This window comes from Streptomyces sp. NPDC002092, from assembly GCF_053593775.1.
Map to the genome: position 1 here is coordinate 1 of NZ_JBSFDG010000022.1, position 56077 is coordinate 56077.

Genomic DNA, 56077 nt, shown 5'->3' on the forward strand with positions numbered 1-56077 from the left:
GCCCGGCGCAGCGGGGCGTCCTCGGCCTGCTGGAGGAGGGCGGCGCAGCGGTTGATACGCCCGATGATCTCCATGGGGCCGGGGTCCAGCCACAGGCTCTTGCCGTCGCCGCGAGCGTACGGTGTCCGGCCTGCTCGGCGCGCACGACCCGCTCCTGGGGCAGGGCGCGCTGCCACCACTCGCCGGACGCGGCGTCGACGGTGGCACGCAGGTCGGCCAGCGAGGCGGCGAGGGAGCGGCGGGCGGCCTCCAGGGCGGCGGGCGCGGGGGCGGGCTCGGCCAGCAGGCGGGCGGTGTACTCGCGGGCGCCCTCGGCGGCGGCCAGCGCGTGCTCGACGCGGCTGCCCGCGCGGCGGTTGGTGACGGCGACGGCGGCGAGAAAGCCGACCAGGGCGCCCACGAGGGTGTCCACGACCCGCTCGGCGATCAGCTGCCCCGGCTCCTGGAACCGGGTGAACTCGGTGATGAGCAGGGCCATCGGGGTCACACAGACGCTGCCCAGCCAGTAGTTGCGGCCCATCAGGGCCTCGGCGCCGAAGTTGAAGGCGAGGCAGCACAGCACGAGGGCCGCCGGGCCGAGGTGGGCGAGCGGGACGACGGCGGCGAAGAGCAGCACGCCGACGAGGTTGCCGGCGACGCGCTGGACGCCCCGGGTCCAGGTGAGGGCGAGATTGGCCTGGTAGAGGGAGGCGGCGGTGACCAGGGCCCAGTAGGGGCGGCCGATCCCGAGGGCGAGGGCGGCGTAGCCGGCCAGGGCGCAGCCCAGAGCGGTGCGTACGGCGATCGGGGCGAGCGGGTCGAGCCGCCGCCGCAACGGATGGGGCGCGGTCGCGAGTTCGGCGTCCACGCCGAGGAGTTCGGCGGTGTCCGCCGGGTCGTGGGCCACTGGGACGGGTCCGGGCCCGGTCAGCTCGCGGGCCCAGGTGCGCAGCTGCTCGGGGTCGGCGTCGGCGGGGGCGGCGAGGGCGACTTCGGCGCGGACGACGAGGCGTTCGAGGGCGCGCCGGATGCGGGTGTCACGGGTGGCCAGGAGCGGCTGCCAGGCGGCCTGGACGGCGGCAGCCGCCGTGGCACGGGTCCGGGTGTGGCCGTCGCCGGTGCCGCGAGTGACGGCGTATACGGCGGCGGCCCTCAGGGCGGCCGCGGTGGCCCTGCGCTCCGGTCCGTGCGGGCGCAGCAGCCCGGGCGCCATGCCGACCACCCAGGCCCAGCAGCCCGCGGCGAGCGCCGACGCGAGATGGGCGGGGACCTGGCCGAGGGTCTGCGGGGCGAAGAGGGACGCGGAGGTGATGAAGGCCGGGACGACATTGCCGGGCGGGCCGACGCGGGTCGCGTCGCACACCGCCTTCTGCAGGGCGGCCAGCAGCGCACCGATCGTGACCAGCACGACGGCGCTGCGGGTGAGCGAGGCCGCGACCAGGCAGACGGCGAGACCGCCGACCATACCGAGGACCACCCAGGCCAGGGTGCGGGCCCGGGCGGCGTAGGGGCGGTTGTGGGCGTACAGCGCGCACAGCGACCCGGCCATCGTGTACATCGCCAGGTCGAGCCGGCCCAGGACCAGCAGCGCCAGGTTGGGCGGGGCGACCGAGGCGACCACGCTCAGTGCGGGCTTGAACCAGATGTCCGCGGGGCGGCCCACCCGCAGCACACCCGCCAGCGGGAGAAGGCGGACACGTGGGGTGGCGGGGGTGGGGATCGCACGGCTCATGACCCATGAGTTTAGCAGGTGTTTTACTCGTAAATTGATTACAGTGACACTCGCTCACCTGGTGTGCTCCCGCGAATGCTCCCCGTGTACATCCTTGCGCTTGTGTGCGCGCCGCGTGCTGCGGGCAACCACCGACCGTCGACACCGTCGAGCGGGGAGGTGCGCGTGCACGGACCGGCTTCGCCCGGCTGGCTGCTGGTCGCGCTGTGTGCGGCGACCGGGGCCTACTGTCTGCTGCGGATGCGCAGCACGGTCGAGGAGCAGCGCCGGGCCGCGGGCGGCGAGGCGCTGATGGGCTTCGGCATGGCCGCCATGGCCGTACCGGCGGCGGCGTTCAGCCCGCCGACCTGGGCCTGGCCCGGCTACGCGGCCGTCTTCGGCGCCGCCGCGCTGCGCGCCCTGTGGGCGGCGCGGACGAACGCGCACCATCTGCACCACCTGGTGGGCAGCTCGGCCATGGTGTACATGGCGGTCGTGATGGCGGCCACCCCGGGACACCATGCCGGGCACGGGGGTTCGGGCGGAGTGCCGCTGGTGACAGGAGTACTGCTGCTCTACTTCACGGGATTCGTACTGCTGGCCGGTGTCCGGCTGATGCCCGGTGTTGCCACGGCGGGTGGCGGGCAGGCGGGCTGGGGCGACCGTCCGGAACTGGCGCGGGCGTGCCGACTGTCGATGGGGATCGCGATGGTGGCGATGCTGATCACGCTCTGACGCGGGGCTGCGCGACCACGGGCATTGGCCTCGCACCCCGTCGGTCGGCGAGGATCGCTGCATGCCTTCCGCGCCCGTCGACTCCCCGCCCCGCCTGCCGGACCACCGCACCACCACCCGCGCCGCGGCCGCCCTGACGCTGTGCTCCGCGCTGTTGCTCACCCTGGTCGCCGTCAAGTGGCGCCCGTTGCTCAGCGTCGACGTCGACATCGCCCGCACCACCCACCGCTGGGCCGTCGACGAATCCGGCCTCACCCACGCCTTCCGCATCCTGACGGACTGGGTCTGGGATCCCTGGACGATGCGTCTGGTGTGCGCGGTCGCCGTGGTGTGGCTGGCGTGGCGGCGCTCGGCATGGTGGACGGCCCTGTGGCTGGCGGCCACCTGCGCGCTGGGCAGCCTGCTGCAACAGACCCTCAAGGCCGCGGTGGACCGCCCGCGCCCGGTCTGGTCCGACCCCGTCGACTCGGCGAGTTACGCGGCCTTCCCCTCGGGGCACGCGATGACCGCCACGGTCGTCTGCGGCCTCCTGCTGTGGCTCCTGCACCGCTACGGCCCCGGCCGCGCCGTATGGCGTACGGCGCTGGCCGTGGGGGTGGTCTCGGTGCTCGGGGTGGGGCTCACGCGCATATGGCTGGGCGTGCACTGGCCCTCCGACGTGGTGGGCGGCTGGCTGCTGGGGGCGATGCTGGTGGCGCTGGCCGTGCTGGTCCATCAACGTAAGATCCGCTCATGACGGCTGTCCTGTTCGACTTCTCCGGCACTCTCTTCCGCATCGAGTCCACCGCGTCCTGGTTGCGTGCGGTGCTGGACGACGCCGACATCACGCTCCCGGAGCCCGAGTTGGTGCAGGCGGCGAAGGCACTGGAGGTGGCGGGCGCCCTGCCCGGCGGGGCGAATCCGGCGCAACTGCCCGAGGAACTGGCCGAGGTGTGGCGGATCCGGGACCAGAGCGCCGAACTGCACCGGGCCGCCTACACCGGGCTCTCCCGCCAAGTGGCGCTCCCCGACGCGGGATTGCACGACGCGCTGTACGACCGGCACAAGACGCCGGCCGCGTGGACGCCGTACCCCGACGCCGCCGAGGTGCTGCACGCGCTGCGCGAGCGCGGGATCGGCATCGGCGTGGTCAGCAACATCGGCTGGGATCTGCGCCCGGTCTTCCGCGAGCACGGCCTCGACCGGTATGTCGACGCGTACGTGCTGTCGTACGAGCACGGCATCCAGAAGCCCGACCCACGGCTGTTCGCGGTGGCCTGCGAGGCGCTCGAAGTCGATCCGCGGGAGACCCTGATGGTCGGCGACGACCGGCGGGCGGACGGCGGCGCGGCGGCCCTGGGGTGCCGGGTGCACCTGGTGGACCACCTGCCGGCGGCCGAGCGGCCGGACGGGCTGCGGCCGGTGCTGGAGCTGGCGGGCTGACGGCCGCGTTCCGCTCCTGGCCAGGATCCGCCGGCGCGGAAAGTGGCCTGAGGACACCTTCAGGGCGATGTGGCCGCCCGCCTCGGACGATCCCCCGCGTCGCCCGAAGCAGACGGCAGCCCTGACCAGCCCCTATGGGGCTCCGATCAGGACGTTCTGAGTATAGTTGGCTGGCAGCCAGTCAACGCAGGAGTTACAGCATGTCCCCGCGCAGCGCCTCGGTCAATGAAGAGTTGCGGAGACGTTCCCGGGAGCGGCTCCTGCAGGCGGCCGTCGAACTCGTCGGCGAGCACGGCTACGAGGCGACGACCCTCGGCGACATCGCCGACAGAGCGGGCTCGGCGCGCGGCCTGGTGTCGTACTACTTCCCGGGAAAACGCCAGCTCGTTCAGTCCGCGGTGCACCGGCTGATGCACCGCACGCTGGAGGAGGCGGTGGAGCGCGAGCCGCGCACCGAGGACGGCCGGGAGCGGATGGCGCGGGCCATCGACGCGATTCTGCGGCTGGCCCGGGACCGGCCCGTGCTGATGCGCCAGCACATGGCGGGACTGCTGCAGGCGGAGGGCTTCGTGCAGTGCCCGGAACAGCAGCGCCTCGCCGAGGTGCTGCGGGACGTCGTCGCCCGGAACGGGGCGCAGGACGTCGACGTGGACTACCCCTTGCTGCGGTCCCTGCTGATGGGCGCCGTCTATGCGATGGTGCTGCCGAACGTGCCGATGCCGATCGCGACCCTGCGGGCCGAGCTGTTCGAGCGCTACCGGCTCGACTGGGAGATGGGCGTGCCGCCGGACGCCGAGGCGGCCTTGGGCGCGACGTGCGAGACGGATCTTTCGAGGTTTTTCGCGACCGGTGCGGAGCCCGGGCCCGAGAGCGGTCAGCGCCGCGCGTGACGGGGCGACAGAAAGCCCGAGTCGCGCGCCTGCGAGATCAGCCTGAGTGACTTGCGGCGGCTGTGGCCGGTCGCGCACATCACCGCGAGGACGGGATCGAAGCCCCCTTCCTGTGCCGCGCGGTACTCCTGAGCGACGAGCCAGCGGCCCTGGACGCCCGAGGGCCACGCGGGGCGGGCCCGCCGGGGCACCGCGGATCCGTCGCCCCCGGCGGCCGGATCCACCCCGGGGCCGCACGCCCGGAAGAGCGGCTCCTCGATCCACTCGGCGAGTTCCGCGAGGTCGTGCAGGGACAGGGCCGGCTGGGAGCGGACCTCCTCCAGCGAGGCACAGCCCTCGCAGACCACGGCGAGCGCGTCGATCCGGGCACCGTCGGTGAACGCAAGCCGGACGGTGAACCACGAGGTGGCGCGCTCGTCCTCCCGCACTTCCCACGCGGGCCATACGGACACCGTGCCGTCCGTCGGACAACGATCAGAAAGATTAAGAAAGGATGCGTCTAGCACACGCGGAACGTAACCACTTGATCACATTCAGCAAGGGTGGACACGCACGCCGACACCGCGCCTGCACCCTGTCAGCGGAGCACCGGCGGTGCGATGCTGGATGCGTCAGCGATCTCCTCTCGTAAGGAGTTCCGCCGTGTTGCGTGTCGCCGTCGTCGGTTCCGGGCCGAGCGGGGTCTACACCGCCCAGAACCTCGTCCAGCTGGACCCCGGGGTACAGGTCGACGTCCTGGACCGGCTGCCGTGCCCCTACGGCCTGGTGCGCTACGGCGTCGCACCGGACCACGAGAAGATCAAGTCGCTGCAGAACAACCTGCGTACGGTGCTGGAGCACGAGCGGGTGCGGTTCCTCGGCGGCGTCCGGATCGGCCCCGGCGGACTGCCGGCCGCCCGGCTGCGCGAGCTGTACCACGCGGTCGTGTACTGCGTGGGTGCCGCCACCGACCGCCACCTGGGGATCCCGGGCGAGGATCTGCCGGGCAGCTGGTCGGCGACGCAGTTCGTGTCCTGGTACAGCGCCCATCCGGACGCCGCCGACGACGGTTTCGTACGGAGTGCCAGATCGGCCGTGGTCATCGGCGTGGGGAACGTCGCGGTGGACGTCACCCGGATGCTGGCCCGGGGCCCGGCGGAGCTGAGCCCGACCGACATGCCGCAGGCGGCGCTGAGCTCGCTGGCCGCGAGCCTGGTGAGCGACATCCACATGGTGGGCCGCCGCGGCCCCTCCCAGGCCCGCTTCACCACCAAGGAACTGCGCGAGCTGGGCGGCCTCCCGAACACCGAACTCCTCGTGGATCCGGCGGAGTTGGAGCTCGATCCGGGTTACGTTGATCCCTCCGCGCTGCCGGCGGTCCAGCGCCGCAACGTGGACGTGCTGCGCGGCTGGGCCGAAGCGCCGCCCCAGGACGCCCCGCGCCGCATCCGGCTGCGCTTCTTCCTGCGCCCCGTCGAACTGCTCGCCGACGGGGGGCGTGTGGGCGCGGTGCGCTTCGAGCGGACGGAGCCCGACGGGCAGGGCGGCGTGACGGGCACGGGACGCTTCGAGGACATCGAGGCGCAGCTGGTGCTGCGTTCGGTGGGCTATCGCGGGGTGCCACTGGAAGGGCTGCCCTTCGATGCGGCGAGCGGCACCGTGCCGCATCTGGCCGGACGCATGCTGCGCGCGGGCGTGGTCGCGCCGGGCGAGTACGTGGCCGGCTGGATCAAGCGCGGCCCGACGGGCGTCATCGGCACCAACCGTCCGTGCGCCAAGGAGACGGTGCTGTCGCTGCTCGAGGACGCCCCCGTGCTCGTACGCAAGGAGCTTTCCGAGGATCCGGTCGCGGCGCTGCGCGCGGAGGGGATCGAACCGGTGTCGTGGGCGGGCTGGCAGGCCATCGAGCGGGCCGAGGCGGCGCTCGGGGCCTCGCTCGGGCGCGGTGTCGTCAAGCTGGCGGACTGGGAACAACTGCTGGCGGCGGCGCGGGCGGCGGGCTCGCAGCAGGTGTCGTAGCAGAGTCGAACGGCGCCCGGTGGGCAGGACACACATCGGCAACAACGCGGAAATCAACAAACTGTTCAAGGCCCTTACGGTCTCGTGCTGTTCGGATGTTCCCCTCCCCCGCCGCCGCTCTGGAGCGCCCATGGCCACGACCACCCCCCTCCATCCCGTCGACGAGGTCCCACCCGTACGGCAGTTGGCCGCCTTCGGTCTGCAGCACGTGCTCGCGATGTATGCGGGTGCGGTGGCGGTGCCGCTGATCGTGGGCGGTGCGATGAAACTGTCGCCCGCGGACCTGGCGTATCTGATCACCGCGGATCTGCTGGTGTGCGGTATCGCGACGCTCATCCAGTGCGTGGGCTTCTGGCGCTTCGGGGTGCGGCTGCCGATCATGCAGGGCTGTACGTTCGCGGCCGTGTCGCCGATGGTGCTCATCGGGACGACGGGCGGCGGGCTGCCCGCGATCTACGGCTCGGTGATCGTCGCCGGGCTCGCGATCGTGCTGCTCGCTCCGGTCTTCGGCAGGCTGCTGCGCTTCTTCCCGCCTCTGGTCACCGGCACCGTCATCCTGATCATCGGGGTGTCGCTGCTGCCTGTCGCGGGCAACTGGGCCGCGGGCGGGGTCGGCGCGAAGGACTTCGGAGAGCCGAAGAACCTGGCCCTGGCCGCCTTCGTGCTGGCGGTGGTGCTGGGCGTGCAGCGGTTCGCGCCGGCGTTCCTGAGCCGCATCGCGGTGCTGATCGGCATCGCGGTGGGCCTGGCGGTGGCGATCCCCTGCGGGTTCACGGACTTCAGCGGGGTCGGCGACGCCCACTGGCTGGGCATCAGCACGCCGTTCCACTTCGGGGCGCCCAGTTTCCACGCCTCGGCGATCGTCTCCATGCTGGTGGTGGCGCTGGTGACGATGACCGAGACGACCGGTGGCCTGATCGCGGTCGGCGAGATGACCGGGCGGAAGGTGGAGCCGCGCTCGCTGGCGGACGGTCTGCGCGCCGATGGTCTGTCGACCGTGCTGGGCGGCGTGTTCAACACCTTCCCGTACACGGCGTACGCGCAGAACGTGGGCCTCGTCGGCATGACCCGGGTGCGCAGCCGCTGGGTGGTGGCCACCGCGGGCGGCATCCTCGTGCTGCTCGGTCTGCTGCCCAAGCTGGGCGCGGTGGTCGCGGCGATACCCGCGCCGGTGCTGGGCGGCGCGGGTCTGGTGATGTTCGGGACGGTGGCCGCGAGCGGCCTCAGGACCCTCGCCCAGGTGGACTTCAAGGACAACCACAACCTCACGGTCGTGGCGGTGTCGGTGGCCGTGGGCATGCTGCCGGTCGGAGTGCCGACGGTCTACGCGAAGTTCCCGGACTGGTTCCAGACGGTGATGAACAGCGGCATCAGCGCGGGCTGTCTGACGGCGATCCTGCTGAACCTGCTCTTCAACCACCTTCCCTCGAAGGCGACTTCAGCCGCCGAGGCGGACGGCCTGCCGAGCGGCGGCGGCGAGCAGGCTGTCGAGCAGCCCCGGGAAGAGATCGTCTAGGTCCTCCCGGCGCAGGCCGTTCATCTTGGCCGTGCCCCGGTAGCACTGCCGGACCACCCCCGCCTCGCGCAGCACCCGGAAGTGGTGCGTGGACGTGGACTTGGTGACCGGCAGGTCGAAGTGCGAACACGTGAGCTCGTCGCGCTCGGCGGCGAGCTCCCGCACGATCTGCAGTCGCATCGGGTCGGACAGCGCGTGCAGCACGGCCTCCAGACGGATCTCGGCCCGCTCGGGGTGCGGCAGATCACGGCCGGTGGCGGCAGATGCGGTGGTACTCACACCACCCATTGTACGAGAGGCGTCGTAGTTTGACACCTGCCGTACTACGATGTCTATCGTACGAACCGTCCTTCGGTCCCGCGAGAACGGAGCAGCTCCCCATGAGCGCCCTCTTCCAGCCCTTCACCCTGCGCGATGTGACCATCCCGAACCGGGTCTGGATGCCCCCGATGTGCCAGTACTCGGCCGCCCCCGAGGGCCCGGAGACCGGTGCGCCGAACGACTGGCACTTCGCGCACTACGCGGCGCGCGCGGCCGGCGGCACCGGGCTGATCATCGTCGAGGCCACCGGCGTCTCACCCGAGGGCCGCATCTCGCCGTACGACCTCGGCATCTGGAACGACACCCAGGTCGAGGCCTTCCGCCGGATCACGCGCTTCCTCGTCTCGCAGGGCACGGTACCGGGAATCCAGCTCGCGCACGCGGGCCGCAAGGCCTCGACCGACCGGCCCTGGAAGGGCGGCGCGCCGGTCGGCGCGGACGCACACGGGTGGCAGGCGCTCGCGCCGAGCGCGATCGCGTTCGACGACAGGCACCCGGTGCCGAGCGAGCTGACCACTGATCAGATCCAGGAGATCGTGGGCCAGTTCGCCCAGGCCGCCCGCCGGGCGCTGGCCGCCGGCTTCGAGGTCGCCGAGATCCACGGCGCGCACGGCTACCTGATCAACGAGTTCCTCTCCCCGCACTCCAACCACCGCACCGACGCCTACGGCGGCTCGTACGAGAACCGCACCCGCTTCGCCCTCGACGTCGTGGACGCCGTACGGGAGGTGTGGCCGGACGACAAGCCGCTGTTCTTCCGCATCTCGGCCACCGAGTGGCTGGAGGAGGGGGGCTGGACGGCCGACGACACCGTCCGCTTCGCCGCCGACCTGCACGCCCACGGCATCGACCTCGTCGACGTGTCCACCGGCGGCAACGCGTCGGGCGTCCGCATTCCCGTCGGCCCCGGCTACCAGGTTCCCTTCGCCGCCCGGGTGAAGGCCGAGACGACGATGCCGGTCGCCGCGGTCGGGCTCATCACCGATGCCGAGCAGGCCGAGAAGATCCTTGCCAACGGGGAGGCGGACGCGGTGCTGCTCGGGCGGGAACTCCTGCGCAACCCGTCGTGGGCGCGACAGGCTGCGCGGGAGCTCGGCGGGGATGTGCACGTGCCCGACCAGTACCACCGGTCCGTCTGAGCGCCCCCTCACCGCCTCCAGGCCGGCACATGGCGGAGCACCGCGCGCTCCACGTGCGGCACCGCCCGTTGACCGGCCACCGCGACCGCGATCGCCGCGGCGACGCCGGTCCAGGCGAGCGGGCCGAGCGGGGTGCAGCCGAAGAGCTGGCTGACGCCCGGGGTCTCCACCACCAGGAACAGGGCGGCCGCCGAGCCGAGGGCGGTGGCGGCCACCAGCGGGCTGTTGCGGCGGTCGGCCAGGGTCTGGGCGAGCTGGGTGCCGACGAGGGCGCACAGCGCCATCGTGGCGGAGCGGCGGGCCGTGCCCGGTGTGAAGCGGCCGAACAGCCAGGCCGTGGTCGCACCCAGGGTGGTGGTGAGGGCACGGTGGCGGATCTTGCGCACCAGGGGGGCGCCGAGGAGTGAGGTACCCAGCGGCTCGGACCCTTCGGCGCTGTCGGCGCCGTCCGGCGAGTCGGGATGACGGCCGCCTCCCGCCTGCGGTGTCACCGAGACCGCCATCGCCGGGAACAGGTCCGTGAGCAGGTTCACCAGCAGCATCTGACGGGTGGACAGAGGCGCCGCGCCCGACAGCAGCGTGCCCAGGATGCCGAAGCCCACCTCGCCCGCGTTGCCGCCGATCAGGATGGTGGTGGCGTCGGCGACGCTGTGCCACAGGGCCCGCCCTTCGGCGACCGCCTCGATCAGGACCGTGAGGTCGTCGACGGTCAGGACGAGGTCGGCCGCGTTGCGGGCGGCCGCCGAGCCGCGGGCGCTGATGCCCACGCCGATGTCGGCGGCGCGGATGGCCGCGGCGTCGTTGGCGCCGTCACCGACCATCCCGACCACCCGGCCCGCGTCCCGCAGCGCCTCGACGACCTGGAGCTTCTGCTCGGGCGCGACCCGGGCCACGACACCCATGTCGCGCAGCATCCGGGCGCGCGCCTCCCGGTCCGCGGACGCCAGTTCGTCGCCGGTGACCACGCCGGTGTCCTCCGGCCAGCCCAGGTCGGCGGCGATGGCCCGCGCGGTCTGCGGGTGGTCGCCGGTCAGCACGATGGGTCGTACGCCGGCCGCCCGCAAGCCCTGGACCAGGGCGGTGGAGGTCTCACGCGGTACGTCGGCGAACGCGAGCAGCCCGGTGAACTCCAGGTCCCGCAGGGGCTGTTCGATGATCTCCGAGTCCGTGTCCGCGCTGTCCAGTCGGCGCCGGGCCACGGCCAGTACGCGCAGTCCGTCGCGGGCGAGGGCCTGCGCCGCGTCCGAGGCTTCCGGGGACAGGCCGGGGCAGGCGAGGAGCACGGTCTCGGGGGCGCCCTTGACGACGAGTTGGGGCGCGCCGTCCTCCTCCTGGCCGACGGCGGCGGCGTATCCGCGGCCGGCCTCGAAGGGCAGCGCCGCGGTCTGGGTCCACTGGGGGTCCGGGGCGGCCGCGTCCAGGACGGCCTCGTCGGTGGCGTGCACGGGTCGTTCCGTGCCGCCGTTCAGCCGGGGACATGCGCGGGCCGCGGTCCGCAGCGTGGTGTCGGCCGCCTCGTCGTGCGGCGCATGAGCCGTGCCGCCCGCGTCGCTCACCCGCACCAGGCGCAGCCGGTTCTCGGTGAGGGTGCCCGTCTTGTCGAAACAGATGGTGTCCATCCGGCCCAGCGCCTCCAGGGTGCGCGGGGTGCGGACGAGGACGCCGCGGCTGCTCAGCCGGCGTGCGGCCGCCATCTGCGCCACGGTCGCGACCAGCGGCAGCCCTTCGGGGACGGCGGCCACCGCCACCGCCACGCCGCCGCTCACCGCACGGCGGACGGGTGCGCCGCGCAACAGCGAGAGCGCGGTCACCGCGGCCCCGCCCGCCAGCGTCAACGGCAGTTCCTTGTTGGTGAGTTCCCGCAGCCTGGCCTGCATCCCGGCGGCCGGCGGCGTGCGGGCGGCGAGGTGGACGGCCCGGGCGGCCTCGGTCCGCTCGCCGGTGTCCACCACGACGGCCCGGGCCCGTCCGGCCACCAGGGTGGTGCCCTCGAACACCATGCAGTGCCGGTCCGGCACGGCGGCATGCGGGGTCGGGTCGGTGCCCTTGTCGGTCGGCAGTGACTCTCCCGTGAGCGCGGACTCGTCCACCTCCAGGCCGTCCGCCCACAGGATCCGGGCGTCGGCGGGTACGACGTCGTCGGCCCGGAGCTCGATCACATCACCGGGCGTGAGCTTGGCGGCGTCCACGAGGTGCGGTTCGGCCGAGGTCTCCTCCTCCGTGACCCGTGCCTTCGGTTTCTGTTCGGCCAGCAGCTTGGACAGCGCCCGCTCGGCCCGCAGCCGCTGGACGCCGCCGACGAGGGCGTTCAGATCGAGGGCGCCGACCACCAGCAGGGCGTCCACGACGGAGCCGAGGATCGCCTCGGCGGCCGAGCCGACCGCCAGCACCGGGGTCAGCGGGTCGTCGAGTTCGCGGCGCACGGCCCGGGCGAGCTCCAGGGAGCCGCGGACCGGCGCCAGCACGGGCTGCCGGCCCAGTGTGCGGATCGCCGTGCGTGCCCGGTCCGTGAGCTGCTCGGCGAAGGCCGGCTCCGGTTCCGTCTCGTGCTCCAGCCGGTCGCGCACCTCGGCCGGCCGCAGCTCGTGCCAGGCCACGCGCGGCCGGGGGTGCGGGGCGCGGGCCGCCGCCACGGCGAGGGCCGCTCGCGCTCCGCTCAGCAGGGCCCAGGCCGCGCTCACGTCGACCGGGGTGTGCCGCAGGCCCGGCCATGGGGTGGGACGTCCACGACGGGATTCGCCGATGGTCACGAGGAGCCCGGACAGCGTGGCACCGGACCGTGCGAGCGTCTGCGACCTGCGGCCCACCGCGCGTGCGGCCGGGACCGCGGTGAGCAGCCGCCACACGTCGACGAGGCCGTGCAGGGCCAGGACGTCCGCGTCCCACAGGACGGCACTGTCGCCGTCGCTGACGGCGAGGGCCACGTCTCCGGCGAGCAGCCCGGCCAGGACGTCGTCGTCGGAGGCCGTCGGCCGGGCGACCGTGACGACGACGGCGCCCTCGTCGTGCAGCGCGTGCACCACCTCGGCGAGCGGCCGCTCGGCGCTCACCACCTGGTCGACGAGGCTCGTGAAGTCGGCCAGGGCCGGGTCGTCCACCATCACCACCCGCAGCCGCGCGCGTCGTGCCACGTCCAGTACGGCCTCGGCCCATGCGTCGGCGCCCTCACCCGGGGCCCGTAGCGCACTCGGATGCAGGACGACCGTGTCGGCCATCTCCAGCTGCCGCAGCCGTTCCGTGTCCCGCACCAGCACGCCCGCACGGGACAGCGCGCCGCTCAGTACGGCGTGGAAGGCGGCGGGCCCGTAGCGGGCGGCCTTGGGGGAGCCCGCGAGCACCGCCTCCGCGGCCTCGGTGGCGTCGTGCTTGACCAGCAGCATGGCTGCGGCGCCGAGCACACTGCCGGTCTCCGCCTTCTCGGCGTACTCCTGGGCCGGTGAGGTGCGCAGCGGCGGGCGCAGTCGGTGGTCCGCGGCGATGCTGTCCCGCTCCGGTACGCAGACCTGGTCGTGGACCGCGTCGAACGCAGCCGTGCGGGCCACGGTCTCGGCGAGCTGGAGCGCACGCAACGCGCCGTCGAGGACCAGAGGTGTCGGGGTACGGCCCGCGCCGTGGGCGGCCGCGCTGGCGACGGCCAGCGCCAGGTCCATGCGGGACCGGCCGATACGGGACCGCAGCCAGCCGCGGAAGCGGGGGTTCTCCCGCACCATGGTGACCAGCGCGGTCACCACCCGCGGCGAAGTCGGCAGCCGCAGGCCGTAGCCGATCAGTGCGGCCGCGATGCCCGCCCCGTCGACCGCGAGCGCGGTCGCCGCGGCCCGTACGCCGGCGGGGTCGGCCGGGTGCGGGACATCGTCGACCGTCTCGTCGGTCTGCGCCAGACCGTGCCGGGCGGCGAGTTCGGCCGCCTTCTCCACGACCCGGTCGGTGAGGGCTTCCTCGGTCGCGGTCACCACGAGCCGTCGCAGTCCGCCGTCCCAGTAGGCGAGGGCGACGTCCGGCCGCTCGGCGAGGGCTTTGGCGACCCGGCGCGGCGCATGCTCCGCACCGCCCGCCCGACGTGTCCGCTCCGGCTCGGCGGGCCGCAGCGCGAGGTGCGCCCGGGATCCAGCCCGCCAGGGATGCGGGCCGAGCGTCAGCGTGTTGCGGGCGACCCGTGCGACGCGCACCGCGGCGTCCGCGCTCCGTACCCCGGCCCGTGCCGTGCCCGCGACCGCTCCGGCGGCGACGCCCACCGCGGGAGCGGCGCCTGAGGCGAGCAGCCGGGGGCCGGCCGACACGATGCCGACGGCGGCGTTCGCCGGGCGCGTGAGCAGTTCCAGAACCATTTCTCACCCTCAGCCGGTTGCGCTGCTGCGGCGGCCCGTCGAGCCGTCCCGGGCGGTGGACTTGCCGCGACCGGCGGGCGCGTTCTTCCGCCCGGTGGGCCTGCTGGCCGGACCGTTGGATTTCGCGCTCTGACCCGTGGACTTCCTGGCCGGGCCCGTTGCCTTCTTGGCCGGTGCCGTGGGCTTCCTGGTCTGTGTCGCGGCCGCCCTGCCGTGTGTGCAGGACGTCGCGCGCCCGTCCCCGGCGGATGTGCTCCGCCGGCCCTGCGGCTTCGGCCGGGTCAGTCGGGCCACGGCTGCTCCGGTCAGGTCGACAGGCCACTCGACGACACCGGCGACGCCGAGCAGCCCGGCTCCGGTGTGCACGGCAATCCGACGCTCTTGCGGCGAGGCGGCTCCGATCCGGTCCAGCGCTCCTTCGGTGGCCCTGGTCACGGCTCGCGCACCGGACACCCGGCGCAGCGCCGAGGCCGCGGTGCGCAGCGGCTCGAGCAGCGTCGTCGACGCTTGCTGCGTGTCCACAGCTCTCTTCACCTCGTATGACGTCGCCGTTCGTTCGCGCACCGGGTTCCCGCGAAACGCGACGTCACCCGCCCTCGCTGTGCCGAGATGACATTCCTGCCGGCCCCGAGGAGAGGCTGATCACGCTCGTGCAGCCCGTCCCGTTGAGCGTGAAGGCAGCCGGGGCCGGTGGCCGATGGTGACGCTCGCGCCCGGGGCGAGGGTGCCGTCGCACGAGGCGTTCGCCGCCGTCACCGCGGTGAGCAAGGGCACCAGCGCGGACACGACCGTGCTGGAAGCGCTCCCCCACCACTTGTCGCCCCCGCCCGCACACTTCGAGACAAGCCCTTGCCCCTCACCAGGGCTCCCCTGATGTCCTCTGCGCAAAGCGTTGACTAGAAAGCGCTTGCCCCCTACGTTCCGTTCAGCAGTGTGACCGGCGGCCGCCCGTTACAGGCTGTTCGGCCACTCCGCTCGCGCGCGGAGTTCAGCATCGCGCACATCGTGCACGTACACGATCGAGCAAGTCCTCCTGAAGGGACGCACCCGCATGCGTACTCATCCCCCACGTACACACACGCAAAGGGCCGCCCTCGTGGTGGCCGCGGCGGCCGCCCTCGCGGCGGTGTCCGCCCTGACGCTTCCCCAGTCGGCCGGAGCGGCCGAGTCCTCGCCGGTCGGGTTCGGGGCCGGGACGACCGGCGGCGGCAGCGCCACCGCGGTGACCGTCTCGACGCTGAGCGCCTTCAAGTCGGCGGTCTCCGGCAGCACGGCCAAGGTCGTCAAGGTCAGCGGCCTGATCTCGCTGAGCGGCCAGGTCGACATCGGCTCCAACACCACGGTCCTGGGCGTCGGTTCCTCCTCCGGGTTCACCGGCGGCGGGCTGCGCCTGAAGAAGGTGTCCAACGTCGTCATCCGCAATCTGAACCTCAGCAAGGCGGTCAAGACGGACGCCATCACCGTCCAGGCCTCGACGAAGGTGTGGATCGACCACAACTCGCTGTCCTCGGACCGCGACCACGGCAAGGACTACTACGACGGCCTGGTCGACATCACACACGCCTCCGACTACGTGACCGTCTCCTGGAACACCTTCAAGGACCACTACAAGGGCTCGCTCGTCGGGCACAGCGACAGCAACGCGAGCGAGGACACCGGGCATCTGCGGGTGACGTACCACCACAACTGGTTCAACAACGTCAACTCCCGCATCCCCAGCCTGCGGTTCGGCACCGGGCACTTCTACAACAACTACGTCGTCGGCGCCGAAACGGCGGTGCACTCCCGCATGGGCGCCCAGATGTTCGTGCAGAACAACGTGTTCCGCGGCACCCAGGTCGCCGTCACCACCAACCGTGACAGCGACAAGGACGGCTACGCCAACCTGAGCGGAAACGACCTCGGTGGAGCCGCCACCGAGATCTCGCAGGTCGGCACCTTCACCAGCCCGCCCTACAGCTTCAGCGCGGAGCCCGCCTCGTCCGTGGTCGCCTCGGTGACCGGCGGCGCGGGCGCCGGAAAGCTCTGACCACCGCCACCGGAGGAAGGCATCGGGACATGACTTCACCAGCACTTCCGCGCGCCCGCCGGCGCGCACTCGCCGGAGGCCTGGCCGCACTCGGCCTCTCGGTTGGCATGATCATGACGGATGGCGTTTCGCCCGCGAGCGCCGCGACCTGGCCCACCGCGAACGGCAGCCAGGCCGTCACCGCCACCATCAAGCTCTCCGGCACCAAGGACTACGGGATGAAGCGCCTCTACGGCAGCGGAGACCTGGGCACCGGAGGCCAGAGCGAGAACCAGGACCCGATCCTGGACCTGGCGGCCGGCACGGTCCTGAAGAACGTCATCATCGGCGCGCCCGCCGCGGACGGCATCCACTGCGAGGGCAGCTGCACGCTGCAGAACGTGTGGTGGGAGGACGTCGGCGAGGACGCGGCGACCTTCAAGGGCTCCTCGTCGTCCAACGTCTACACCGTCTCCGGCGGCGGCGCGAAGGAAGCCAGCGACAAGGTGTTCCAGTTCAACGGCGCCGGCACGCTCAATGTGTCCGGCTTCGCCGTGCAGAACTTCGGCAAGCTGGTGCGCAGTTGCGGCAACTGCAAGACGCAGTACAAGCGGACCATCAACCTCAGCAATATCGAGGCGACCTACAAGGGCCTCGCCCTTGTCGGCATCAACACCAACTACGGCGACAGCGCGACCCTGAAGAAGATCACCATCGTCGGGGACAGCAGCAAGAAGATCGTGCCCTGCCAGAAGTACATCGGGAACAACACCGGTGCCGAGCCGCCCAAGAACGGCTCGGGCCCCGACGGCACGTACTGCAAGTACGCGTCGTCCGACATCACCTACAAGTAGGCCCACGGTAAGACCGGCCGTACGAAGCGCGCCCGCACGGCGCTTCGTACGGCCGGCGTCGCGTCAGGTTCCGATCGATCCAGCGCCGATCGAGCGGGTGATCTCCCCCTGGTACGCCGCGTACGCGGCACGCAGGGTCGCGCCCGGCCAGTCCTCGGGAAGGAGCTCGGGCGGCAGCACGGGGTCGGCGAGCAGGTGGCGGACGACCGCGGCGAAGGCGGTGAAGCGCTCCGCCGGGCGGTGCGCCTCGGCGACACGGGCGAGCAGGGATCGGGCGGTTTCGGCCCAGGAGTCCAACGGCCACAGCTGCGCGGCCAGTTCGCTTGCCGGCCGGGCGGGGCGGGCGGTGTAGGACTGGGCCACCTGCTCCAGATCGCCGGGCAGGGAACGGCTGAGGTTCGCGGGGCGCAGCCAGACGCCCTCGCGGAGTTCGGCCAGGCGCAGAGCGGTCAACCGGGTGCGCAGGTCGGCGCGTTCGGCGGGGCCGCGGCCCGTCGCCGTGATCACCACCATCTCCCAGTCGCCGTCCCACGCGCGCGTGCGGGCCTCCACCGCCTCGTCCTGGCGTCGCTGGCGGGCCAGCAGGCGGTCGCTGAGCCGGTAGACGGCGTCGGTGCGCCGCAGGTCACCGGCGGCCACCATCCGGCTGAGCGCGGCACGCAGCGTGGAGCCGCCGACGCCGAAGGGCTCCACCGCACGGACGAGCTCCTTCACCGGAAGCTCCGGTGGGTGCGTGCCCAGCAGCAGGCTCAGCACGACCGACCGCGCGGACAGCGGCGGCAGGTCGACCTCGCCGGGCTGCGCCGACATGTTCATCCGCATGGGCAGGTACTTTACGTGCGGGCTGTTGTTGCAACATTGCTACGGCCGCAGAAAGGATGCAACACTGCTGCATGGTCTCGACACCCGCGCCCGCGCAGCCTCACCGGCAGTACGCCACGCACGACGTCACCAACCAGCCGCCCGCCCTGACGCCGTACGACGCCTCCGAGGACACGGCCCTGCTGGAGGGCCTGCGCCGGGAGGGCGCCGGATGGGCCGAGGAGGACGTACGGCGGCTCGGCCTGCGGGCCGGCAGCGCCGAGGCGCAGGAGTGGGCCGAGCAGGCCAACGTCCACGAGCCGGTGCTGCGCACGCACGACCGCTACGGCAACCGCATCGACGAGGTCGACTTCCATCCCAGCTGGCACCATCTGCTGCGGACCGCGGTCGCCGAGGGCCTGGCCGCCACACCGTGGGCGGAGGACCGGCCCGGCGCCCATGTCGCCCGTACCGCGGGCGGGCTGGTGTGGGGACACACCGACGCCGGGCACGGCTGCCCCACCTCGATGACATACGCGGCCGTACCCGCCCTGCGGGCCCAGCCCGAGCTGGCGAAGATCTACGAGCCCCTGCTGACCAGCCGGGAGTACGAGCCGGGGCTGCGGGTGCCGACCGAGAAGCGCGGTCTGCTCGCCGGCATGGGGATGACCGAGAAGCAGGGCGGCTCCGACGTCCGTACGAACACGACCACGGCGTGGCCGACCGCCGAGCCGGGCGTGTACCGGTTGCGCGGGCACAAGTGGTTCACGTCGGCGCCGATGTGTGATGTCTTCCTGGTGCTGGCGCAGGCGTCCCCGCTCAGGGACAAAGGGGGTCTGTCGTGCTTCCTGGTGCCGCGGATCCTGCCCGACGGGAGCCGTAACACCTTCCGCATCCAGCGGCTCAAGGACAAGCTGGGCAACCGGTCGAACGCCTCCTCCGAACCGGAGTTCGACGGGACGGTGGGCTGGCTGGTCGGGCCGGAGGGCCGTGGGGTCAAGACGATCATCGAGATGGTCAACTGCACCCGGCTCGACTGCGTGATGATGTCGGCGACGCTGATGCGCAAGACGCTCGTCGAGGCGGGGCACCATGTGCGCCACCGCAGCGCGTTCGGGGCGCGGCTTGTCGACCAGCCGCTGATGCGCAATGTGCTGGCGGACCTGGCGCTGGAGTCGGAGGCCGCGACGACGCTCACCTTGCGGCTGGCGGGTGCCGCGGACCGGGCGGTGCGCGGGGACGCGGGGGAGGCGGCGTTCCGGCGGATCGCGACCGCCGTAGGCAAGTACTGGGTGACCAAGCGGGGCCCGGCCTTCACCGCGGAGGCCCTGGAGTGCCTCGGCGGCAACGGGTACGTGGAGGAGTCGGGTATGCCCCGCCACTACCGCGAGGCTCCGCTGCTGTCGATCTGGGAGGGCTCCGGGAACGTCAACGCTCTTGATGTGCTGCGGGCGCTCCGGCGTGAGCCCGGTACCGCGCAGGCGCTCTTCGACGAGCTCGCCCTGGCGCGGGGCTCGGACGGGCGGCTGGATGCCGCCGTGGTCCGGCTCGAGGGCCTGCTGGCCACCGGGTCCGAGTCCGGTGCCCGACGCCTGGTGGAGCTGATGGCCCTGACCCTGCAGGCCTCGCTCCTGGTCCGGCACGCCCCGCCCGCCGTCGCCGACGCCTTCTGCGCGACCCGGCTGGGCGGCGACTGGGGACATGCCTTCGGGACACTGCCGGACGCCGCCGATCTGGACGCCGTGCTGGAGCGGGCGCTGCCGGGCGGAGGTTGAGCCGACGTGGCATGCGGAGGCGCCGTCGACCAGGGTTCTTCGCAGGTGAGACGCGGCCACCCTGCGGGACGGGCGGGTGAACCCTGGCCGAATTCTGGCTCTTCCTCCGGTCAGAAACCGGTCAGGAACGCTGTCGCGGTCCTGCGGCCTGCTTAGGATCATTCGGCGCCGACTCGTTCGTACGACTATCAGGAGGGCCGGTATGCCCGACACCGCATCCGGTCCACCCGTTCCCCGGGCCCGGCGGCACACCGCGCTGCTCGCGGGCGGAGCCCTCGCGGCCGTGGCTGTGCTGGCGGCCGGTCTTCTGGCCGCAAGGGGTTCCGGCGGGGGACAGCATCCGGCCAGGACCGCGAACGGGCTGCGGCACACGACCGTCGAGGTCACGTCCGCCGCCTGCGGCCGCGGCTGGACGCATCCCGAACCCGGCCGTCAGGTCTTCGATCTGCGCAACACCTCCGGCTCGGCGGCCGAGGTCTATCTGACCGATGCGAAGACGGGCGCGGTCTACGGCGAGGTCGAGGGGCTGGCCCCCGGCACGGAGCGCCCGATACGGGTGACGCTCGGCAAGGGCGCATACGCCTTCAAGTGCCTGCCCGACGACGCCGACGCCGTCACCGGCCCCACCGTGCACATCACCGGCGGAACCGTGCGGAGCGGTCCGGCAGCCCTCCCGGTGACCCAGCAGCAGCTCATCCCGCCCACGCTCGCCTACCAGAAGTGGATCGGGGCCCGCACGGTCGAGCTGGCGGACAAGACGGACGCGCTGCGCGACGCGATCGACCGCGGGGACCTCTCGGCCGCCCGCGCCGCCTGGCTTCCCGCACATCTGGTGTACGAGCGGATGGGCGCCGCTTACGGCACCTTCGGTGACGCGGACTCGGCGATCAACAGGACCACGGCGGGACTGTCCGGCGGGGTGCACGACGCGGGCTTCACAGGGTTCCACCGGGTCGAGTACGGGTTGTGGCACGGCGAGTCGGCGAGCAGCCTGCGCGGGCCGGCGGACCGGCTCGCCAAGGCCGTGCACGCCTTGCGTGACGGCTGGCCCGACCAGCGGATGGATCCGGCCGACGTCGGTCTGCGCGCGCACGAGATCGTGGAGAACACCGTGCAGTTCGAGCTGACGGGCCGTACCGACTACGGCAGCGGCACCAATCTGGCCACCGCCCGCGCCAACCTCGACGGCACCGGCGTGCTGCTCGGCTATCTGCGTCCACTGCTGAAGACCCGCGACAAGGGCCTGTCCGAACTGGACTCCTGGATGACCCGGGCCAGGCACACGCTCGACGCCGCCGAGCACGACGGCCGCTGGACACCGCTGGACCGCCTCCCCCGGGCCCAGCGGGAGAAGCTCGACGCAGACCTGAGCGAACTGGCCGAGCACCTCGCCGCCGTGGCCACGCTCACGGACGTACGGAGGACTGCGTGACCCCGCAGCCGGCCATCACCAGCCCCGACCTCCTGGCCGCCGCGCCCGGAACACCGCCCGACCTCGCACGGCGCGGCCCCCTGGCCGCCGCGCCCGGAACCGCCTTCCGCGCCACCGACCGCCAAGCCGCTTCCACCGCGTCCGCCCCCTCCAAAACACGGAGACCCACGTGAACCGGCCGCCCGACATCGCACCCCACGGCCCCCTGGCCGCCACGGCCGGGGCCGGGCTCATGACTGCCGGCCACCAGGCCACCTCCCCCGCCGCGCAACTCCGCACCCACCGCAAGACCATCGACACGCACCTGGGCGCGGCAGTCGAGCAACCCCCCGCCAGGACCGCCTCCACCGACATACGGAGTACCGCGTGACCCCGCCCCCCGACATCGCACGCCGCGGCCTGCTGGCCGCTGCGGCCGCCACTGCCGGGGTCGGGCTTGTGGCCGCCGATCGTCAGGTCGCGTCCGCCGCCGGGCCGGTCCGTGAGGGTGGGCGGGTGGCCTTTCACGGGCGGCACCAGGCGGGCATCGTCACTCCGGCGCAGCGGGCCACGGCGTTCGTGGCCTTCGACGCGACCGCGGAGAACCGGGGCGAACTGGCGGATCTTCTGCGCACGTTGACGGACCGGGCCCGGTTCCTGACGTCCGGGGGCAGCCCGGAGGAGTTGGGCATCACCGGGCCGCCCGCCGACTCCGGCACCCTCGGCCCGGACGTCCCCGCGGACGCCCTGACCGTCACCGTGGGCGTCGGCGCCTCGCTCTTCGACGACCGTTACGGCCTGCGCTCCCGCAGGCCCCACCGGCTCACCACGATGCCGTCGTTCCCCGACGACGACCTGGATGCCGCCTGGTGCCACGGCGATCTGAGCGTGCAACTGTGCGCCGCCGACCAGGACACCGTGCTGCACGCCCTGCGCGACCTCACCCGGCACACCCGCGGTGGCATGCAGGTGCGCTGGCGCATGGACGGCTTCATCAGCCCGCCCCGCCCCTCGGGCGCGCCCCGCAACCACCTGGGCTTCAAGGACGGCATCGCCAACCCCGACCGGCGCGACGCCCGGACGATGGACCGCCTGGTGTGGGTGGGCAGCGGCACCGGCGAGCCCGACTGGGCCGTGGGCGGGAGCTATCAGGTCGTACGGCTGATCCGCATGCTGGTGGAGTTCTGGGACCGGGTCTCGATCACCGAGCAGGAGCGGATGTTCGGCCGCGCCCGGGACACCGGCGCACCCCTGGACGGACGTCACGAGACCGACGCCCCCAACTACCCGCAGGACCCCCAGGGCGATGTGATCCCCCTGGACAGCCACATCCGGCGGGCCAATCCGCGCACCGGCGCGACCGAAGACCAGCGCATCCTGCGGCGCGGCTACAACTACGACCGCGGTACGGACAGCAACGGCAACCTCGACATGGGCCTGCTGTTCTGCTGCTACCAGCAGGACGTCGCCCGCCAGTTCGAGACGGTGCAGAAGCGGCTGGCCGGCGAGCCGCTGGTCGACTACATCACCCCGTTCGGCGGCGGCTACTTCTTCGCCCTGCCCGGCGTCCGGGACGGCTCCGACTGGCTGGGACGCGCGCTGCTGACGTGATCCCGCCCATCCCTTCCGGTCAAGAGCATGCCAAGAGACAATGAGGATTTCCTGACCGAAGATTCGCTGACGCGTCATTGCCACTCCCCCGCCCCGCCGCCACCATGGCCCAGGATCCAGCCGTAGATGTCATGGCCACGGATTCCGTGGCCATGGATTCGGTGGAATTGCAGTGGAATTCGGTGCTTCCGGAAGGCGAGACAGCATGATCGGCACAGGTAGAACCCCAAGGGCGCGGCGCGGGTTGACGCGCGTAGGCGCCCTGCTCGGTGCGGCCGCCCTGGCAAGCGCGGGCGGTGCCGTCCCCGCCTCGGCGGCCTCCGGCGTTCAGGCCCACTCCGGCGCGCACACCGCCACACCGATCAAGCACCTGGTGGTGATCTACGACGAGAACAACTCGTTCGACCACTACTTCGCCACGTATCCGAAGGCCGCCAACACCGACGGCACCAAGTTCAAGGCCGTGCCGCACACCCCGAAGGCCGACAACCTCCTCAACGCCGGGCTCCTGAAGAACAACCCGAACCTCTACAAGCCCAGGCGGCTGGCCAGTTCGCAGGCCATGACCTGCGACCAGAACCACTCCTACGGCCCCGAGCAGTACGCGGCCGACGGCGGCAAGGCCGACAAGTACGTCGAGAACACCGAGGTCAACAAGTGCAGCGGGCTCTTCGGCGAGCCCGGCCTGGTGATGGACTACTACGACGGCAACACCGTCACGGCGCTGTGGAACTACGCCCAGCACTACGCGCTGAACGACAAGTCGTTCAGCTCGGTCTACGGCCCCTCCACACCCGGCGCGCTCAACCTCATCTCCGGCCAGACCCACGGCGTGATCTCCGTCGACCCGGCCTCCGGCACGGAGAACCCGAAGCAGACCACGAAGCCGGACCCGTACACGGTCCTCTCCCCCGACGCCAAGGGCGTCGGCACGCTGGTCAACGACCCGGACCCCGCCTTCGACGACTGCTCGGACAAGGACCACACGTCGACCAACGCGCTGGCGGTCATGCAGGGCAAGAACATCGGTGACCTGCTCAACTCCAAGGGCGTGAGCTGGGGTTGGTTCCAGGGCGGCTTCCGGCCCAGCACCGCCTGGGACGGCAAGCAGGGCGACTACGCCAAGTGCGGCGGCACCACCCACGCCAACGTCGGCGGCGCGGCGTCCGTGGACTACAGCCCGCACCACTCGCCGTTCGAGTACTACAAGTCGACGTCCAACCCGCACCACCTGGCCCCCAAGAGCATCGCCGAGATCGGACACTCCGGCCGGGCCAACCACAACTACGACCTGACGGACTTCGACGCCGCCCTCCAGGCCGGCCGCCTGCCCGCGGTCAGCTTCCTGAAGGCGGCCGAGTACCAGGACGGTCACGCCGGTTACTCGGACCCGATCGACGAGCAGCACTTCCTGGTCAAGGAGATCAACGCGCTGCAGCAGTCGCCGCAGTGGAAGTCCACCGCGGTCGTCGTCGCCTACGACGACTCCGACGGCTGGTACGACCACGTGGCCGCCAAGGTGCTCAACGGCTCCAAGGACTCCACGGTCGGCTCCAACGGCAAGGCCCTGGACAGCCCGGCCTGCCAGTCCGGCCCGGCCGCGGCCGGCGGTTACGCGGACCGCTGCGGCCCCGGCACCCGGCAGCCGCTGCTGGTCATCTCCCCGTACAGCAGGGTCAATTCGATCGACCACACCGCCACCGAGCAGGCGTCGATCACCCGGTTCATCGAGAACAACTGGCACACGGGCCGCATCGGTGACGCCTCCTTCGACCGGCGTTCCGGCACCCTGAGCGGCCTGTTCGACTTCAAGCACCCCAACAACAAGCAGGTGCTGCTGAACTCGGACGGCTCGGTCAAATCCGTGAAGGGCATCCCGCACCACAGCGGGACGGTCACCGCCGCCTCCGCGCAGGGCGCCTACCCGCCCTACGTCCAGGACCTCAAGGCGCAGAACGTCGCCGACACCGGCTCTGCCTCCCCGGCGCTCCCGATAGCCCTGGCCGCGGGTCTGCTGACCGCGGGTGCCACCGGCACCGCGTTCGCCCTGCACCGCCGCAGGCGGCGCATCGGGCAGGCCGCGAGCTAGGAGAGTCTGCACCGGACGGTCCGCCGGCACTCGCCCGCGGACCGTCCCCGCATTTCAGGACGTACGCGCCGGGCGGGTGACGGCGAGCAGCACGAGCGCCAGGGCCTGGACGGCCACGGTGACGATGATCAGCGCCGGGATCGAGCGGGAATACAGGGCTCCCGCGAGGATGCCGCCGATCAGTGTGGCCGCGCCTACGACGGCGGCGAACAGGCCGTACGCGGTGGCGCGGCGACCGGGCGGGACGAGGTCGGCGACGGTGGCCCGCAAAGTCGACTCCTGTACGCCCATGGCGGCGCCCCACAGCAGTGCGCCGGCCACGGTCAGGCCGGCGGTGTCGGTGAAGGCCAGCAGGGGCACACCGGCGGCGAGCACGGGCAGGACGGCCAGCGTACGGGCGCCGTACCGGTCGTAGGCCCAGCCGGTGGCCAGCGCGGCGAGCGCGTCGACGCCCATGGCGGCGGCGTACAGCACCGGCACCGCTGCGGTGGGCAGCAGATGCCGCTCGACCAGGTGGTAGGAGAGCACACCGAAGGTCGCGAACCCCGCCAGTGTCGCGGCCGTGAAGGCGGCATACACCCAGAAGGTGCGCGGCAACCGCGCCCTGCCCGCCTGTTCCCCCGTCACCGCGGGTTCCGGCTCGGGTTCGTAGCCGGCCGGATCCGGCACCCGGTGACGCAGCCACACCAGCAGGACCAGTACGGCGACGCCGGGAGCGGCCAGGACGCCCAGCGCGGGCGCGTAGTCGTCACCGGTCGCGGCCAGCACCCCTGCCACCACCAGCGGGCCGATCAGCGCTCCGACCTGGTCCATCGCCTCGTGGACGGCGAAGCCGCGGCCGCGCCCGGTGGCGGCCGTGGCGTGCGACAGGAGTGTGTCCTTGGCCGGTGAGCGCACCGCCTTGCCCACGCGTTCGGCGATCACCAGCGCGCTCGCCAGCCACAGCACCCCGGCCAGACCGAGCACCGGTACGGAGACCACCGTGAGCGTGTATCCGGCGATCGTCCACGCCCAGAAGCGGCGGGTGCGGTCGGTCAGCGGCCCGGAGGCCAGCCGCAGCACCAGCGCGGCGGCCTCTCCGACGCCGGTGACCACGCCGACGACCAGGGCGGACGCACCGAGCGAGGCGAGCAGCGGGCCGGTGACGGAGCGGGCGCCCTCGTAGACGAAGTCGGCCAGCAGGCTGACCGTGCCGAACGTGACGACGAACCGCCACGGCCGCATCCCCGGCCCGGCGGCCGCGTCCCTGGGCGTAGTCCTGCTGCCCCACCCGGCCATGCCGTGGTGCTCCTCGCCCGGCGTGCGGGACTTCGTCGCCCTGCGCGAACGGGCGCACACCGCTGCGTACGACGGTAGCGGCACGCGTCGGGCCGAGAGCGGCCGGACGGGTGACGGGCCCTCCTGGTGAAGGCCGCCGCCCGGCCGGCTCGATGCGGGCCGTGCCCGCTAGTCCATGTGTTCGCCGTCCGGTGTCGGGATGCGGCCCGGCTCCTGTTCCTCCTCACCGGTCAGGAACGGCGAGATGAAGAACTTGTAGATTGCGGCACCGACCACGCCGCCGACCAGAGGCCCGACGATCGGCACCCAGAAGTAGATGTTGCCGTACTGGTCCCGCCAGGCGGTCCCGTACCCGGTGATGAAGCTGGCGAGCCGCGGCCCGAAGTCACGGGCCGGGTTGATGGCGTAGCCGGCGTCGGTGCCCCAGGCCATGCCGATCGCCACCACCAGGAGACCGATGATGAACGGGGCCATGTTGGCGCCGGGCGGGGTGTTGAGCAGGTCGGTGACGGCGAAGATGACCAGGACCAGGATGGCGGTGCCGATCACCTGGTCGCGCAGGGCGCCGAGTTCGCTCACGGGCAGGGCGCCGTTGCCCGGAAGGGTGGAGAAGACGCCCTGTGTCTTGATGGTGTGGCCGGGGTCGGTCTTGGCGAGGACCTCGGTGTAGTTCCAGCGCACCAGCAGCGCGGCGACGAAAGCGCCCGCGGTCTGCGCCACGCAGTACGGCCCGACCTTCTTCCACTCGAAGCCCTTGAAGCAGGCCAGGGCCAGGGTGACGGCCGGGTTGATGTGGGCGCCGCTGAGCCGGGCGGCGACGTAGACGCCCATGGTCACGCCGAGGCCCCAGGCCCAGGCGATGCTGTCGTGGTCTCCGATCCCGGCGGCCACGACCTGGGCGACCACACCGCAGCCGAAGAGGATCAGGATCATGGTGCCCAGGAACTCCGCCGACAGTTCGCCGACCAGTCCCCCTCTGGAAGTCTGCTCCGCCATGAGGCACCGCCTTCCGCCAGAAATGGTTGTGTCCGCGAGGGTAGTTGTCCGGCGCGAGGCGTCCAGGGGCCCAGCATCAACTGGAGTAACCGCCACCACTTCCGCCCTGAGCCAACGCCTTGTGTGGGCCGCTTCGAGAGCGTCACCTACGACGATGGCACAGGGACCCGGAACCCGCAGCGCGACGAGTCCCGGCGGTTCTGTCGGCAGGCGTCCTCGTCAGCTCGTCTTGCGCCCCCACAGCGGTCCGAAGCGGGCCCACTCCGTGTCCCACTGCGACATGCGGCGGCGTTCCAGGCGCCCGCACAGGACACGCCCTCCGACGAAGGGCACCGCGGCGGCGCTCATGCCCACCAGGGCGCCGATCAGCGAGGACCGCAGCTGGGCCTGGTCAGCGGTGGCGGGCTTGGTGACGAGGTGGCCCTGCAGGTCGGTCCAGACGGTGACCGCCGTGCCGGCGCTGCTGCCGGGGTCGACCCGGACCTGTCCGGTGTGCGTGGTGCCGTCCGGCGTGGTCCAGCGCACGTTTCCCCACACCCGGTCGCCGCTGAACGTGGCGGGGTGGTCGGAGGCCGAACCGGGTGCCTTCTCCGTCAGCCGCGCCGCGACCTGCCGCCACTCCATGCGCTCGCGGGCCAGACCGTCCTCGACCGACCTGGTGGCCGTCAGACCCGCGAGCACGCCGACCAGGACGGTGACCAGCCAGGTACCGAGAACGACCCACGCCTCCACCGCGTCGGTGCGACGCCTCAGCGGATTGCGCCGCCAGCGCCACAGCCACACCTTCGGACCACGGAACGCCATCGAAGGCATCCTCCTCATGAGCGCACGATCATCCGGAACCTCCCTCCCATACGGGCGAAGGCCGCCGGATGCTCAGGTCGGCTCCGCCGACTCGCCGGCCGCATGCGTCACCCCGCTCGCGCAGGCGTCTTCGCCAACGGGACCGGTCATCGCCTCACGATCCGCCGACACCGCTTTGACCTGCGGCGATACCGATCCCAGGGGTGTCTGTCAGTGGTGGGGTGCAGACTGGCCGATGTCTGGGACAGAGCCGTCACAGACACAGCGGAGGTGATGGGGCATGACCGAGGTACTGCTCGCCGTGGGCACGCGCAAAGGCCTGTTCATCGGGCGTCGGCGAGGTGGCGCATGGGAGTTCGACGAGACTCCCTACTTCAACGCGCAGGCCGTGTACTCGGTCGCGGTCGACACCCGCGGCGACCGTCCGCGTCTGCTGGCCGGCGGCGACAGCGCCCACTGGGGCCCGTCCGTGTTCCACTCCGACGACCTGGGCCGCACCTGGACGGAACCGGCCCGGCCGGCCGTCAAGTTCCCCAAGGACACCGGGGCTTCGCTGGAGCGGGTGTGGCAGCTGCACCCGGCGGCCGCGGAACAGGACGTGGTGTACGCGGGCACGGAGCCGGCCGCTCTGTACCGCTCGGAGGACCGCGGGGAGACCTTCGAGCTGGTGCGCCCCCTGTGGGAGCACCCCACGCGCTCGAAGTGGGTGCCGGGCGGCGGTGGTGAGGGGCTGCACACCGTGCTCACCGACAAGCGTGACCCGCGGGCGGTGACGGTCGCCGTCTCGACGGCGGGGGTGTTCAGGACCAGTGACGGCGGGGCCAGTTGGACACCGTCCAATTCGGGTGTCTCCGCGGTGTTCCTGCCGGATCCGAACCCGGAGTTCGGGCAGTGCGTGCACAAGGTCGCGCGGGACGCGGCCAACCCGGACCGGCTGTATCTGCAGAATCACTGGGGCGTGTACCGCAGCGACGACGCGGGCGGACAATGGAGCGACATCGGTGAAGGGCTGCCGTCCACCTTCGGCTTCGCCGTGGCCGCCCACCCGCACCGCGGCGAGACGGCGTATGTGTTCCCGATCAACGCGGACGCGGACCGGGTGCCCGCCGGCCACCGCTGCCGGGTCTTCCGCACGGCCGACGCGGGCAAGAGCTGGGAGCCGCTGTCGGCGGGCCTGCCGCAGGAGGACCACTACGGCACGGTGCTGCGCGACGCGCTGTGCACCGACGGAGCGGACCCCGCGGGCGTGTACTTCGGCAACCGCAACGGCGAGGTGTACGCGTCGGCCGACGACGGCGACAGCTGGCGGCAGTTGGCCTCGCATCTGCCTGATGTGCTGTGCGTGCGGGCCGCGGTGATCGGATGAGTGCTGCGGGGGGAGCGCACGGCCTTGGCCACCGGTTGATCTCCGCTGCCCATGCGGCAGTAGGGTGACGCCCGTGGCACCACGACCGTTGCATGAAATCGTCGAAGCGGGCTGGGCGAAGGCCCTGGAACCGGTGGCCGGACGGATCGCCGAGATGGGGGACTTCCTGCGCGCGGAGATCTCCGCGGGGCGCACCTACCTTCCGGCCGGAGCGAATGTTCTGCGGGCCTTCCAGCAACCCTTCGACGAGGTACGCGTCCTGATCGTCGGCCAGGACCCGTACCCCACGCCTGGGCACGCGGTGGGGCTGTCGTTCTCGGTGGCGCCCGAGGTGCGTCCGCTGCCGGGCAGTCTCATCAACATCTACCGGGAGTTGAACACCGACCTGGGCCTGCCCCAGCCGTCCAACGGGGATCTGACGCCGTGGACACGGCAGGGCGTGCTGCTGCTGAACAGGGCGCTCACCACCGCGCCGCGCAAGCCGGGCGCGCACCGCGGCAAGGGCTGGGAGGAGGTCACCGAACAGGCCATTCGCGCCCTCGCCGGACGCGGGAAGCCGCTGGTGTCCATCCTCTGGGGCCGCGACGCCCGCAATCTGCGCCCGCTGCTCGGCAGCCTCCCCTCGGTGGAGTCCGCCCACCCGTCCCCGATGTCGGCCGACCGCGGCTTCTTCGGCTCGCGTCCCTTCAGCCGGGCCAACGACCTGCTGATCAGACAGGGCGGACAGCCGGTGGACTGGCGTCTGCCGTGAGCGGTGCGGGGGACGCATCGGGTTCGGACGCGGCGGAGCAGGGGGCGCGGGCGGGCGCGACCGGAATCCTCGCGGTCGACTCGGGGGGCTCGGGTCTACGGGTCGTCGTCAAGCGCACGGACGGCGGTCCGCCGGCCCACCGGGAGTCCCGGGAACCGGTGCGCACCGGAGCCCGGGGGATCGATCCGGGCCATTTCATGGCCCAACTGGTGCCGATGGCACGGGCGTTGACCGCAGAGACCGGTGTCTGCGCACTGAGTACGGCCGTCGTGGGTGCCGCCGGGCTCGCCTCCCTCGGCGATGCCCTGCGTGCCGAACTCCCCGGTGCGCTGGGCCGGGAGTTCGGCATCCGCTCCGTCGCCCTTGTCGCCGACGCCGTCACCGCCTATGTCGGCGCCCTCGGGCCACGCCCAGGCGCCGTGGTCGCGGCCGGGACGGGCCTGATCGCCATCGGTACGGACCTGACGCGCTGGCGCCGCGCGGACGGCTGGGGGCATCTGCTGGGCGACTGCGGCAGCGGCGCCTGGATCGGGCGGGCCGGGCTGGAGGCGGGCCTTCGCGCGTTCGACGGAAGACCCGGCGGCTCGACCGGGTTGCTGGCCCGCGCCGAGGAGATGTTCGGTCCGATGCCGGGGCTGCCGGGCAGGCTCTACCCGCGCCAGGACCGGCCCGCGGTGCTCGCCTCCTTCGCACCCCAGGTGGCCGCCTGCGCCGGCGAAGACCCGGTTGCCGCGGGCATTCTGCGCGCAGCGGCCCGGCACATGGCGGAGTCTGCGGTCGCGGTCTGCCCGCCCGCGGGAGACGCTCAAGTGGCCCTAACAGGCGGCCTGTTCAAAATGGGCGACCCGCTGCTCGCCCCCCTCGCGGAAGAGCTGTCGCAGCGGCTGCCGCACGCACCGCTGGTGCCGGCCGCCGGCGATCCGCTGGCCGGCTCGGTGCGTATCGCCGACGACCTCGCAGCCGGAACGCTCACTCTCCCGAGTGATGAAGCGATGCTGAGCGTGGTGACCGGCGACGACGGCTGATCACCGTACGCCCCCAGCTTCTGATCCGTATGTAACTCATCAGACAAAATGGGACAGAAACCGCTCACCTGCACCCTCCCCGAACAGGGGAGCCCAGGAAGCCAGTAACATGCGTCGCCATGAGCTCCCCCACTGGGCCCGCGTCCGGCCTGCCAGTACGAATGCCGCGACCTCGCCAGCCCGGGCGGCACCGCCGACCCGAGCCGCTGGCGGCTCCTGAGGGCGCGCCTGCGCTCGTCCTCGCGGTGCCGGGCACTCCCGGCGCCCCCACGCGCAGCCTCGCCGAGGAGGTCGTGAGCATCGCCCGCTCCGAGCTGCCCGGCCTCGATGCGCGGATCGGGTACCTGGACGGGGACGAGACGGAGTTCCCCACGGTGCAGGCCGTGCTCGCGCACGCGTCCGAGGAGCGTGCCGCCCGCTTCGAGCACGCCCGCGCCGCCGGCCTGGACGTCAAGGAGCCGGACGGCCCCGTCGCCGTCGTCGTGCCGCTGCTGGCCGGCCCCGACGGCGCGCTGCTGCGCCGGATCCGCCAGGCCGTGATGGACAGCCGCGTCGCGGCCGACCTGACCGATGTGCTGGGTCCGCACCCGCTGCTCGCCGAGGCGCTGCACGTGCGCCTGTCGGAGGCCGGGCTGGCCCGTGCGGACCGCGCCCGCCTGTTCACCGTGGCGACGGCGGCGGACGGCATCATCCTGGCCTCGGTGGGCGGTGACGAGGCCGTTCAGGCGGCCGGGATCACCGGCATGCTGCTCGCCGCACGTCTCGCCGTGCCGGTGATGGCGGCGGCGCTGGACCAGGACGGCTCGATCGCGGCCGTCGCCGAGCAGCTGCGTGGCTCGGGTTCGCAGCAGCTGGCGCTCGCGCCGTACCTGATAGGGCCGGAGATCGACCCGGGCCTGGTCGAGGAGGCGGCCAAGGAGGCGGGCTGCTCCGCCGCCGAGGCGCTGGGCCCGTACCCGGCGATCGGCAAGCTCGCGCTGGCCAAGTACACGACGGCGCTGGGCATCGCTCCGCCGCAGCCGCAGGGGGCGCCGGTCCGCTGAGGCCCGGCACCGTACGACGGCACGGACATCGAAGGGCCCGCTCCATGCACCCACCGGAGCGGGCCCTTCGCCGTGCGCCTGGCTGCGGAGCGCTCCGCGGGCCGGGCCGATGCGCGTCACCGCCGCGGGGCGATATGCCGTCCATCGTCTGCGGCAGCGTCGTGGCCGGTCGCGCCCGCGCGGCGAGCCGCATATCGATACAGCCCCGCGCCCCTTCGGGGCGCTCGCCTCTGCCTTCAGGCGAAGACCACGCAGGACGCGGCAGGGACCGCCAAGGAACCCTCGTAGCGTGGCAGGCCCGTGGCGCGGTCGAGGGCGAACCAGGTCACCTCGCCGGAGCGTTCGTTGGCGACGTAGAGGAATCCCTCCGACTCGGCGATCGCGCGGGGCCAGTGGCCGCCGCACGGGACCGTGCCGATCAGGCGGAGCTCGTCGCCCTCGACGGCGAACGTGGACAGGACGTCCTCACCGCGGGTGGCGGTCCACACGAAGCGGCCGTCGGGGGAGGCGACGATGCCGGACGGGTAGGCGTCGCCGGTCGGGGCGCCGGGGAGCACGTGCCGCTCGGTCAGCGGTTCCAGGGAGCCGGTCACCGCGTCCCAGTGGCAGACGGTGACCGTCGGCGTCAGTTCGTTGAGGACGTACGCGTGTGTGCGGTCCGGGTGGAAGGCCAGGTGGCGCGGTCCGGAGCCGGGCCGCAGGGCGATCTCCCGGTGCACTTCGAGGTGGCCGCCGTTCAGCGTGCAGACCCGGACCGAGTCCGTGCCGAGATCGACGCTGACGGCCCACCGCCCGCTCGGGTCGGGCTGCACCTGGTGCGCGTGCGGCCCCTGCTGGCGCAGGGTGTGCGGGCCCGAGCCCTTGTGCTGGAGGACATCGCAGGCGCTACCGGCGAGGGTGCCGTCGGAGCGGACGGGCACCGCGGTGACGCTGCCGGAGCCGTAGTTGGCGGTCAGAACGTGCCCGTCGAACACGCTGAGGTGCGTGGGGGTGTTGCCGCCGACCGGGACCGGCGCCCCGGCCTTCTCCGGCCGGTTCCCCGTCACCCGGTAGACGGCCACCGCCCCTTCGGCGGTCTCACTGACCGCGTACAGGGTCCGGCCGTCGGGCGCCGCTGCCAGGTAGGAGGGGTCGGGCACGCCGTCCACGCTGCTCAGCGCGGTCAGCGCACCGCTGTCCGGGGCAACGGCCGCGGTCACGATCCCGGGGCCTCCCGCCGCCGTGAACGACCCGATGAAGGCCCGCCGTCGCCGCCCGTCGCCGTCTGTCACCGCTGTCCCCTCTCGGTTCTGTGCCGTCGGGGCGACGTTAGCAGTCGATCACCAGCGGTCTAGACCATACGCGGGGTATTTGACCAGGCCGCAACCGAGGCGTCTGCTGCCGATGGCCATGTACCAGCCGTTGAAGGGCGCCGCCGGGCACCAGATCCCGCCGTTCTTCGGGCACATGTCGGCGAGCGCGGGAACCGCGTGCCGGCGCGGGGCGAGCTTGTGCCACCACCCGTATTCGGGGTGGGTGAGGTCGACTTCGAGGAGCGCGCCGTTCGGTATGCGGAACCAGTCGGGCCAGTCGTCGCCGGCGCTCTGGACGATCAGCGGCAGGACGTCGAAGGGGGTGCCGAGGCCGATCTCGGCGTGAGCAGGCGCGATACCGCGGGCTGCGTCCTGGGGTGCACCCTGCGGAACCTCCGGCTGAGCGACGGACATTGCACACGCACCGCTCCCGCACGGCACACAAGTGCCTCGGGACGGGGGCTCACGCCCCCACGAGCGGCGAACCCGGCGGCGTCCGCAGCGGTGTGGCCAGTTCCGCGAGGGCCCGTTCCAGGCCGTGCAGGTGGGCCAGCGCGGGTTCCGCCGCGGGGACCTCGGTTGCGATGTCAAGGCGGGCGTGTCCGCCACCGGTGAGCGCCTCCACCGCCGCCTCGACGCGCCAGCAGGCGGCTGCCAGTCGGGCGTCGTGGGAGGCCTCCGGGTCGGCGGCGACCGCGACCAGGCCCCGGGTCTCGCGGGCGCAGTCGTCGAGCAGGTCCAGCACCCGGCGGGCGCGTCGTTTGCGGCCGAGCACCGGGTTGAGCGGGTGTACGAGGGGGGCGACGGACAGCCGTACGCGGCCGAGGAGTTGCTCCAGTTCCGTGATCCGCCGCGCCGGGTCGGCGGCCGTGGAGCCCGCGAGGCGGGCGGCGGCCTCTGCCGTGCAGGCGTGGACGCAGCGCAGGGCGCGCTGGATCCAGGCGTCGGTGATGGAGTGCGTGGTGACGGGCAGGACGAAGAGCACGGCGAGCACGGCGCCGAGTGCGCCGACGCCGGTCTCCGCGAGGCGCAGGGCGAGCAGGCCCGGGTTCAGCACGCCCAGGAGGCCGTAGAGGAGTTCGGCGAGGAGCGTGACCCAGAGCATCATCCAGGTGTACGACACCGCGGCCGTGTAGAAGATGCCGAAGACGCAGACGGCGAGGAGCGCGGCCGTGGGGAGGGCGGCTCCGTGCAGGGGGACGGCGATCAGCGGGCCTAGGCCGATGCCGATCACCGTGCCGAGGACGCGGCGGAAGCCGCGGACCAGGGTCTCGCCGCGCGAGGCGGTGTTGACGAAGATCCACCAGGTGGCGCCGACGGCCCAGTACCAGCGCTGCCCGGACACCAGCTGGCCCACGACCAGAGCGAAGCCCGCGCCCGCGGTGGCCTGGACGGCCTGGCGGGTGGTGACGCGAGCCAGGCCGGTGCCGGCGGGCGGTGCGGGCACGGGTGCCGGGGGCAGCCTGGCCTCGTAGCACCACAGGCCGAAGCGGACCGCGGATGCGCTGAGCACGGAGAGCAGGACGGCGGCGTACAGCTCGGGCAGGCGGTCCGTGGTGGCGTGCAGGAACTGCGCCACGAAGAAGGTCATGAACGCGAAGACGCCGAGGCTGTGCCCGCGCGGCCCGAAGCGGCGCGCGTACACGCCCGCGCCGATGACGGCGAGGAAGGTGAGGTCGCGGGCCACGGGATGGTCGTGCAGCTCGGCCGCGGCGGCGAGCACGGGCATTCCGACGGCGGGCAGCAGCACGGTGGTGACGGCCTGCCCGCGGACGGTGGCGTCCGTGACGGTGAACAGGGCGAGCAGCGCGGCCAGCCCGCCGGTGACGGCACCGACGAGGGAGAGGCCGGCCAGGGAGCAGACGACGACCGCGAGCGCGATGCCGAGGACGGCCCGCGCGGCGAAGCGCAGCCGCATCCGCCCCGGATCCGGCGCCACGAACACCCTCTTCAGCACTGCTTCCCACCCCTCGACATCACTGGCATGACAAAGGCGCCGCGGGGTCCGCAGCGCCATCGACGGGAACATTGCAGCATCAAGGCGTCGGCTGGCTCAAGCGGCCTCGGATATGCTGGGCCATTGGCGCAGACATATCGGTCCGTCGGCGGCCATGAGCGTGCCAACGGACCATGCACGAGGAGGCCGGGCACCATGGCCGTCGACGAGCTCGACACCCGCATCCTGCGGCTGCTGATGGAGCAGCCGCGCACGAGCGTGCGCGAGTACGCCCGGATCCTGGGCGTCGCCCGCGGCACCCTGCAGGCCCGCCTCGACCGGCTGGAGCGGGACGGCGTGATCACCGGTACGGGCCCGACGCTCTCCCCCGCCGCGCTCGGCCACCCGGTGCTCGCCTTCGTGCACATCGAGGTCACCCAGGGGCATCTGGACGACGTGGGTGAGGCGCTGGCCTCCGTGCCGGAGATCGTCGAGGCCTTCTCGATCACGGGCGGCGGCGACCTGCTGACCCGGGTCGTGGCGCGCGACAACGCCCATCTGGAGGACGTGATCCAGAAGCTGATCAGCCTGCCCGGCGTCGTCCGCACCCGGACCGAGGTGGCGCTGCGTGAGCGTGTCCCGCAGCGGCTGCTGCCGCTGGTCGAGTCGATCGGCCGCGCGGCCCGCAAATGACCTCGCCCTGGTGCGCTGCCATGCTGGCCCCATGAGCAAGTTCGGCGCCCTTTCGGTCATCTTCGATCTCGACGGCACGCTCGTGGACAGCGAGCCGAACTACTACGAAGCGGGCCGGCGGACACTCGCCGAGCACGGCGTCCCGGACTTCACATGGGCGGAGCACGAGCGGTACGTCGGTGTCAGCACCCGGGAGACGGCCGCCCTGTGGAGGCAGGAGTACGACCTCGCGGCCCCCGTCGCCGAGCTCCTCGCCGACACCGACCGCCGCTATCTCGCGCTGGCCCGCGCCGCCACGCACGCGTACCCGGAGATGCGGAAGTTCGTCGAGCTGCTCGCGAACGAGGGCGTGCCGACGGCCGTGGCCTCGGGGTCGTCGCCGGAGGCGATCGAGGCGATCCTCGCCGGTACCGGCCTGGACGCGTATCTGCGCACCGTCGTCTCGGCCGACGAGGTGCCCCACGGCAAACCGGCCCCGGACGTCCTCCTGGAGGCGGCCCGCCGCCTCGGGGCGGCCCCGGCCGACTGTGTGGTCCTGGAGGACGCCGCCCCCGGCGCCGCGGCGGCGCACGCCGCCGGCATGCGCTGCATCGCGATCCCATACATCGCCGCACAGGCCGACGCGCCGGAGTTCGCCACCGCGGACCTGCTGCTGCGCGGCGGCCAGGGGGAGTTCACGGCGCGGGGCGCGTACGACTGGCTCGTGCGCTCAGCTCCGTCTTCCTGATCTTTCCGGTGGGAGTGAGGGGCAGTTCGGAGGCGTACGGCAGCTGGCCGCTGTGCTCGTCCTCGACGGCTACGACCGCTGCCGCGCCGGCCGTTCCCCTGCGCGGTGGGTCGCGGTGCCGGGCCGTCTGCCCCGCCGGGATTTCGCCCAGCGGGCGCGCAGGTCGGCGAGGTGTGCGTCGGTGCGTGGCGTTGGCGTCATGGCGCTGCTACTCCTGAGGTGTTCGGGCGACTCCGAGCAGGTGCAGATACATGGCGGTGACGTCGCGTACGGCGTCCTCGTAGGTGCCGGGGTGCGCGGCGACGCGGCGGGCGAATTCGACGCATATGCCGCCCACCGCGCGGGCCAGCGCCAGGGGTTCGGCGGCCGGGGCGGCAAGTCCGCGGTCGGTGAGGCGGCGGATGTAGCGGGCGTGGCGGTGGACGGGCCGTTCGCGGATCTCGTCCCACAGCTGCGCCATGGCGGGGTCGGTGCGGGCCTGCTGCTCCAGCGGGCCCAGCAGCGGCTGGTGTCGGGCGTAGGCGGCGATGAAGGCGCCGATGGACGCCTCCGCGACGGCGTGCGGGTCGTCCGTGTCGACGCCCGGGACCTCCTGCGCGGCGAGGAACGCGTCCCGTACCCGGACCGCCAGGACGCGGAAGATCTCCTCCTTGGAGGCGAAGTACACGTAGAAGCCCGCCCTGGAGACCTCCGCTGCCGCCGTGATGTCGGCGACGGTGGCCGGGCCGAGGCCGAGCCGTGCGAAGACGGCCTCGGCGGCGTCCAGGAGCCGGGCGCGGGCCGGGGCCCCGGTGCGGTCGCGGGCGGTGCGGACCGCCCAGGCCTTGTGTGTGCGTGCCACACCCGGAGCGTATTGACGTTGACGTCAATGTCAATGAGCATGGCGGGGCCGGTCGATGAGGACCGCCGAGGTCCGTGGAGGGCTCCCATGGGTACTGCCGCCGTGCTCGTCGCCAACCGCGGGGAGATCGCCGTACGCGTCCTGCGGGCCGCCTCGGAGGTCCGGCTGCGCTCGGTCGCGGTGTACGCCGAGGGCGACGACGCGCACGCTCGACTGGCCGACGAGGCCGTCCCGTTGGGCGGCTATCTCGACGGCGGCGCACTGCTCGCCGCCGCGCGCGGCACCGGCTGCGACTTCCTGCATCCCGGGTACGGCTTTCTGAGTGAGGACGCGGACTTCGCGCGCCGCTGCGCCGACGCGGGGGTGACTTTCGTCGGGCCCGCGCCCGAGGTGCTGGCGGTCTTCGGGGACAAGGCGCGGGCGCGTGAGTTCGCCGTCGAGGCGGGGGTTCCGGTACTCGCCGGGGCCGACGGCCCGGACGGGGCGCGGGAGCTGCTGGCCGCCGGGCCCGTGATGATCAAGGCGGTGGGCGGGGGCGGCGGACGCGGCATGCGGGTCGTACGGCGGGCCGAGGAGCTGGACGAGGCTTGGGAGCGGTGCGCATCGGAGGCCCAGCAGGGCTTCGGGCGGGGCGAGTTGTATGCGGAGCGGCTGCTGGAGGGCGCCCGGCACATCGAGGTCCAGGTCGTCGGGGACACGACCGGCGCCGTCACACATCTGTGGGACCGGGACTGCAGCGCACAGCGCCGCCACCAGAAGGTGATCGAGATCGCGCCCGCGCCCGACCTCTCCGAGGACACCAGGGAGCGGATCCTCGGCGCCGCACTGCGGATGGCCCGCGCCGCCCGCTGTTCGAGCCTGGTCACCTTCGAATTCATGCTCCGTGGCGAGGAGTTCTGGTTCATCGAGGCCAATCCGCGGCTTCAGGTGGAGCACACGGTCACCGAGGAGGTGACAGGGGTGGACCTGGTCGCCGTGCAGCTGCGCCTGGCGGCCGGGGCCACGCTGGACGAGCTGGGGCTGCCGGGGCCACCGGCTGCGCCGCGCGGGTTCGCCGTGCAGGCGCGGGTCACCGCCGAGGAGGCGGGGCGGATCACGCGGTTCGACCTGCCGTCGGGCCCCGGTGTACGCGTCGACACGGCGATCCGTGCCGGGGCCGAAGTCGGTGTCCGGTACGACCCGTTGCTCGCCAAGGTGGTCGCGCACGTCCCGGCGGGCGATGCGCAGGCGGCTTGCGCGCGGGCGCGGCGGGCGCTGGGCGAGTTCGCCGTGGAGGGGGTGCGGACGGGGATTCCGCTGCTGCGGGAGGTGCTGTCCCGGCCGCGTTTCTGGGCGCACACGGGCGTGGTGGCGGAGCTTGCGCAGACTCACGTCGTTCCCGACGAGGCGCCCGGCGACGGCACGGTCCTCGCGCCGCTCAGCGGCACCGTCGTCTCCGTCGACGTCTCCCCCGGCGAACCGGTGCGGGCCGGGCAGCAGTTGCTGGTGCTGGAGGCGATGAAGATGGAGCACGTGGTGCGGGCTCCCGGGGCTGGAGTGGTACGGCTGGTGCACGCGCGCCTGGGCGAAACGATCGGCGCCGGCTCCCCGTTGGCCAATCTGGACGACCTCACCGGCGCACAGGGCGACGGGCCCGAGGCGGAGCCGGTTGATCCGGATGCCGTGCGCGCGGACCTCGCCGAGGTCGTACGGCGGCATGCCTTCGGTCTCGACGAGAACCGGCCCGAGGCGGTCGCGGCGCGGCACGCCCTGGGCAGGCGCACCGCCCGCGAGAACATCGAGGACCTGTGCGACACGGGCACCTTCACCGAGTTCGGCGCCCTCGCGATCGCCGCCCAGCGCAGCCGCCGCTCGCTGGACGACCTGATCCGGTCGACGCCGGCCGACGGCATGGTCACCGGCACCGGGCGGATCCATGGCCGGCCGTGCGTGGCGATGTCGTACGACTACACGGTTCTCGCCGGCACCCAGGGACTGCAGAACCACCGCAAGACGGATCGGATGCTGGAGCTCGCCGAGGAGCGGCGGCTGCCTGTGGTGCTGTTCGCGGAGGGCGGCGGCGGGCGGCCCGGGGACACCGACACCACGGCCGTGGCGGGCCTCGACGTGACCACCTTCCAGCGCATGGGGCGGCTCAGCGGGCTGGTGCCGCTGGTCGGCATCGTCTCGGGGCGGTGCTTCGCCGGCAACGCGGCGCTGCTGGGCTGCTGCGACGTCGTGATCGCCACGCCCGACGCGACGATCGGGATGGGCGGGCCCGCGATGATCGAGGGCGGCGGACTCGGGGTGTTCCGGCCGGAGGAGGTGGGTCCGCTGTCGGTGCAGGTGCCGAACGGGGTGGTGGACCTCGCGGTCGCCGACGAGGCGGCGGCCGTGCGGGTCGCGCGGCGGTATCTGTCGTACTTCCAAGGAGAGCAGAGCAGTTGGGAGACGCCCGATCAGCGGCTGCTGCGGCAGGTGGTGCCGGAGAACCGGCGGCGGGCCTACGACGTGCGGGCGGCGGTCACCGGGCTCGCGGACACGGGCTCGGTGCTGGAGCTGCGGCCGGAGTTCGGCGTGGGGGTGCTGACCTGTCTCGTACGGATCGAGGGGCGGCCGCTGGGTCTCCTGGCCAGTAATCCGGCGCATCTGGGCGGGGCGATCGACCGGGACGCGGCCGACAAGGCGGCGCGGTTCCTGCAGTTGTGCGACGCGTTCGGGCTGCCGGTGGTCTCGCTCTGCGACACCCCGGGGTTCATGGTCGGCCCGGACGCCGAACGGACCGCCACCGTGCGGCACTTCGCCCGGCTGTTCGTGACGGGCGCCAATCTGCGGGTGCCGCTGGTGAGTCTGGTGCTGCGCAAGGCGTACGGGCTCGGGGCGATGGCCATGATGGGTGGCTCGACGCGCGCGCCGCTGGCCACAGCGGCCTGGCCGAGCGGCGAGTTCGGCGGGATGGGGCTCGAGGGTGCCGTGCGGCTCGGCTACCGCAGGGAGCTGGCGGCGATCACGGACCCGGCCGAGCGTGCGCGTGTCTTCGAGGAACGGGTCGCCGAGTTGTACGAACGCGGGAAGGCGGTCAACGCGGCGGCCGCGCTGGAGATCGACGCGGTGATCGACCCGGCCGGGTCGCGGACCTGGATCCTTGCGGCGCTTGAGCGGTCCCCCGTACCGGAGGCAGGACACCGCCCGTTCGTCGACACCTGGTGATCCGGGGTCTGATTCAGCTGGGCCGGATGCTTGGTTGCCCGGTGCGGGTCCTGCCGGTCGGATGTTGCCGGTAGAGTCAGCTCCGGCCGCGACTGGCGAGGGTGGACGACCACCGGGGAGCGGCCGTGGTTCAGCGTGAGCGTCGACCGCCTGGGCGCCTCCGTCAGTGATGTTCCCGCTGAGGAGGCCATGACGTGGATCTGCGGTACGGAACGAACCCGCAGCAGGCGGCGGATGCCACGCCGGTGCGGCCCGGCCGGTGGCCGGTTCGGGTGGTGCACGGAAGCCCGTCGTACATCAACATGCTGGACGCCCTGAACGGCTGGCAGCTGGTGCGGGAGGCGAGCCGCTCCCTCGGCCGGCCTGCGGCCGCTTCCTTCAAGCACGTCTCACCCGCCGGTGCGGCCGTGGCCGGGCCCGTCGACGACGTGACGGCACAGCTCCACGGTGTCGACCAGACCGAGGTCGGCGCCCTGACCAGTGCGTATCTGCGCGCCCGGGACGCCGACCCGAAGTCGTCCTACGGCGACTTCGCCGCTGTCTCGCACCCGGTCGACGAGGAGCTCGCCGAACTGCTGGCCCACGTCGTGTGCGACGGCATCGTCGCGCCCGGCTATGCACCGGGTACCGTCGGCAGACTCCGCAGGAAGAAGAACGGCCGCTTCCTCGTCCTGGAGGCGGATCCGGCCTTTGTACCGCCGGAGCGGGAGACGCGCGAGGTCTTCGGTCTGCGTCTGAGTCAGCAGCGGGACGAAGTGCCGTGCACGGAAAGGCTGTTGGAGAACGTCGTGTGCGGCGCGCTTCCCACGAGGGCTGCGGAAGACCTTCTGCTGGGCCTGGTGGTGCTGCGTCACACGCAGTCGAACTCGGTGTGCTTCCTGCGCGACGGGGCGACGCTGGGTATCGGCGCCGGACAGCAGTCCCGAGTGGACTGCACACGGCTGGCCGGGGCGAAGGCCGACACCTGGTGGCTGCGGCGCCATCCGGTGGTGCGCGCGCTCGCCTTCGGACCGGGCGTCCGGCGCCAGGACCGGATCAACTGGCAGATCCGCTTCATCGAAGGTGACCTCACCGCGGACGAGAGGGCCAGGCTGTCTGCTGCCCTGTCGCAGCCGGTGCCGGAGTTCTCGGCCGGCAGCCGCGCCGAGTGGACGGCCCGGCTCAAGGGGGTCTCGTTCGTCTCCGACGGGGCGTTGCCGTTCCGCGACAACGTGGACCACGCGCAGCGGCACGGTGTCGGCCACATCGCCGAGCCGGGCGGATCGATCCGCTCCGCGGAGGTCGAGGACGCCTGCCGCGCGCACGGGATCGCCCTGGTCCGCACCGGCCTCAGGCTCTTCCACCACTGAGCAACGCCTCGCCAGGCCCCTCCCGCCGACCAGAAAGCGCATCAGCATGCTCACCCTTCATGACCTGTTGGCCGCCAACCCCTACCCCGGCCGCGGGCTCCTGTGCGCCCGCACCCACTCCGGGGCCGTGCTGGGCGGCTACTTCCTCACCGGCCGCAGCCCGGCCTCACGCGACCGCGCGCTCCGGCTGATCGACGACGACCTCGTGGTGGGCCCGCTCTCGCCCCGGGAGCGCGATCCCCTGCGGCACTACGCCGCCGCCACGACCACGAGCGACTGGCTGGTGCTGGGCAACGGGGAGCAGGTGTCCCAGGCCGCGGAACGACTCAGGGCGGGAGCCCCGCCGACCGAGGCGCTCAGCGGCTTCGAGTACGAACCCGACCCCCCGATCCGCACCTCCCGCCTCACCGCGCTGATCAGCCGCGACGGCGGACGCACCACCGTCTTCGGGGCCGCCCGCCCCAGCCGCGCCGCACGCCCGACCAGCAACGTGATGACCCTCGCCGTACAGGACCTGCAACCGGGCGAGGCGGTCCTGCTGACCACCTATGAATCCGACGGCGAACACGTCTCGGTCGCCGCTCCCTTCACCGAGGTCACGGTCGACGCCGGGAGCGGGCCGGAGTTGCTGGACGAGATCTGGTGGGCGCTCGACGAACGGTTCAGGATCGCTGCCGCCGTCGTCGACCCTGTGCGGGGACCGGGGTCCGCCCTCACGAAGGCGTGAGCGGAAGGTCGTCCGTGTAGGCGTTGACGGGCGGGGAGACGCGCTCGGTGCGGTGGACGTCGAGGGCCGCCGTCGCGGACTTCGTGCCGAGCGTGCCCTTGGGGTGCCAGGTTCCGGTGACGGCCACCCAGGTGTTGGCCGGCAGTGCGGTGGTCCCGTACATGCGGACCTTGACCGACTGGGAGTCCGCCGCGCAGCAGGTGAAGATGATCCGGGTGAGATACCAGCCGCCGCCCTGCCCGGCCGGGGTGACGAATCCGGTCATCCGGATGCTGCGGCCTCTGACGGCCTGCTCCCGGTCCTGCTGGACCCGGGCGGTGAAGTCGGTGAGGGTCATCGGCAGCGGGACGGTCGCGGGCAGTGGATCGAACCGCTGCGCCTTCGGCACGGCCTTGTTGCTCGCGTGCGAGGCGGTGTACGCGCCGAGGGCGGGCGGGGCGTAGAGGAGCAGGCTGAGTGCGGGCAGGAACAGCAGCCAGGCGATGCGGGGTGCGGTGGAGTGGTCGTGGCCGTGTGCGTGCGCGTCGGCTTCGGGGGCCGCGTGGTCCAGCGCTGCTGCCGCCAGGCCCAGCAGCAGGAGCAGCACCCCGGAAGCGATCAGCAGGGGGCGCAGGCCTTCCTTGACGTAGCGCAGACAGAGGTCGCTGAACAGGGCGGCGTGCAGCAGGCCCAGGCCGGTCAGGACCAGCAGGAGGATTTGGGCGTGGCGCTTCACAGCAGTGCTCCTCCGATCAGGACCCCGGCCGCCACGGCCACCACCGTGGTCGCGGTCGAGAAGCGCAGGGCGAAGGACCGGCCGAACGTGCCCGCCTGAAGGGCGATCAGTTTCAGGTCGACCATCGGGCCGACCACCATGAACACCAGCCGGGCGGTGGGCGAGAAGCCGGTGAGCGAGGCGGCGACGAACGCGTCGGCCTCCGAGCAGACGGCGAGCAGCACGGCGAGCGCGGCCAGGAAGAGCACCGACAGCCAGGGCGAACCGGAGAAGGTGTCGAGGACCGAGCGCGGCACGGCCACGTTGAAGGTGGCCGCGGCCATGGCCCCGAGCACCAGGAAGCCGCCGGCGTGCAGGAAGTCGTGCTGGAAGCCGAGGCGGAACTCCCGCAGGCGACTGTGTCCTGACCGGTGGCCGGTGTGGCGGACGGTCGGCCGCAGCCACTCCTCGCGTCCCAGCCAGAGCCACAGCCAGCCCATCGCGGCCGCGGTCACCAGGGAGGCCAGCAGCCGGGCGGCGACCATGGCGGGGTTTCCCGGGAAGGCGACGGCCGTGGCGGTGAGCACGATCGGGTTGATCGCGGGCGCGGAGAGGAGGAAGGCGAAGGCCGCGGGCGGGGTGACACCGCGGCGGATCAGGCTGTTCGCGACCGGCACCGAGGCGCACTCGCAGCCCGGCAGGACGACGCCCGCGAGGCCGGCGACCGGGACGGCGAGTGCGGGCCTGCGGGGCAGGATCCGGGTGAACAGGTCGGCCGGTACGAACGCGTTGATCGCCCCGGACAGGACCGTGCCCAGCAGGAGGAAGGGCAGCGCCTGGACGGTGATGGCCAGACAGACCGTGCGCCAGGCCGCGACGGCGGGCCGGTTCAGCCATCCGACGCCGGTGAGCGAGAGGACCGCCACCGAGGCGACGGCGATGAGGACGACGAGGGGCAGGGGTCGTCCGGTGACGCGGCGCCCCTGATGGCCGGCCGGCGCGACGAGCGCCACTTCTTCCGCCACACCAACCAGCTCATCCGTTTTATTCATATTTACTCCGGATGTCGGATTCGTGGCGAAGATAAGCCAGGATCACCCCCCTCACGGTGCGCACACGCCGCCGCGGGCGGATGAATGAACGGGACCGGGAACATACTTGACCTTGCGGGGGGACCGTCCCGCGGTGGCCTGATTCGAGAGGGGCAGCGTCCGGGTGAGCGGCGGCGACAAGATACAGGGAAAGATCGAAGTGCGGCTCAAATGGGATCCCAGCCCCTGGGACCGGCCGCCCCACCATCTGGACATCATGGCGACGACCTACTCGGCGGACGCCCCGCACGGACGGCCGGTCTACGTCGTGCACACCGAGAGCCGCTCGCCGGACGGCACCATCAACATGAGCCGGCACAGCGAGACCGGCCTGGGCCTTGGCTTCGTCGAGGTGATGGTCCTGGAGCTCGATCGCCTGGCACCCTCCTTCGCGCGGGTGGTCGTCGGTGTGGCGATCCATCAGAGCGGCGGCCCCAAGTTCTTCGGCGACATATCGAACACGGGCGTGCTGGTCGTCGACGGGTACACGGAGCTGCTCAAGGACGACCTCGGGCAGGTCGCCGACGCCACCGCGGCGACGGTCGCCGAGTTCACCCGGGAGGCCTCCGGCGCCTGGGAGTTCCACCCGATGGTCCGCGGTTTCGACAGCGACCCGACGGTCTTCACGGCGGAGATGGGCGGTACCCAGCAGACCTGACCGGCGTCGAACCCGCGCCGACCGGGCTCACCCGACCGCGACGTGATCGTCCGGACACGGGCGCTCGCCTCCCGTCCCCGGGCGCTCCTCCCGGCGTACCGGAAGGAGGGGCCGGGCGGACGCCCGCTTGCGGCCGCGTTCGTGGAACAGGGCCAGAACGATAGCGGTGCCGACCGCTATCAGGTGCTCGCGGCCGGCCAGATTGGGTATGGCAATCGACTCCCACACCATCGACCCGCCCGTGAGGGCGAACACGATGGGAGCACGCTGTACGACGGCGACGTAGGTGAAGAGACCCACGACGGCGGCGGACGGACCGGTGTCCAGCACCTGCCCGACCTCAGGCGGCAGACCCAGCCCGCCCCAGCCCGGACCGATCGCGAGCATCGCGCGCACCATGAGGGTGCCCGCGAGTGTGGTCGCGTACGAGACGACGAGTGTCCTGGCCCGGCCGAGGATGAGTTCGGCCAGCGCGAAGGCGAGGGACAACGATGTGATCCCTCCCCACACGGGCAGATCCAGGGCCGGGACGTACAGCGACACCGGCGTGCGCAGCAGGGCCAGCCACAACGGCAGGTCGCCCTTGACACCGCCGAGCAGCCGCACCACCACCGCGCCTGTCGGCCGCTGTGCCAGCGCATGGAAGAAGATGACACCGAAGGCGGCCAGGAATGCCAGGAACAGTGCGGGCAGCCCACGGCGTCTGAGTTGCCGTACCGGATCGACGACGATGCCCTGCCACTCGCCCCGCAGCGTGCGCACGACGAACGCGGCCACCCGCCACGGCACGCCGCGCGGCGGCCGGTACTCACGGTCGGCCGGATCGCCCCACAGTCCGTGGGCTCGCAGCCAATCCGCGGCACCGCCCGCGCACCGCACCCCCTTGCGTAGCAAAACTCCCCCGCCTCCCGTTCATCGCCCCGCCGGAGGGTCGTAACGGGGCGAGGCCGCCCCTAGGGGGGCTATGCCCGGCGGCGGGGTTTCCTTCGCTTGGCGCCCTTGGAGACGTCGGAACCGGCCCTCGGGTTGCGTCCCGCCGACTTCCCGGTCGTCTTTCCGGTCGTCTTCGCCGCCGCCGGCTTGCGCCGGGCGCCGGTCGTGTCGCCCGCCTTGGCCTTGGTTTCCGGTGTCGCCGCCTTGCGTCCGCGGGAGCTGTTGACCGTGCGACCACGGACGATTCCGATGAAGTCCTCGACCAGGTCCGTGGTCGCCTCCTCGGGCCACACCAGGGCGACGCCCGACTCGGGGGCGTCCACGAGTGGCCGGTATGTGAGGTCCTTGCGGTGGTACAGACGGGCCAGGGACTGGGGGACGACCAGGAGGCCGACGCCCGCCGCGACGAGTTCCACGGCGTCCTCGGTGGTGGCGGGGCGCTCGAAGGCGGGCTCGCCCGGCGGCCGGTCCCAGTCGAAGACGTCGTCGAGGGGGTGGAAGAGGACCTCGTCCGCGAGGTCCTCGACGGTCACCTCGTCCGCCGCCGTGATCACATGGTCCTTGGGGACGACGACGACCGTGGTCTCGGCGTAGAGGGGGATCGCGCTGAAGAACGTACGGTCGACCGGCAGCCGTACGAGTCCCACGTCGGCCCGGCCGTCGCGCAGCACGTCGGCTGCCTCGGCGGCCGGTACGGCGAGGAGGTTGAGCGGGATGTCGGGCAGGCGCTCGTTCCAGATCCGCACCCACTTGGCGGGCGTCACTCCCGGGACGTACGCAAGCCGGAACGCCTGGGATTCTTCCGAGCCTGTCACCAGGCCAGGCTACCGGCCGTGGTCTCAGGGCTCGAACATGCTCGATACCCTGGACGGCATGAAGTCGCACCAGAGCACCCAGACGATGAAGGCCGCGACCGCGGCGAAGAAGCTGGGTGTGTACCTCGAGGCCACCCCCGCCGAGTTCCAGGAGGGCGCCGTCTCACGAGCCGAGCTCGACCGGCTCCAGGCCGAGCCGCCCGAGTGGCTGCGCGAGCTGCGAGCCAATGGCCCGCACCCCCGTCCGGTGGTCGCGGCGAAGCTCGGCGTCTCCATCGCGGGCCTGGCCCGCGGCGGGATCACCGAGGCGCTCACCACCGAGCAGATCGAGGCCCTGAAGCAGGAACAGCCCGAGTGGCTGCAGAAGGAGCGCGCCACCCAGGCCGAGGTCCGCAAGGAGACTGCGCGCATCAAGAAGCGCAACGCCGAGCGTGAAGCTCGCAGCGAGGGCCCGCGCGCCTGACGCGGCCCGTTGGCGACGGACGGTCGCCGTCCGGATCCACTGTGTGCACAACACACGGATCTGACGGCGCGTCACGACGAAGGTCACAGAAGCGTATCGGACATTCCGCCCGTCAACCTTCACACGAGCCGCACAAGTTGGCTAGCGTGGCTTCAGGCCGCACGAGTTCCTCCGGCGAACCCCGCCGGGACGCGCGGCCTCCGCCGAATCCGGTGCGCCCCGTGGCGGCCGGAACCGGGGACCCAACCGAACGACGGGGTGAATCGGCCAACTGCCCACCAGGGCAAGGGCCGTAGGGCATGCCTTCCGGAACCGACCGCCCGAACCCGACAGCTAACTCGGTAGGCGGAGTACGGAAGGAGTACGGCTCCCATGGCGCCGGATCGACCATCGCGCACCGGAGGCTTCGGCCTTCCCGGCATGCGCAGCTCCGCTCTCGCGACCGCCGCCCTCACCTCGGTGGCCCTGTTCTCGCAGACCGCCGACGCCGCACCGACGACCGGTGACGAGGGCCCCAGCCGCGAAGCCGTCCGGCAACGGGTGAGCAGCCTCTACGACCAGGCCGAGTCCGACACCGGCAACTACAACTTCACCCGGGCCCAGCTGCTGGGAGCGCGGCCGCCCGCCGCCCCGCCCCGCGAGCGCGGCCGCTCGGATCCGGCACTCGACTCGGTGGCCCGGCGGTGGTTCGACGGAGCGCGCGCCTCGCTGGGCCCGACGGTTCCCGCGGCGCTCCCGGCCGACCGCATGCCGGCCCGCCAGGCCGAGCCCCGGCGCCCGGCGGACAGCCGCCGCACCGCCCTGGAGCCGTCGGCAGCTGCCCGGCCCGTGGCCGAGCTGCCCTCCGCCGAGTCCCGCCGTCCGGTCGCCGAGCTGACCGCCGGCCCCACGACCGCGCTCCCCGCCGTCCCGCGGCCCCGCCAGGAGGCCGCCCCCGCGCTGCCCGCGGCGGCCCCCGAGTCCAGGCAGACCTCCCTGCGCAGGTCCAAGGAGCAGAACCAGCGCAAGATCGCGGCGGCCAGCGAGCTGCTGTACCGGTACACCGCCCGGCAGACCTCCGCACCCCGCCCGGCCGTTGAGGCCGTGCCGGCCCAGCTGCCCTGGCAGGACCAGGCGCAACAGACCCGCCCGGCGGCGGAGGAAGCGTGGCGGCTGCAGCAGCCGACGGTCCTCGACACGGGCCTGCCCCCGGCCGGGGGACAGCTCATGCAGCCGTCCGTCCTGGACACCGGCATACCCGCGGTCGAGCAGCGGCTCATGCAGCCTTCCGTGCTCGACACGGGTGCACTCGCGAGGCAGGAGTGGCATACGCAGCCTTCCGTGCCGGACACCGGCGTACCCGCCGTGGAGGAATGGCGCACCCGGCCGCCCGTGCTCGACACCCGCATACCCCAGGCGGGGGGTTGGACCGTGCAGCCGTCCGTCCTCGACACGGGTGTGCCCGCCACCGTTACGCCCGCCGCCACCAAGGCCGACAGGGCGATCGACTTCGCCCGTGCACAGATCGGCAGGCCGTGCCTGTGGGGTGCGGTCGGGCCGGAGTCGTACGACAACGCCGGGCTCACCCAGGCCGCCTGGCGGGCCGCCGGGGTCACCCTGCCACGCACCACGTACGAGCAGGCGGGCGCCGGCACGGTGATTCCCCTGTCCGAGAGCCGCCCCGGAGACCTGATCTTCTTCAACGACAACTTCAGCCATGTCGGCCTCTGCACCGGCAACGGCTTGATGATTCACGCGCCTGGCCCGGGCGCGGTCATCCGCGAGGACTCGGTCCACTACGCGGGCGAAGCCGCGGTCCGTATCGCCGTACGTCCCGCATGAGATCAGGAACGCCGGCAGAGGCGTGACACCAGCAGCTCGATGAACTACGAGGCCGCCGACGGAAGTCGGCGGCCTCCTTCTTGTTCGCCACAGGCATCCCGCCGCACCCGGTGACGCATGCACGGGCTCGGTGAAATGTTTCAGCCATGTCTTGACATGCCGATGAAACGATTCATAGCTTGAGCTGTCCCAGGGGTGCGGCACTGGATCCCGACGGGATCGTCGAGCAGGCCCGACTGATGCAACAGCGGTACGGCTTCCGGTCGTTCAAGCTCAAGGGCGGCGTCTTCCCGCCGGAGGAGGAGATCGCCGCGATCAGGGCGCTGGCGGAGGCCTTCCCCGGGCAGCCGCTGCGGCTGGACCCCAACACGGCCTGGACGGTGGAGACCTCGAAGTACGCACGCGAACTGGACGGTGAGCATCTGAAGCCCGCGATCGACCAGAACGCCATTCAAGTGCTCCTCACCGACCACCACTACGGGGGCGGACTGCGCCGCACCCGTGAACTGGCCGCCGTCTGCGAGGCGTTCGGGCCGGCCCTGTCCATGCACTCCAACTCGCACCTGGGCATCAGCCTCGCCGCCATGACCCATGTGGCGGCGGCCATCCCCAGCCTCGACCACTTCTGCGACACGCACTACCCGTGGAACTCGGCCGACGACGTGATCGTCCCCGGGGTGCTGGAGTTCCGTGACGGCGAGGTGGCGGTCCCGAGCGGACCGGGCCTGGGCGTGGAGCTGGAGCACGACGCCCTCGACCGGCTGCACCGGCTGTACGTGGAGTCGGGGATGCGCAGCCGCGACGACACCGGCTACATGCGGCGGATCCACCCGGAGTACCAGCTCAGGCTGCCTCGGTGGTGAAGGATGACCGCGTGAGCAACGAGAACACACAGCGACTGGCCGGGAAGGTCGTGGTCGTCACCGGGGCCGCCCGGGGCCAGGGTGCCGCCGAGGCGGAGGCGCTGACCCGGGCCGGCGCCCGGGTGGTCGCCACCGACGTGCGGCCCGAGGGCGACGTGCGCCGCCTGGATGTCAGCAGCGAGAGCGACTGGGCGGCGCTGGCCGCCGAGTTGAAGGTGTCGTACGGCGAGATCCACGGACTGGTCAACAACGCGGGCGTCATCCGGCGTGAGCGGCTGGGCGAGGTGCGTCCCGAGGACTTCGCGCAGGTCCAGGCGGTGAACACGACCGGACCGCTGCTCGGCATCCAGCATCTGGCCCCGCTGATGCCGCCCGGCTCTTCGATCGTCAACGTCGGCTCGTCGGCCGCGCTCACCGGCTACTACCCGGTGGCGTACACGGCCAGCAAGTGGGCGCTGCGCGGGGTGTCGAAGATCGCCGCCATGGAGCTGGGGCCGCGGGGCATCCGCGTGAACACCGTCCACCCCGGCTATATCGAGACCGAGATGACGGCCGCCGCCACGCCCGCCTTCCGGGAGGCGACCATCCGCGAGACCCCGCTCGGCCGCAGCGGCAACGTCGACGACATCGCACCGCTCGTCGTCTTCCTGTTGTCCGACGAGTCGTCGTTCATCACCGGGGCGGAGATCCCGGTGGACGGGGGCCTCACGGCGCACGGTGGCGTCAAGTCGATCTCGGATGCGATGCGTACGAACCCGCCCGTGCCGGAGTGAGCCGTGCGGGGCCGCCGGTCCCCCGCGCCGGCGGCCCCGGCACGTCGTGGGGTTCCCGGCGTCCTCCCCGAGCGCCGGGACTCCCCCGCTGCGGCTTCCGTGGCGCCGGTGTGCTGGAGTACATGCGAGAACGTCGTTGTCGCTCGAGGGTGCTCGCATGCAGTCTGGGGCAGTGGACGGCGTCGCCGGTATGGGTACAACTGCGTACGCGGCGGACGAGCGGAGAAGAACGTGGCACAGGTGCCGGGCGGGGCCCACGAACGCATGCTGTCGGTGGCCGTAGCCGCCCTCAACGAGCGTGAGCCGGAGCGGCTGTGGCCGCTGCTGGCGTCGGCCCTGCCCGGTCTGTGCGGCGGCGAGACCCTGATCTACAAGCTCGACGACTGGAACGAGGCCCGAGGCACGGTCGGCCTGCCGTCCGAGGTCGCCGTCGAGTTCGACGGGCTCGGGCAGGAGGACCTGGGCCTGCTGCGGGCGGGTTTTCCGTTCGCGGACCACTACGCGGGCGGGCCGGACCGTACTCCTCTCACGGCACGCGCGGCCGCAGGCGCCGCATGGTCCGTAAGCCCGACCGCGCGGCTGATCGGCGACATCATGGACGCGGACCACGTGCTGGCCGTACCCCTGCCCCAGACGACGACGCCGATCACCGGATGCATGATCTACCGCTCCGGTACGGACTTCACCGAGGATCACGTCCGCGCGGCCCGGCAGCTGCAGCCGCTGCTCGCGGCGGTGGAGCAGCAACGGCAGCTCCTGGAGCGCTGGAAGCGGACGACCGCCCCGGACTCCGCGGCCGCGGACTGCCCTCTCACGCCCCGGGAGATGACCGTTCTGCTCCTGCTCACGGATGCCCTGACCGCGGCGGCGATCGGCCGGCGGCTCGGCATCTCGGACCGTACGGTCCACAAGCACATCGAGAAGATCTACCGCAAACTCGGCACCCGTGACCGCATCAGCACGGTCCTGCGGGCCCAGCAGCTGGGGCTGATTCCCACACCGTGACCAGTGGCGGCGCGGTCAGGGCCGGCGCGCGCGGTACAGGTCGCGCAGCAGGGCGACCTCGGCCCCGTGGTGCAGGACTTCCTGGTTGACCCACCACACGATGTCGACGAAGGGCTCTTCCGGGTCGCTGCCGTGCGGATACGTGCAGTGGCCGACCTTGTCGAGCGCCGTGTCGCCGCTGCTCAGCAGCGCCCTGCGCCAGGCCGTGACACCGGCGTCGAAGGCGGCGACGGCCGTTGCCGCGTCCCCGCTGACGAGGTAGTCGTCCCGGGTGAGGCTGTGGGTGCCCGCGGTGTGATCGGCGCGGAGGGTGAGCATCTCGCTGAGGTGGCTCAGCCGCCACGCGATGGTGGTGAAGGGCGGCGGCCAGGGGTGTGGGTAGGACGCCGCGTCCCGCCCCCAGCCTCCGTCCGCGGCACCGGCCAGCAGGGTGGCGCGCGGCCCGGGCCCGTCCGCCCGTCGCCGCACCGACCAGCAGTCCGCCACCGGCTCCCAGAGGTACTCCTCGTCGGTCATGGGCCCGACCTCGGTGTCCGAACCGTCGCCGCTGTCCATCACCGGCCCGGTCAGCCGGGCGGCCAGACGCTCACAGGCGAAGTCGAACTGCTCCAGCAACGGAGCCAGACGAGATATGGTCACCGACACTCCCATGGCGGACTCGACGCACGGCGCAGACATGAACCGACCGGCCAGCCTGGCACAACCGGCGCACACCCCACCTCTCCTTTTCCGGGGCCGGGTATTCCTGCGCGTCGAAGGCCTCCGCGCCCACTGCGAACAGGTCCGGGCACACCCAGCACGCAGCGTCATGGAGCCGACCGACTTCGAGTAGCGGGACGACAGTGGGGCGGGCAGACGGTCTCGGCCGGCCGGCGGCCCACGGGCTGAGGAGCGTCAGCCCGGCGCGGGTCCCATCCCGCCCTTGAGCCGTTCCAGGTCGGAGGGGCGGACCTGGATGACGACCAGGGCGATCAGGGCGGCGAGGACGGTGAAGATCGCTGCCATGATGAAGGCCGCCGAGATCCCGGACGTGAGCACGTGGTCGGACCAGGGGCTCGGGAGCTGCCCGGTGTGCTTGAAGCGCAGGCGTTCGGCCGGGGTGGCCTGGGCCAGGAAGCGCGGGATCTGCTTGTGGGCCTCGTTGGTGCTGGCCGTGCCGAACATGGTGACCAGGATGGACAGGCCGAGTGAACCGCCCACCTGCTGCGTGGCGTTGAGCAGTCCGGAGGCCGCGCCGGTCTCCCGGACGGGGACGTTGGACAGCGCCATGAGGGTCAGCGAGACGAACTCCATGCCCATGCCCAGGCCGAAGACGCAGATCGGGCCGAGAATGCTGCCCGCATAGGTGGAGTGCACGTCGGTCAGGGTCAGCCAGGCCAGACCCGCCGCCGCGAGAACGGCGCCCACCACCATGAAGGGTTTGGGGCCGAACTTCGGCAGGAACCGCGAGGCGAGCGCCGCGCCGACCGCGATGACCGCGCTGACCGGCAGGAAGGCGAGCCCGGCCTGCAGCGGGCTGAAGCCCAGGACGTCCTGCACGAAGAGCGTGAGGAAGAAGAACATGCCGAAGATCGCGGCGGCCAGGCTCAGCATGATGCCGTAGGTGCCCGCCCGGTTGCGGTCGGCGAACATGTGCAGCGGGGTGATGGGCTGCCGCGAGCCCCGCTCGACCAGGATGAACACCGCGAGGACCACGACCGCCGCGGCGAAGGAGGCCAGCGTGAGGGCGTCGCGCCAGCCCTCCTGGGCGGCTCTGATGAACCCGTAGACCAGCAGCACCATGCCCACGGTGGAGGTCAGCGCGCCGGCGATGTCGAAGTGGCCCGGATGGCGTTCGGACTCCTTGATCCAGCGGGGTGCGGCGAGGGCGATGAGCGCACCGATCGGGACGTTCACGAACAGCACCCAGCGCCAGTTCAGCCACTCGACGATCATCCCGCCGGCGAGCAGTCCGATGGCGCCGCCGCCCGAGGAGACCGCGGCGAACACGCCGAAGGCCCGGTTGCGTTCCGGGCCTTCGCGGAAGGTCGTGCTGACCAGGGAGAGTGCGGTCGGGGAGGCGATGGCCCCGCCGACGCCCTGCAGGGCGCGGGCGGCGAGGAGTTCACCGGAGTTCTGGGCGAGCCCGCCCAGCAGGGAGGCGAGCGCGAACAGCAGCACCCCGAAGACGAACATGCGCCGCCTGCCGAGAATGTCGCCGGTGCGGCCGCCGAGCAGCAGCAGGCCGCCGAAGGTGAGGGTGTAGGCGTTGACCACCCAGGACAGGCTGGTGGTGGAGAAGTTCAGGGCGCTCTGGATGTGCGGCAGCGCGATGTTCACGATGGTGATGTCCAGGACCACCATCAGCTGGCAGGACGCGATGACCAGCAGCGCCATGCCGTTTCCGCCGCCGCCCGGTTCGCGGGTGGCGGCCTGTGATGCGGAGGTCGGCTGCGGGCTGCTGCTCATGGCGTGTCGCACTCGGCGTCAGTGAACGGTTCCGTCCACTGCGGCGTCTACCGTTCGACCGTACGCCCCTGTCGTGACCGTCACCACTTGATTGACTCGGTGCCGGTTTACACCGTTTTACCGCGAGTCGAGCGGCTCAGGAGCGGGTCTTCTGGGTCATGGCGAACTCGTCGGCCTCCGGCAGGTCGAACTCCCCGTGGTCGCTGCCCAGCCCCTGCGCCACCAGTGCGGCCGCGGCGCTGCCCAGCACGGCGGCCTCGCGCGGGGTGCGGCCGAGGCCGATGCCCCGCAGGAAACCGGCCGAGAACGCGTCACCGCAGCCGGTGGTGTCGACGACGTCGACCTCGAAGGCGGGGACCGTTTCCGTGCCCTCCGCCGTCACCAGGAGCGCACCGTCGCCGCCGCGGGTGACGGCGACGAGACCGGCCCCGGCGGCGAGGAGCTTCTTCGCGCCGGTCACGAGGTCCTGCTCGTCGCTGAAGCCGAGGACCTGGTCGTCGTTGGGGAGCAGGTAGTCGACGTGCGGGAGCAGCGGTTCGATCTGGTCGAAGGTGCCGAGCTCGCCGGGGGCGAGGAGGTCCACGGAGGTGACCACGTCGTTTTCCTTGGCATGCGCCAGGATGCGCGCGGCGACGTCGGCGCCGATCAGCTCGGGGCCACCCAGGTGGAGGTGGGTCGCCTCGGCCACGGCGGCCCAGGGCACGTCGTCGAGGCCGTAGGTGATGTTGGCGCCGAGCAGATGGAGCGAGGGTCGGTCGCCGTTGGGGCGGATGGGCAGGACGCTCGCGGAGGTCGAGGTGTCGATGCGGCGGACGAGCAGCCGGGTGTCGATGCCTGCCCTGTCGAGGAGTTGGACGAGCAGGTCGCCGGTCGGGTCACTGCCGATCGCACCGGCGGTGCGGACCTGGGCGCCCAGCTTGGCGAGCGTGAGGGCGGTGCCGCCGGCCGTCCCGGCAGCGGTCATCCGGATGTCGTCCACGAGGGTCGCGCCCTGGCCCTCGGGTATCTCCTGCACCGGCCGTACCAGTACGTCCAGCACGTGCACGCCCATCGTGACGACCTTCATCGCGGTTCCTCCTGCGCGGGTGGTACGGGGTGGGTGGTGCCGTAGTTGCGGGCGATGGCGGCCTCGATGACCGCGAGTTGCTGCCGTTCGTCGAGGACGCGGGGCGGTCCGAGCGCGGCCGCGTGCTGGTAGACGCCGCAGGCCCACTCCAGCAGCAGGGCGTGCTCGACCGCCTTGTCGAGGGTGGGCGCGTGGGTGAGGGCGCCGTGGTTGGCCATCAGGGTGGCGCTGCGGCCCTCCAGCGCGGCGAGCACCGACCCGGCGAGTTCGGGGGTACCGAAGGTGGCGTACGGCGCGACGCGGACGGTGCCGCCGAGAGCGAGCAACTGGTAGTGGACGCAGGGCAGTTCGTCGAGGACCAGGGAGAGGGCGGTGGCCATCGGGGCGTGGGTGTGGACGACCGCGCCGGTGCCGTAGCGCCGGTAGACGCCGAGGTGGAGGTCGAGCTCCGAGGTCGGCTCCAGGGTTCCGGCCACGGTCTTGCCGTCCAGGTCGACCACCGTCACCTGGTCCGCGGTGAGTTCGGCGAGCACCGCCCCGGTCGCGGTGATCGCAACCCGCTCCTCCACCCGCACGCTCACGTTCCCGGCCGTACCGATGAGCAGGCCCTCGGCCCCCAGCCGGCGGCAGGCGTCCGCGACGGCGGCCCGCTCCCGCCCGAGCGCCGCGCTTGAGTCGGTCATGTGCGGGACCGTAACCTAAACATGAAACAATGTCACGTTCAGGTTCGGAGGCTGTTCGTGGGTGAGCCGACCACGGAGGTCAGCGGGGCCGCTCCCCTGCGCCGTACCCCCCAACAGGCGCGCAGCAAGGCACGCTTGGCACGGGTCCTGGAGGCCGCC

At 72.3% G+C, this 56077-nt stretch carries 52 protein-coding genes, 1 pseudogene and 2 riboswitches (1 of these 55 cut by a window edge); of the genes and pseudogenes, 32 read left to right on the top strand and 21 right to left on the bottom strand.

All coding sequences use genetic code 11. From position 1 onward, the window contains the following. Positions 1-1711, bottom strand: a 1711-nt coding sequence (locus ACWCRD_RS37835) for an FUSC family protein (RefSeq protein WP_450970217.1), incomplete at its 3' end; no start/stop codon positions are given. 165 nt (positions 1712-1876) lie between these two features. Between ACWCRD_RS37835 and ACWCRD_RS37840 the strand changes: the two genes are divergently transcribed. The 4 genes from ACWCRD_RS37840 (at position 1877) to ACWCRD_RS37855 (ending at position 4737) form a co-directional block, all read left to right on the top strand. Continuing rightward, positions 1877-2425, top strand: coding sequence for a DUF5134 domain-containing protein (locus ACWCRD_RS37840; protein ID WP_450970218.1), 549 nt, complete (start codon positions 1877-1879; stop codon positions 2423-2425). A gap of 61 nt (positions 2426-2486) precedes the next feature. After that, positions 2487-3161 carry a phosphatase PAP2 family protein gene (locus tag ACWCRD_RS37845; RefSeq protein ID WP_450970219.1) on the top strand — a complete coding sequence of 225 codons (675 nt, stop codon included), beginning with the start codon at positions 2487-2489 and terminating at the stop codon, positions 3159-3161. Then, complete coding sequence (locus ACWCRD_RS37850) at positions 3158-3847, top strand: HAD family hydrolase (protein WP_450970220.1); 690 nt, start codon at positions 3158-3160, stop codon at positions 3845-3847. Before ACWCRD_RS37845 ends, ACWCRD_RS37850 begins: the two co-directional genes overlap by 4 nt. A 200-nt stretch (positions 3848-4047) precedes the next feature. After that, positions 4048-4737: a TetR/AcrR family transcriptional regulator gene (locus tag ACWCRD_RS37855; protein ID WP_450970221.1), complete on the top strand. Its 690-nt coding sequence runs from the start codon at positions 4048-4050 to the stop codon at positions 4735-4737. Here ACWCRD_RS37855 and ACWCRD_RS37860 read toward each other — a convergent pair. Continuing rightward, entirely contained in the window at positions 4722-5189 is a 468-nt protein-coding gene (locus ACWCRD_RS37860; protein ID WP_450970222.1) for a DUF6214 family protein, read from the bottom strand. The genes ACWCRD_RS37855 and ACWCRD_RS37860 overlap by 16 nt on opposite strands. A 190-nt stretch (positions 5190-5379) precedes the next feature. Between ACWCRD_RS37860 and ACWCRD_RS37865 the strand changes: the two genes are divergently transcribed. Together ACWCRD_RS37865 and ACWCRD_RS37870 are read left to right on the top strand one after the other, a co-directional pair. Beyond that, positions 5380-6735 (top strand): FAD-dependent oxidoreductase, encoded by a 1356-nt coding sequence (locus ACWCRD_RS37865; protein WP_450970223.1) that lies wholly within the window; start codon positions 5380-5382, stop codon positions 6733-6735. A 130-nt stretch (positions 6736-6865) separates the two neighbouring features. Then, positions 6866-8251: a nucleobase:cation symporter-2 family protein gene (locus ACWCRD_RS37870; RefSeq protein ID WP_450970224.1), complete on the top strand. Its 1386-nt coding sequence runs from the start codon at positions 6866-6868 to the stop codon at positions 8249-8251. Here the strand turns inward: ACWCRD_RS37870 and ACWCRD_RS37875 are convergent. Continuing rightward, the gene (locus ACWCRD_RS37875; protein ID WP_450970225.1) at positions 8174-8539 is read right to left on the bottom strand and encodes an ArsR/SmtB family transcription factor; all 366 of its coding nucleotides are present in this window, start codon (positions 8537-8539) and stop codon (positions 8174-8176) included. The genes ACWCRD_RS37870 and ACWCRD_RS37875 overlap by 78 nt on opposite strands. Before the next feature lie 92 nt (positions 8540-8631). On the opposite strand from ACWCRD_RS37875, the gene ACWCRD_RS37880 reads away from it, so the two are divergent. Further along, positions 8632-9711, top strand: coding sequence for an NADH:flavin oxidoreductase/NADH oxidase (locus tag ACWCRD_RS37880; protein ID WP_450970226.1), 1080 nt, complete (start codon positions 8632-8634; stop codon positions 9709-9711). Between the two features lie 8 nt (positions 9712-9719). Here the strand turns inward: ACWCRD_RS37880 and ACWCRD_RS37885 are convergent, their stop codons facing one another. Then, a complete protein-coding gene (locus ACWCRD_RS37885) occupies positions 9720-14039 on the bottom strand; it encodes a cation-translocating P-type ATPase (protein ID WP_450970227.1) in 4320 nt (1439 codons plus the stop codon). 9 nt (positions 14040-14048) lie between these two features. Next, positions 14049-14561 carry a hypothetical protein gene (locus tag ACWCRD_RS37890; RefSeq protein ID WP_450970228.1) on the bottom strand — a complete coding sequence of 171 codons (513 nt, stop codon included), beginning with the start codon at positions 14559-14561 and terminating at the stop codon, positions 14049-14051. 529 nt (positions 14562-15090) lie between these two features. Between ACWCRD_RS37890 and ACWCRD_RS37895 the strand changes: the two genes are divergently transcribed. Together ACWCRD_RS37895 and ACWCRD_RS37900 are read left to right on the top strand one after the other, a co-directional pair. Next, positions 15091-16068: a pectate lyase family protein gene (locus ACWCRD_RS37895; protein WP_450970229.1), complete on the top strand. Its 978-nt coding sequence runs from the start codon at positions 15091-15093 to the stop codon at positions 16066-16068. Positions 16069-16097: 29 nt separating this feature from the next. Then, a complete protein-coding gene (locus ACWCRD_RS37900; protein ID WP_450970230.1) occupies positions 16098-16901 on the top strand; it encodes a pectate lyase in 804 nt (267 codons plus the stop codon). Between the two features lie 63 nt (positions 16902-16964). On the opposite strand, the gene ACWCRD_RS37905 is transcribed toward ACWCRD_RS37900, so the two are convergent. After that, positions 16965-17723, bottom strand: a complete 759-nt coding sequence (locus tag ACWCRD_RS37905) for a PaaX family transcriptional regulator C-terminal domain-containing protein (RefSeq protein ID WP_450970231.1) — start codon at positions 17721-17723, stop codon at positions 16965-16967. A 71-nt stretch (positions 17724-17794) separates the two neighbouring features. On the opposite strand from ACWCRD_RS37905, the gene ACWCRD_RS37910 reads away from it, so the two are divergent. The 6 genes from ACWCRD_RS37910 (at position 17795) to ACWCRD_RS37935 (ending at position 24588) form a co-directional block, all read left to right on the top strand. After that, positions 17795-19477, top strand: coding sequence for a DNA alkylation response protein (locus tag ACWCRD_RS37910; RefSeq protein ID WP_450970232.1), 1683 nt, complete (start codon positions 17795-17797; stop codon positions 19475-19477). A 202-nt stretch (positions 19478-19679) separates the two neighbouring features. After that, positions 19680-20909 (top strand): EfeM/EfeO family lipoprotein, encoded by a 1230-nt coding sequence (locus tag ACWCRD_RS37915; RefSeq protein WP_450970233.1) that lies wholly within the window; start codon positions 19680-19682, stop codon positions 20907-20909. Further along, on the top strand, positions 20906-21082 hold the full coding sequence (locus ACWCRD_RS37920; protein WP_450970234.1) for a hypothetical protein: 177 nt from the start codon (positions 20906-20908) through the stop codon (positions 21080-21082). Before ACWCRD_RS37915 ends, ACWCRD_RS37920 begins: the two co-directional genes overlap by 4 nt. Continuing rightward, positions 21079-21279, top strand: coding sequence for a hypothetical protein (locus ACWCRD_RS37925; RefSeq protein ID WP_450970235.1), 201 nt, complete (start codon positions 21079-21081; stop codon positions 21277-21279). Before ACWCRD_RS37920 ends, ACWCRD_RS37925 begins: the two co-directional genes overlap by 4 nt. After that, on the top strand, positions 21276-22499 hold the full coding sequence (efeB, locus tag ACWCRD_RS37930; RefSeq protein WP_450970236.1) for an iron uptake transporter deferrochelatase/peroxidase subunit: 1224 nt from the start codon (positions 21276-21278) through the stop codon (positions 22497-22499). The genes ACWCRD_RS37925 and efeB overlap by 4 nt, the downstream gene beginning before the upstream one ends. A gap of 205 nt (positions 22500-22704) precedes the next feature. Next, positions 22705-24588 carry a phospholipase C gene (locus ACWCRD_RS37935; protein ID WP_450970237.1) on the top strand — a complete coding sequence of 628 codons (1884 nt, stop codon included), beginning with the start codon at positions 22705-22707 and terminating at the stop codon, positions 24586-24588. 54 nt (positions 24589-24642) lie between these two features. On the opposite strand, the gene ACWCRD_RS37940 is transcribed toward ACWCRD_RS37935, so the two are convergent. Further along, the gene (locus ACWCRD_RS37940; RefSeq protein ID WP_450970238.1) at positions 24643-25812 is read right to left on the bottom strand and encodes an MFS transporter; all 1170 of its coding nucleotides are present in this window, start codon (positions 25810-25812) and stop codon (positions 24643-24645) included. Here ACWCRD_RS37940 and ACWCRD_RS37945 point away from each other — a divergent pair. Next, positions 25787-25996: a hypothetical protein gene (locus tag ACWCRD_RS37945; RefSeq protein ID WP_450970239.1), complete on the top strand. Its 210-nt coding sequence runs from the start codon at positions 25787-25789 to the stop codon at positions 25994-25996. The two genes, ACWCRD_RS37940 and ACWCRD_RS37945, sit on opposite strands and share 26 nt — an antisense overlap. Positions 25997-26034: 38 nt before the next feature. Here the strand turns inward: ACWCRD_RS37945 and ACWCRD_RS37950 are convergent, their stop codons facing one another. Together ACWCRD_RS37950 and ACWCRD_RS37955 are read right to left on the bottom strand one after the other, a co-directional pair. Further along, positions 26035-26862 carry an MIP/aquaporin family protein gene (locus tag ACWCRD_RS37950; RefSeq protein ID WP_450970240.1) on the bottom strand — a complete coding sequence of 276 codons (828 nt, stop codon included), beginning with the start codon at positions 26860-26862 and terminating at the stop codon, positions 26035-26037. Positions 26863-27081: 219 nt separating this feature from the next. After that, the gene (locus ACWCRD_RS37955) at positions 27082-27666 is read right to left on the bottom strand and encodes an Rv1733c family protein (RefSeq protein ID WP_450970241.1); all 585 of its coding nucleotides are present in this window, start codon (positions 27664-27666) and stop codon (positions 27082-27084) included. A 280-nt stretch (positions 27667-27946) separates the two neighbouring features. Here ACWCRD_RS37955 and ACWCRD_RS37960 point away from each other — a divergent pair, with 280 nt between their 5' ends. The 4 genes from ACWCRD_RS37960 (at position 27947) to ACWCRD_RS37975 (ending at position 31851) form a co-directional block, all read left to right on the top strand. Beyond that, positions 27947-29032 (top strand): WD40/YVTN/BNR-like repeat-containing protein, encoded by a 1086-nt coding sequence (locus ACWCRD_RS37960; RefSeq protein ID WP_450970242.1) that lies wholly within the window; start codon positions 27947-27949, stop codon positions 29030-29032. A gap of 73 nt (positions 29033-29105) precedes the next feature. Then, positions 29106-29783, top strand: coding sequence for a uracil-DNA glycosylase (locus ACWCRD_RS37965; RefSeq protein WP_450970243.1), 678 nt, complete (start codon positions 29106-29108; stop codon positions 29781-29783). Then, complete coding sequence (locus ACWCRD_RS37970) at positions 29780-30808, top strand: N-acetylglucosamine kinase (RefSeq protein ID WP_450970244.1); 1029 nt, start codon at positions 29780-29782, stop codon at positions 30806-30808. Before ACWCRD_RS37965 ends, ACWCRD_RS37970 begins: the two co-directional genes overlap by 4 nt. 119 nt (positions 30809-30927) lie before the next feature. Beyond that, positions 30928-31851, top strand: coding sequence for a sirohydrochlorin chelatase (locus ACWCRD_RS37975; protein WP_450970245.1), 924 nt, complete (start codon positions 30928-30930; stop codon positions 31849-31851). Between the two features lie 236 nt (positions 31852-32087). On the opposite strand, the gene ACWCRD_RS37980 is transcribed toward ACWCRD_RS37975, so the two are convergent. From ACWCRD_RS37980 to ACWCRD_RS37990, 3 genes are read right to left on the bottom strand one after another with little or no spacing between them, the layout of a single operon-like run. Continuing rightward, on the bottom strand, positions 32088-33122 hold the full coding sequence (locus ACWCRD_RS37980) for a lactonase family protein (protein WP_450970246.1): 1035 nt from the start codon (positions 33120-33122) through the stop codon (positions 32088-32090). A gap of 48 nt (positions 33123-33170) precedes the next feature. Continuing rightward, complete coding sequence (locus ACWCRD_RS37985) at positions 33171-33557, bottom strand: nitric oxide synthase oxygenase (RefSeq protein ID WP_450970247.1); 387 nt, start codon at positions 33555-33557, stop codon at positions 33171-33173. Between the two features lie 49 nt (positions 33558-33606). Beyond that, entirely contained in the window at positions 33607-35100 is a 1494-nt protein-coding gene (locus ACWCRD_RS37990; protein ID WP_450970248.1) for an FUSC family protein, read from the bottom strand. 195 nt (positions 35101-35295) lie between these two features. On the opposite strand from ACWCRD_RS37990, the gene ACWCRD_RS37995 reads away from it, so the two are divergent. Next, entirely contained in the window at positions 35296-35772 is a 477-nt protein-coding gene (locus tag ACWCRD_RS37995; RefSeq protein WP_030931193.1) for an Lrp/AsnC family transcriptional regulator, read from the top strand. Between the two features lie 31 nt (positions 35773-35803). Next, entirely contained in the window at positions 35804-36499 is a 696-nt protein-coding gene (locus tag ACWCRD_RS38000; protein WP_450970249.1) for an HAD family hydrolase, read from the top strand. Between the two features lie 208 nt (positions 36500-36707). Here ACWCRD_RS38000 and ACWCRD_RS38005 read toward each other — a convergent pair whose 3' ends face one another. Then, a complete protein-coding gene (locus ACWCRD_RS38005) occupies positions 36708-37340 on the bottom strand; it encodes a TetR/AcrR family transcriptional regulator (protein WP_450970250.1) in 633 nt (210 codons plus the stop codon). Positions 37341-37427: 87 nt separating this feature from the next. Between ACWCRD_RS38005 and ACWCRD_RS38010 the strand changes: the two genes are divergently transcribed. From ACWCRD_RS38010 to ACWCRD_RS38020, 3 genes are all read left to right on the top strand, one after another. Beyond that, positions 37428-40529, top strand: a complete 3102-nt coding sequence (locus tag ACWCRD_RS38010) for a carboxyl transferase domain-containing protein (protein WP_450970251.1) — start codon at positions 37428-37430, stop codon at positions 40527-40529. A 78-nt stretch (positions 40530-40607) separates the two neighbouring features. Next, positions 40608-40692: riboswitch (ZMP/ZTP riboswitch) on the top strand. 31 nt (positions 40693-40723) lie between these two features. Further along, positions 40724-41878, top strand: a complete 1155-nt coding sequence (locus tag ACWCRD_RS38015) for a phosphoribosylaminoimidazolecarboxamide formyltransferase (protein WP_450970252.1) — start codon at positions 40724-40726, stop codon at positions 41876-41878. A 46-nt stretch (positions 41879-41924) separates the two neighbouring features. Continuing rightward, a complete protein-coding gene (locus ACWCRD_RS38020) occupies positions 41925-42605 on the top strand; it encodes an IMP cyclohydrolase (RefSeq protein ID WP_450970253.1) in 681 nt (226 codons plus the stop codon). On the opposite strand, the gene ACWCRD_RS38025 is transcribed toward ACWCRD_RS38020, so the two are convergent. Beyond that, complete coding sequence (locus ACWCRD_RS38025; protein WP_450970254.1) at positions 42592-43320, bottom strand: TIGR03943 family putative permease subunit; 729 nt, start codon at positions 43318-43320, stop codon at positions 42592-42594. The two genes, ACWCRD_RS38020 and ACWCRD_RS38025, sit on opposite strands and share 14 nt — an antisense overlap. Further along, positions 43317-44351, bottom strand: a complete 1035-nt coding sequence (locus tag ACWCRD_RS38030) for a permease (protein WP_450970255.1) — start codon at positions 44349-44351, stop codon at positions 43317-43319. The genes ACWCRD_RS38025 and ACWCRD_RS38030 overlap by 4 nt, the downstream gene beginning before the upstream one ends. A 163-nt stretch (positions 44352-44514) precedes the next feature. Here ACWCRD_RS38030 and ACWCRD_RS38035 point away from each other — a divergent pair, with 163 nt between their 5' ends. Next, entirely contained in the window at positions 44515-45048 is a 534-nt protein-coding gene (locus tag ACWCRD_RS38035) for a TerD family protein (RefSeq protein ID WP_450970256.1), read from the top strand. A 27-nt stretch (positions 45049-45075) separates the two neighbouring features. Here ACWCRD_RS38035 and ACWCRD_RS38040 read toward each other — a convergent pair whose 3' ends face one another. Both ACWCRD_RS38040 and ACWCRD_RS38045 read right to left on the bottom strand, forming a co-directional pair. Further along, a complete protein-coding gene (locus tag ACWCRD_RS38040; RefSeq protein WP_450970314.1) occupies positions 45076-45837 on the bottom strand; it encodes a hypothetical protein in 762 nt (253 codons plus the stop codon). Between the two features lie 173 nt (positions 45838-46010). After that, entirely contained in the window at positions 46011-46796 is a 786-nt protein-coding gene (locus ACWCRD_RS38045) for a LysR family substrate-binding domain-containing protein (RefSeq protein ID WP_450970257.1), read from the bottom strand. A gap of 58 nt (positions 46797-46854) precedes the next feature. Here ACWCRD_RS38045 and ACWCRD_RS38050 point away from each other — a divergent pair, with 58 nt between their 5' ends. The 5 genes and pseudogenes from ACWCRD_RS38050 to ACWCRD_RS38070 all read left to right on the top strand — a co-directional run bounded on the left by ACWCRD_RS38050 (position 46855) and on the right by ACWCRD_RS38070 (position 51721). Beyond that, a complete protein-coding gene (locus ACWCRD_RS38050; RefSeq protein ID WP_450970258.1) occupies positions 46855-47259 on the top strand; it encodes a DUF5997 family protein in 405 nt (134 codons plus the stop codon). 191 nt (positions 47260-47450) lie between these two features. Next, positions 47451-47623: riboswitch (cyclic di-AMP (ydaO/yuaA leader) on the top strand. Positions 47624-47679: 56 nt separating this feature from the next. Further along, complete coding sequence (locus ACWCRD_RS38055) at positions 47680-49080, top strand: C40 family peptidase (protein ID WP_450970259.1); 1401 nt, start codon at positions 47680-47682, stop codon at positions 49078-49080. A 194-nt stretch (positions 49081-49274) separates the two neighbouring features. After that, positions 49275-49943: pseudogene (locus tag ACWCRD_RS38060) on the top strand (enolase C-terminal domain-like protein); the annotation flags it as partial. 11 nt (positions 49944-49954) lie between these two features. Next, on the top strand, positions 49955-50716 hold the full coding sequence (locus tag ACWCRD_RS38065) for an SDR family NAD(P)-dependent oxidoreductase (RefSeq protein ID WP_450970260.1): 762 nt from the start codon (positions 49955-49957) through the stop codon (positions 50714-50716). 231 nt (positions 50717-50947) lie between these two features. Further along, on the top strand, positions 50948-51721 hold the full coding sequence (locus ACWCRD_RS38070) for a LuxR C-terminal-related transcriptional regulator (protein WP_450970261.1): 774 nt from the start codon (positions 50948-50950) through the stop codon (positions 51719-51721). Between the two features lie 15 nt (positions 51722-51736). On the opposite strand, the gene ACWCRD_RS38075 is transcribed toward ACWCRD_RS38070, so the two are convergent. From ACWCRD_RS38075 to ACWCRD_RS38090, 4 genes are all read right to left on the bottom strand, one after another. Further along, positions 51737-52360 carry a DinB family protein gene (locus ACWCRD_RS38075; protein WP_450970262.1) on the bottom strand — a complete coding sequence of 208 codons (624 nt, stop codon included), beginning with the start codon at positions 52358-52360 and terminating at the stop codon, positions 51737-51739. Between the two features lie 255 nt (positions 52361-52615). Continuing rightward, on the bottom strand, positions 52616-54169 hold the full coding sequence (locus tag ACWCRD_RS38080; protein WP_450970263.1) for an MFS transporter: 1554 nt from the start codon (positions 54167-54169) through the stop codon (positions 52616-52618). Between the two features lie 136 nt (positions 54170-54305). Further along, positions 54306-55235 carry a carbohydrate kinase family protein gene (locus ACWCRD_RS38085; protein ID WP_450970264.1) on the bottom strand — a complete coding sequence of 310 codons (930 nt, stop codon included), beginning with the start codon at positions 55233-55235 and terminating at the stop codon, positions 54306-54308. Then, the gene (locus tag ACWCRD_RS38090) at positions 55232-55918 is read right to left on the bottom strand and encodes a class II aldolase/adducin family protein (RefSeq protein ID WP_450970265.1); all 687 of its coding nucleotides are present in this window, start codon (positions 55916-55918) and stop codon (positions 55232-55234) included. Before ACWCRD_RS38090 ends, ACWCRD_RS38085 begins: the two co-directional genes overlap by 4 nt. Before the next feature lie 57 nt (positions 55919-55975). Here ACWCRD_RS38090 and ACWCRD_RS38095 point away from each other — a divergent pair, with 57 nt between their 5' ends. After that, positions 55976-56077, top strand: the 5' end (the start) of a protein-coding gene (locus ACWCRD_RS38095; protein WP_450970266.1) for a TetR/AcrR family transcriptional regulator. Its footprint extends 549 nt past the window's final position; 102 of the gene's 651 nt are visible here — the first part of the coding sequence; it begins with the start codon at positions 55976-55978; its stop codon lies beyond the right edge, outside the window.

Excerpts from the sequence above, each read along its gene's own strand:
- ACWCRD_RS37845 (WP_450970219.1), top strand. The coding sequence starts at position 2,487 with ATGCCTTCCGCGCCCGTCGACTCCCCGCCCCGCCTGCCGGACCACCGC.
- ACWCRD_RS37850 (WP_450970220.1), top strand. The coding sequence starts at position 3,158 with ATGACGGCTGTCCTGTTCGACTTCTCCGGCACTCTCTTCCGCATCGAG.
- ACWCRD_RS37855 (WP_450970221.1), top strand. The coding sequence starts at position 4,048 with ATGTCCCCGCGCAGCGCCTCGGTCAATGAAGAGTTGCGGAGACGTTCC.
- ACWCRD_RS37870 (WP_450970224.1), top strand. The coding sequence starts at position 6,866 with ATGGCCACGACCACCCCCCTCCATCCCGTCGACGAGGTCCCACCCGTA.
- ACWCRD_RS37875 (WP_450970225.1), bottom strand. The coding sequence starts at position 8,539 with ATGGGTGGTGTGAGTACCACCGCATCTGCCGCCACCGGCCGTGATCTG.
- ACWCRD_RS37880 (WP_450970226.1), top strand. The coding sequence starts at position 8,632 with ATGAGCGCCCTCTTCCAGCCCTTCACCCTGCGCGATGTGACCATCCCG.
- ACWCRD_RS37885 (WP_450970227.1), bottom strand. The coding sequence starts at position 14,039 with ATGGTTCTGGAACTGCTCACGCGCCCGGCGAACGCCGCCGTCGGCATC.
- ACWCRD_RS37895 (WP_450970229.1), top strand. The coding sequence starts at position 15,091 with ATGCGTACTCATCCCCCACGTACACACACGCAAAGGGCCGCCCTCGTG.
- ACWCRD_RS37900 (WP_450970230.1), top strand. The coding sequence starts at position 16,098 with ATGACTTCACCAGCACTTCCGCGCGCCCGCCGGCGCGCACTCGCCGGA.
- ACWCRD_RS37905 (WP_450970231.1), bottom strand. The coding sequence starts at position 17,723 with ATGCGGATGAACATGTCGGCGCAGCCCGGCGAGGTCGACCTGCCGCCG.
- ACWCRD_RS37910 (WP_450970232.1), top strand. The coding sequence starts at position 17,795 with ATGGTCTCGACACCCGCGCCCGCGCAGCCTCACCGGCAGTACGCCACG.
- ACWCRD_RS37915 (WP_450970233.1), top strand. The coding sequence starts at position 19,680 with ATGCCCGACACCGCATCCGGTCCACCCGTTCCCCGGGCCCGGCGGCAC.
- ACWCRD_RS37935 (WP_450970237.1), top strand. The coding sequence starts at position 22,705 with ATGATCGGCACAGGTAGAACCCCAAGGGCGCGGCGCGGGTTGACGCGC.
- ACWCRD_RS37940 (WP_450970238.1), bottom strand. The coding sequence starts at position 25,812 with ATGCGGCCGTGGCGGTTCGTCGTCACGTTCGGCACGGTCAGCCTGCTG.
- ACWCRD_RS37950 (WP_450970240.1), bottom strand. The coding sequence starts at position 26,862 with ATGGCGGAGCAGACTTCCAGAGGGGGACTGGTCGGCGAACTGTCGGCG.
- ACWCRD_RS37955 (WP_450970241.1), bottom strand. The coding sequence starts at position 27,666 with ATGGCGTTCCGTGGTCCGAAGGTGTGGCTGTGGCGCTGGCGGCGCAAT.
- ACWCRD_RS37960 (WP_450970242.1), top strand. The coding sequence starts at position 27,947 with ATGACCGAGGTACTGCTCGCCGTGGGCACGCGCAAAGGCCTGTTCATC.
- ACWCRD_RS37975 (WP_450970245.1), top strand. The coding sequence starts at position 30,928 with ATGAGCTCCCCCACTGGGCCCGCGTCCGGCCTGCCAGTACGAATGCCG.
- ACWCRD_RS37985 (WP_450970247.1), bottom strand. The coding sequence starts at position 33,557 with ATGTCCGTCGCTCAGCCGGAGGTTCCGCAGGGTGCACCCCAGGACGCA.
- ACWCRD_RS37995 (WP_030931193.1), top strand. The coding sequence starts at position 35,296 with ATGGCCGTCGACGAGCTCGACACCCGCATCCTGCGGCTGCTGATGGAG.
- ACWCRD_RS38000 (WP_450970249.1), top strand. The coding sequence starts at position 35,804 with ATGAGCAAGTTCGGCGCCCTTTCGGTCATCTTCGATCTCGACGGCACG.
- ACWCRD_RS38010 (WP_450970251.1), top strand. The coding sequence starts at position 37,428 with ATGGGTACTGCCGCCGTGCTCGTCGCCAACCGCGGGGAGATCGCCGTA.
- ACWCRD_RS38020 (WP_450970253.1), top strand. The coding sequence starts at position 41,925 with ATGCTCACCCTTCATGACCTGTTGGCCGCCAACCCCTACCCCGGCCGC.
- ACWCRD_RS38030 (WP_450970255.1), bottom strand. The coding sequence starts at position 44,351 with ATGAATAAAACGGATGAGCTGGTTGGTGTGGCGGAAGAAGTGGCGCTC.
- ACWCRD_RS38050 (WP_450970258.1), top strand. The coding sequence starts at position 46,855 with ATGAAGTCGCACCAGAGCACCCAGACGATGAAGGCCGCGACCGCGGCG.
- ACWCRD_RS38055 (WP_450970259.1), top strand. The coding sequence starts at position 47,680 with ATGCGCAGCTCCGCTCTCGCGACCGCCGCCCTCACCTCGGTGGCCCTG.
- ACWCRD_RS38080 (WP_450970263.1), bottom strand. The coding sequence starts at position 54,169 with ATGAGCAGCAGCCCGCAGCCGACCTCCGCATCACAGGCCGCCACCCGC.
- ACWCRD_RS38085 (WP_450970264.1), bottom strand. The coding sequence starts at position 55,235 with ATGAAGGTCGTCACGATGGGCGTGCACGTGCTGGACGTACTGGTACGG.
- ACWCRD_RS38090 (WP_450970265.1), bottom strand. The coding sequence starts at position 55,918 with ATGACCGACTCAAGCGCGGCGCTCGGGCGGGAGCGGGCCGCCGTCGCG.